56 protein-coding genes, 1 tRNA gene and 2 pseudogenes (1 of these 59 cut by a window edge) are annotated in these 56612 nt (G+C 58.8%); 24 read left to right on the forward strand and 35 right to left on the reverse strand.

Going from position 1 to position 56612, the window contains the following annotated elements; all coding sequences use genetic code 11:
- The 7 genes and pseudogenes from mnhG to QE432_RS15440 form a co-directional block, all read right to left on the reverse strand.
- Nucleotides 1-260 carry the 5' portion of a monovalent cation/H(+) antiporter subunit G gene (gene mnhG / locus QE432_RS15410; protein ID WP_003514988.1) on the reverse strand. 85 nt of this gene lie to the left of the window's left edge, so only the first 260 of its 345 coding nucleotides appear in the window; its start codon is at nucleotides 258-260; the stop codon falls past the left edge of the window.
- Nucleotides 257-538 carry a K+/H+ antiporter subunit F gene (locus QE432_RS15415; protein ID WP_003514989.1) on the reverse strand — a complete coding sequence of 94 codons (282 nt, stop codon included), beginning with the start codon at nucleotides 536-538 and terminating at the stop codon, nucleotides 257-259. The genes mnhG and QE432_RS15415 overlap by 4 nt, the downstream gene beginning before the upstream one ends.
- On the reverse strand, nucleotides 535-1023 hold the full coding sequence (locus tag QE432_RS15420; protein ID WP_003514990.1) for a Na+/H+ antiporter subunit E: 489 nt from the start codon (nucleotides 1021-1023) through the stop codon (nucleotides 535-537). The genes QE432_RS15415 and QE432_RS15420 overlap by 4 nt, the downstream gene beginning before the upstream one ends.
- A complete protein-coding gene (locus QE432_RS15425; protein WP_162690612.1) occupies nucleotides 1020-2666 on the reverse strand; it encodes a monovalent cation/H+ antiporter subunit D in 1647 nt (548 codons plus the stop codon). Before QE432_RS15425 ends, QE432_RS15420 begins: the two co-directional genes overlap by 4 nt.
- Nucleotides 2663-2998 (reverse strand): Na+/H+ antiporter subunit C, encoded by a 336-nt coding sequence (locus tag QE432_RS15430; protein WP_003514993.1) that lies wholly within the window; start codon nucleotides 2996-2998, stop codon nucleotides 2663-2665. The genes QE432_RS15425 and QE432_RS15430 overlap by 4 nt, the downstream gene beginning before the upstream one ends.
- A pseudogene (locus QE432_RS15435) lies at nucleotides 2998-5917 on the reverse strand (monovalent cation/H+ antiporter subunit A). Before QE432_RS15435 ends, QE432_RS15430 begins: the two are co-directional and overlap by 1 nt.
- Nucleotides 5918-6023: 106 nt before the next feature.
- Nucleotides 6024-6401 carry a hypothetical protein gene (locus QE432_RS15440; protein WP_038489792.1) on the reverse strand — a complete coding sequence of 126 codons (378 nt, stop codon included), beginning with the start codon at nucleotides 6399-6401 and terminating at the stop codon, nucleotides 6024-6026.
- 504 nt (nucleotides 6402-6905) lie between these two features.
- On the opposite strand from QE432_RS15440, the gene QE432_RS15445 reads away from it, so the two are divergent.
- From QE432_RS15445 to QE432_RS15505, 13 genes are all read left to right on the forward strand, one after another.
- Entirely contained in the window at nucleotides 6906-8513 is a 1608-nt protein-coding gene (locus tag QE432_RS15445; RefSeq protein WP_081308736.1) for a globin-coupled sensor protein, read from the forward strand.
- A complete protein-coding gene (locus QE432_RS15450; RefSeq protein ID WP_013635450.1) occupies nucleotides 8513-8812 on the forward strand; it encodes an STAS domain-containing protein in 300 nt (99 codons plus the stop codon). The genes QE432_RS15445 and QE432_RS15450 overlap by 1 nt, the downstream gene beginning before the upstream one ends.
- Nucleotides 8809-9174 carry a chemotaxis response regulator CheY1 gene (gene cheY1, locus QE432_RS15455; protein WP_003493773.1) on the forward strand — a complete coding sequence of 122 codons (366 nt, stop codon included), beginning with the start codon at nucleotides 8809-8811 and terminating at the stop codon, nucleotides 9172-9174. Before QE432_RS15450 ends, cheY1 begins: the two co-directional genes overlap by 4 nt.
- A 16-nt stretch (nucleotides 9175-9190) precedes the next feature.
- Complete coding sequence (locus QE432_RS15460) at nucleotides 9191-11458, forward strand: chemotaxis protein CheA (RefSeq protein WP_112752207.1); 2268 nt, start codon at nucleotides 9191-9193, stop codon at nucleotides 11456-11458.
- Nucleotides 11459-11471: 13 nt separating this feature from the next.
- Nucleotides 11472-12380, forward strand: coding sequence for a protein-glutamate O-methyltransferase CheR (cheR, locus tag QE432_RS15465; RefSeq protein ID WP_019564320.1), 909 nt, complete (start codon nucleotides 11472-11474; stop codon nucleotides 12378-12380).
- Nucleotides 12377-13432: a protein-glutamate O-methylesterase CheB gene (gene cheB, locus QE432_RS15470; RefSeq protein ID WP_013635453.1), complete on the forward strand. Its 1056-nt coding sequence runs from the start codon at nucleotides 12377-12379 to the stop codon at nucleotides 13430-13432. The genes cheR and cheB overlap by 4 nt, the downstream gene beginning before the upstream one ends.
- Entirely contained in the window at nucleotides 13432-13821 is a 390-nt protein-coding gene (gene cheY2, locus QE432_RS15475; protein WP_003515008.1) for a chemotaxis response regulator CheY2, read from the forward strand. The genes cheB and cheY2 overlap by 1 nt, the downstream gene beginning before the upstream one ends.
- A complete protein-coding gene (cheD, locus tag QE432_RS15480; protein WP_003515010.1) occupies nucleotides 13818-14363 on the forward strand; it encodes a chemoreceptor glutamine deamidase CheD in 546 nt (181 codons plus the stop codon). The genes cheY2 and cheD overlap by 4 nt, the downstream gene beginning before the upstream one ends.
- Before the next feature lie 14 nt (nucleotides 14364-14377).
- Nucleotides 14378-14761 (forward strand): chemotaxis protein CheT, encoded by a 384-nt coding sequence (gene cheT / locus QE432_RS15485; RefSeq protein WP_003515012.1) that lies wholly within the window; start codon nucleotides 14378-14380, stop codon nucleotides 14759-14761.
- Between the two features lie 131 nt (nucleotides 14762-14892).
- On the forward strand, nucleotides 14893-16575 hold the full coding sequence (gene fliF / locus QE432_RS15490; RefSeq protein WP_003515013.1) for a flagellar basal-body MS-ring/collar protein FliF: 1683 nt from the start codon (nucleotides 14893-14895) through the stop codon (nucleotides 16573-16575).
- A 372-nt stretch (nucleotides 16576-16947) separates the two neighbouring features.
- Nucleotides 16948-17679, forward strand: coding sequence for a transcriptional regulator VisN (gene visN, locus QE432_RS15495; RefSeq protein WP_003515014.1), 732 nt, complete (start codon nucleotides 16948-16950; stop codon nucleotides 17677-17679).
- 58 nt (nucleotides 17680-17737) lie between these two features.
- The gene (gene visR / locus QE432_RS15500) at nucleotides 17738-18439 is read left to right on the forward strand and encodes a transcriptional regulator VisR (protein WP_003515015.1); all 702 of its coding nucleotides are present in this window, start codon (nucleotides 17738-17740) and stop codon (nucleotides 18437-18439) included.
- Nucleotides 18440-18587: 148 nt separating this feature from the next.
- A complete protein-coding gene (locus QE432_RS15505; protein WP_306624865.1) occupies nucleotides 18588-20435 on the forward strand; it encodes a methyl-accepting chemotaxis protein in 1848 nt (615 codons plus the stop codon).
- A gap of 55 nt (nucleotides 20436-20490) precedes the next feature.
- On the opposite strand, the gene QE432_RS15510 is transcribed toward QE432_RS15505, so the two are convergent.
- Complete coding sequence (locus tag QE432_RS15510; RefSeq protein WP_306624867.1) at nucleotides 20491-24000, reverse strand: PAS domain-containing hybrid sensor histidine kinase/response regulator; 3510 nt, start codon at nucleotides 23998-24000, stop codon at nucleotides 20491-20493.
- 216 nt (nucleotides 24001-24216) lie between these two features.
- On the opposite strand from QE432_RS15510, the gene mscL reads away from it, so the two are divergent.
- The 3 genes from mscL (at nucleotide 24217) to galE (ending at nucleotide 27321) form a co-directional block, all read left to right on the forward strand.
- The gene (mscL, locus tag QE432_RS15515; protein ID WP_003515034.1) at nucleotides 24217-24645 is read left to right on the forward strand and encodes a large conductance mechanosensitive channel protein MscL; all 429 of its coding nucleotides are present in this window, start codon (nucleotides 24217-24219) and stop codon (nucleotides 24643-24645) included.
- Nucleotides 24646-24797: 152 nt separating this feature from the next.
- Nucleotides 24798-25964 (forward strand): pyridoxal phosphate-dependent aminotransferase, encoded by a 1167-nt coding sequence (locus QE432_RS15520; protein WP_065703807.1) that lies wholly within the window; start codon nucleotides 24798-24800, stop codon nucleotides 25962-25964.
- 325 nt (nucleotides 25965-26289) lie between these two features.
- Nucleotides 26290-27321, forward strand: coding sequence for a UDP-glucose 4-epimerase GalE (gene galE, locus QE432_RS15525; RefSeq protein WP_306624869.1), 1032 nt, complete (start codon nucleotides 26290-26292; stop codon nucleotides 27319-27321).
- A gap of 27 nt (nucleotides 27322-27348) precedes the next feature.
- On the opposite strand, the gene QE432_RS15530 is transcribed toward galE, so the two are convergent.
- The 10 genes from QE432_RS15530 to QE432_RS15575 form a co-directional block, all read right to left on the reverse strand.
- Entirely contained in the window at nucleotides 27349-28170 is an 822-nt protein-coding gene (locus QE432_RS15530) for a DUF6030 family protein (RefSeq protein WP_306624871.1), read from the reverse strand.
- Between the two features lie 148 nt (nucleotides 28171-28318).
- Complete coding sequence (yacG, locus tag QE432_RS15535) at nucleotides 28319-28546, reverse strand: DNA gyrase inhibitor YacG (RefSeq protein WP_003515047.1); 228 nt, start codon at nucleotides 28544-28546, stop codon at nucleotides 28319-28321.
- Nucleotides 28547-28549: 3 nt separating this feature from the next.
- Nucleotides 28550-29173, reverse strand: coding sequence for a Maf-like protein (locus QE432_RS15540; RefSeq protein ID WP_003515050.1), 624 nt, complete (start codon nucleotides 29171-29173; stop codon nucleotides 28550-28552).
- Between the two features lie 34 nt (nucleotides 29174-29207).
- A complete protein-coding gene (gene infA / locus QE432_RS15545) occupies nucleotides 29208-29426 on the reverse strand; it encodes a translation initiation factor IF-1 (RefSeq protein WP_003493814.1) in 219 nt (72 codons plus the stop codon).
- Between the two features lie 210 nt (nucleotides 29427-29636).
- Entirely contained in the window at nucleotides 29637-30125 is a 489-nt protein-coding gene (locus QE432_RS15550; protein WP_065688347.1) for an arsenate-mycothiol transferase ArsC, read from the reverse strand.
- Between the two features lie 2 nt (nucleotides 30126-30127).
- The gene (locus QE432_RS15555) at nucleotides 30128-30601 is read right to left on the reverse strand and encodes a UPF0262 family protein (RefSeq protein WP_003515052.1); all 474 of its coding nucleotides are present in this window, start codon (nucleotides 30599-30601) and stop codon (nucleotides 30128-30130) included.
- A 3-nt stretch (nucleotides 30602-30604) separates the two neighbouring features.
- Nucleotides 30605-31903, reverse strand: coding sequence for a histidinol dehydrogenase (hisD, locus tag QE432_RS15560; protein ID WP_306624874.1), 1299 nt, complete (start codon nucleotides 31901-31903; stop codon nucleotides 30605-30607).
- 131 nt (nucleotides 31904-32034) lie between these two features.
- Nucleotides 32035-32475 (reverse strand): DUF2948 family protein, encoded by a 441-nt coding sequence (locus QE432_RS15565; protein ID WP_080799414.1) that lies wholly within the window; start codon nucleotides 32473-32475, stop codon nucleotides 32035-32037.
- Between the two features lie 115 nt (nucleotides 32476-32590).
- On the reverse strand, nucleotides 32591-33883 hold the full coding sequence (murA, locus tag QE432_RS15570; protein ID WP_013635466.1) for a UDP-N-acetylglucosamine 1-carboxyvinyltransferase: 1293 nt from the start codon (nucleotides 33881-33883) through the stop codon (nucleotides 32591-32593).
- A 102-nt stretch (nucleotides 33884-33985) separates the two neighbouring features.
- Entirely contained in the window at nucleotides 33986-34252 is a 267-nt protein-coding gene (locus tag QE432_RS15575) for a hypothetical protein (protein WP_013635467.1), read from the reverse strand.
- Nucleotides 34253-34407: 155 nt separating this feature from the next.
- On the opposite strand from QE432_RS15575, the gene QE432_RS15580 reads away from it, so the two are divergent.
- Nucleotides 34408-34482 (forward strand) — tRNA-Thr (locus QE432_RS15580).
- 196 nt (nucleotides 34483-34678) lie between these two features.
- Here QE432_RS15580 and QE432_RS15585 read toward each other — a convergent pair.
- From QE432_RS15585 to QE432_RS15665, 17 genes are all read right to left on the reverse strand, one after another.
- The gene (locus QE432_RS15585) at nucleotides 34679-36016 is read right to left on the reverse strand and encodes a flagellin N-terminal helical domain-containing protein (RefSeq protein ID WP_111795001.1); all 1338 of its coding nucleotides are present in this window, start codon (nucleotides 36014-36016) and stop codon (nucleotides 34679-34681) included.
- Nucleotides 36017-36278: 262 nt separating this feature from the next.
- Complete coding sequence (locus QE432_RS15590) at nucleotides 36279-37622, reverse strand: flagellin N-terminal helical domain-containing protein (protein ID WP_026330633.1); 1344 nt, start codon at nucleotides 37620-37622, stop codon at nucleotides 36279-36281.
- A gap of 592 nt (nucleotides 37623-38214) precedes the next feature.
- Nucleotides 38215-39225 (reverse strand): flagellin N-terminal helical domain-containing protein, encoded by a 1011-nt coding sequence (locus QE432_RS15595; RefSeq protein ID WP_306624876.1) that lies wholly within the window; start codon nucleotides 39223-39225, stop codon nucleotides 38215-38217.
- A 372-nt stretch (nucleotides 39226-39597) separates the two neighbouring features.
- A complete protein-coding gene (gene fliP / locus QE432_RS15600; RefSeq protein ID WP_003515060.1) occupies nucleotides 39598-40335 on the reverse strand; it encodes a flagellar type III secretion system pore protein FliP in 738 nt (245 codons plus the stop codon).
- Nucleotides 40332-40832 (reverse strand): flagellar basal body-associated FliL family protein, encoded by a 501-nt coding sequence (locus tag QE432_RS15605; protein WP_013635471.1) that lies wholly within the window; start codon nucleotides 40830-40832, stop codon nucleotides 40332-40334. The genes fliP and QE432_RS15605 overlap by 4 nt, the downstream gene beginning before the upstream one ends.
- Before the next feature lie 28 nt (nucleotides 40833-40860).
- On the reverse strand, nucleotides 40861-41577 hold the full coding sequence (gene flgH, locus QE432_RS15610) for a flagellar basal body L-ring protein FlgH (protein WP_003515062.1): 717 nt from the start codon (nucleotides 41575-41577) through the stop codon (nucleotides 40861-40863).
- The gene (locus tag QE432_RS15615; protein ID WP_306624879.1) at nucleotides 41574-42110 is read right to left on the reverse strand and encodes a MotE family protein; all 537 of its coding nucleotides are present in this window, start codon (nucleotides 42108-42110) and stop codon (nucleotides 41574-41576) included. The genes flgH and QE432_RS15615 overlap by 4 nt, the downstream gene beginning before the upstream one ends.
- Entirely contained in the window at nucleotides 42107-43228 is a 1122-nt protein-coding gene (locus QE432_RS15620; protein ID WP_013635473.1) for a flagellar basal body P-ring protein FlgI, read from the reverse strand. Before QE432_RS15620 ends, QE432_RS15615 begins: the two co-directional genes overlap by 4 nt.
- Nucleotides 43225-43713: a flagellar basal body P-ring formation chaperone FlgA gene (gene flgA, locus QE432_RS15625; protein ID WP_306624881.1), complete on the reverse strand. Its 489-nt coding sequence runs from the start codon at nucleotides 43711-43713 to the stop codon at nucleotides 43225-43227. The genes QE432_RS15620 and flgA overlap by 4 nt, the downstream gene beginning before the upstream one ends.
- Before the next feature lie 20 nt (nucleotides 43714-43733).
- On the reverse strand, nucleotides 43734-44522 hold the full coding sequence (flgG, locus tag QE432_RS15630; protein WP_003515079.1) for a flagellar basal-body rod protein FlgG: 789 nt from the start codon (nucleotides 44520-44522) through the stop codon (nucleotides 43734-43736).
- A gap of 122 nt (nucleotides 44523-44644) precedes the next feature.
- Nucleotides 44645-44980, reverse strand: a complete 336-nt coding sequence (locus tag QE432_RS15635; RefSeq protein ID WP_306624883.1) for a flagellar hook-basal body complex protein FliE — start codon at nucleotides 44978-44980, stop codon at nucleotides 44645-44647.
- Nucleotides 44977-45396: a flagellar basal body rod protein FlgC gene (gene flgC / locus QE432_RS15640; RefSeq protein ID WP_003515081.1), complete on the reverse strand. Its 420-nt coding sequence runs from the start codon at nucleotides 45394-45396 to the stop codon at nucleotides 44977-44979. The genes QE432_RS15635 and flgC overlap by 4 nt, the downstream gene beginning before the upstream one ends.
- Before the next feature lie 3 nt (nucleotides 45397-45399).
- Complete coding sequence (flgB, locus tag QE432_RS15645; RefSeq protein ID WP_003515082.1) at nucleotides 45400-45792, reverse strand: flagellar basal body rod protein FlgB; 393 nt, start codon at nucleotides 45790-45792, stop codon at nucleotides 45400-45402.
- 238 nt (nucleotides 45793-46030) lie between these two features.
- Nucleotides 46031-46603, reverse strand: coding sequence for a hypothetical protein (locus QE432_RS15650; RefSeq protein WP_013635475.1), 573 nt, complete (start codon nucleotides 46601-46603; stop codon nucleotides 46031-46033).
- Nucleotides 46604-46606: 3 nt separating this feature from the next.
- Nucleotides 46607-48013 (reverse strand): flagellar protein export ATPase FliI, encoded by a 1407-nt coding sequence (gene fliI / locus QE432_RS15655; RefSeq protein ID WP_003515084.1) that lies wholly within the window; start codon nucleotides 48011-48013, stop codon nucleotides 46607-46609.
- 11 nt (nucleotides 48014-48024) lie between these two features.
- Nucleotides 48025-48759: a flagellar basal-body rod protein FlgF gene (gene flgF / locus QE432_RS15660; RefSeq protein WP_003515085.1), complete on the reverse strand. Its 735-nt coding sequence runs from the start codon at nucleotides 48757-48759 to the stop codon at nucleotides 48025-48027.
- 1 nt (nucleotide 48760) lies between these two features.
- Nucleotides 48761-49540: a DUF1217 domain-containing protein gene (locus QE432_RS15665; RefSeq protein WP_306624886.1), complete on the reverse strand. Its 780-nt coding sequence runs from the start codon at nucleotides 49538-49540 to the stop codon at nucleotides 48761-48763.
- A 184-nt stretch (nucleotides 49541-49724) separates the two neighbouring features.
- Between QE432_RS15665 and motA the strand changes: the two genes are divergently transcribed.
- From motA to QE432_RS15700, 7 genes and pseudogenes are all read left to right on the forward strand, one after another.
- Nucleotides 49725-50597 carry a flagellar motor stator protein MotA gene (gene motA, locus QE432_RS15670; RefSeq protein ID WP_003515090.1) on the forward strand — a complete coding sequence of 291 codons (873 nt, stop codon included), beginning with the start codon at nucleotides 49725-49727 and terminating at the stop codon, nucleotides 50595-50597.
- Nucleotides 50594-51554 (forward strand): annotated as a pseudogene (locus QE432_RS15675) (FliM/FliN family flagellar motor switch protein). The gene motA and the pseudogene QE432_RS15675 overlap by 4 nt, the downstream one beginning before the upstream one ends.
- Before the next feature lie 64 nt (nucleotides 51555-51618).
- Nucleotides 51619-52158, forward strand: coding sequence for a flagellar motor switch protein FliN (gene fliN, locus QE432_RS15680; RefSeq protein ID WP_003515093.1), 540 nt, complete (start codon nucleotides 51619-51621; stop codon nucleotides 52156-52158).
- Between the two features lie 27 nt (nucleotides 52159-52185).
- On the forward strand, nucleotides 52186-53229 hold the full coding sequence (gene fliG / locus QE432_RS15685; protein WP_003515095.1) for a flagellar motor switch protein FliG: 1044 nt from the start codon (nucleotides 52186-52188) through the stop codon (nucleotides 53227-53229).
- Between the two features lie 126 nt (nucleotides 53230-53355).
- Nucleotides 53356-54438: a flagellar biosynthesis protein FlhB gene (gene flhB / locus QE432_RS15690; RefSeq protein WP_003515096.1), complete on the forward strand. Its 1083-nt coding sequence runs from the start codon at nucleotides 53356-53358 to the stop codon at nucleotides 54436-54438.
- A gap of 5 nt (nucleotides 54439-54443) precedes the next feature.
- Nucleotides 54444-54881 carry a hypothetical protein gene (locus QE432_RS15695; RefSeq protein ID WP_003515097.1) on the forward strand — a complete coding sequence of 146 codons (438 nt, stop codon included), beginning with the start codon at nucleotides 54444-54446 and terminating at the stop codon, nucleotides 54879-54881.
- A 306-nt stretch (nucleotides 54882-55187) separates the two neighbouring features.
- Nucleotides 55188-56480: a flagellin N-terminal helical domain-containing protein gene (locus QE432_RS15700; RefSeq protein ID WP_019564305.1), complete on the forward strand. Its 1293-nt coding sequence runs from the start codon at nucleotides 55188-55190 to the stop codon at nucleotides 56478-56480.
- The last annotated feature ends 132 nt before the right edge of the window (nucleotides 56481-56612 follow it).

Below are 56612 nucleotides of genomic sequence, written 5' to 3' on the forward strand. Positions count from 1 at the left end.
GTCGTCACCGTCACGAAGATGCCGATGAAGATCTCGTGGAAGGCGAAGCGGTCGCCGGAGACGGAGAAATAGATGATCGAGGCCATGACGATGCCGCCGGTGCCCCAGCTGGTGCCGAGCGTCGGCGCGTGCAGGCGCTCGTAGAAGCTGTTGAGCTTGGCAAAGCCGATGGTGCCGATCAGCGTCAGCGAGGCGCCCAGAAGGACGAAGAACGCCACCAGAATGGCGGCCCAGAGCGGAAATTCTGCGGCATTGTTCATTCAATCACCTCGCCACGCATCATGAATTTGGACAGGGCAACGGTGGAGACGAAGCCAAGGATCGCGATGAGCAGCGAGGCCTCGAAATAGATGTCGTTGCCGGTGCGCAGGCCGAAGGTCAAGAGAAGCAGCATGGCGTTGACATAGAGCGTGTCGACGCCGAGCACCCGGTCCTGGGCGCGCGGGCCGATGGCGATGCGGTAAACGGAAATCGTCATGGCAATGGCGAGCATCAGCTGCGCGAGCGAAAAGGACCAGAAAAGGATAATCGAACTCATTCGAATATCTCCATCAACAGTTTTTCATATCGGTTCTTGATGAGGCTTATCCAGGCCGCCTCATCCTCATCGTCGAGAACATGAAGCAGAAGCGTGCCCTGGCTGGAATTGTATTCGAGCCAGGCGCTTCCCGGTGTCGAGGTGAGGATTGTCGCCAGAACGGCCAATCCCATCGGATCGCGAATATCGAGCGGCACCGCGAGGAAACCGGATTTGCGATCTCTCTCGCGCTGGAACAGAATGATCTTCACGACGGAAATATTGGACAGGACGATGTCGTAAAGCACGATCGCGATCAGCTTGACGAGCTTGTGCCAGTTGCGGATGCGCGGTTTTGCCGGCCGGAGCGACGCCATAGCCCAGGAGGCGATGAGGGCCACACCGGTGCCTAGCAGCAGATGTCCAGCTGAAAAGCTGTTGATCGTCATCCAGAAGATGATCAGCGACACCGTCAGCAGCGGGTAGGGCAGGACACGGCTTATCATGGCTGCGCCTCCGGATTGGTTCCCGCTCTTGGGGCGGAAATGACGCCCTGAATGTAGCTGGCCGGCAGATCGAGAATACGCGCCGTCTCCTGCATGTAGCGCATCACCGGCCCCGCCTGCACGGTCATGGCGAGTGTCAGTCCCAGCAGCAGCATGATGGGCGCTATTTCGATGACGAGAACACGCGGTACTGTGCCTTCGAGGGAGGCCCAGAAGGTGCGGATGCCCGCGCGGGTCATCGAGATCAGCGAGGCGAAACCTGCAAAGACAATCAGGAAGACCAGCCACCAGGAAAGGGTGGAGACGCTGTCATTGGCCCCCAGCCCTGAAGGGTTGAGAATGGCGGTCAGCATGGAGAATTTGGCGATGAAGCCCGAGAGCGGCGGCAGACCGGCGAGGAGAATGCCGCAGGCTGCAAAACACGCCCCGAGCACCGCCATGGTGCCGGGCATGGTTACGCCGACTTCTTCTTCCTCTTCCTCCTCTTCGCCCTCGCCATAGGCTTCCATGGTTACGGCAAGAACGTTCGCGCCGGCATCCTGCCCGCGTTCCACCAGTTCGATCAGCATGAAGAAAGCGCTGATGGTGAGTGTGGAACTGACGAGATAATAGAGCGCGCCGGCTGCAACCGTGGGATTGCCGGTGCCCATGGCGGCGAGAAGCGTTCCCGAGGACACCAGAACCGAAAACCCGGCCAGCCGCCCAAGCGCCTGTGAGGCAAGAACGCCGATGGCGCCGAAGATGATGGTGGCGATGCCGCCGACAAGCAGGGCATCATGGCCAAAACCGGCCGATTCCCCGGCCGTCTGCCCGAAAAGCAGGAAGGACAGGCGGGCAATGACGTAGATGCCGACCTTGCTCATGATAGCAAACAGCCCGCCGACAGGTGCTGAAGCCGAGCCATAGGCGGAAGGCAGCCAGAAATTCAGCGGCCACATGCCAGCCTTGACCAGAAACGCGATGCCGAGAACCGCAGCGCCGGTTTCAAGCAGCATGCGCTGGTCCGGGTTGAGGCCGTCGATGCGGTGGGCAAGGTCACCCATGTTCAGCGTGCCGGTGACGCCATAGATGAGGCTGACGCCAATCAGGAAGAACAATGCGGCGACGAGGTTGATGGCGATGTAATGCAGCCCGGCCTTGACGCGCTGCTGACCGGAGCCATGCAACAGCAAACCATAGGATGCCGCGAGCATAACCTCGAAGAAAACGAAGAGGTTGAAGAGGTCACCGGTCAGGAAAGCACCGTTGACGCCCATCAGCATCATCTGGAACAGCGAATGGAAATGCGCGCCTGCCTTATGCCATTTCGCCAGCGAATAGATCAGCGAGGGAATGGCAAGCAAGGCCGTCAAAAGCACCATCAGCCCGGAGAGGCGATCGGCAACGAGCACGATGCCGAAGGGCGCCGGCCAGTTGCCGAGCAGATAGACCCCGCTCGAAACCACCGCCGCAATCTCGGTATTGACCGTCGAGTTCACCTCGCGGAACAGCAGGATGGCGACAACAAGCAATATCGCGGTCGAGGCAAGGCTGATGGCGGCCTTCGCCACGCGCTGGCGCTCGTCGAAGAACAACAGGAGGGCTGCGGTGATCAGCGGCACCAGAATGGGCGCGATGACGATGTGGAAGGGGAACGACATCATTTCGATTCCCTCCCGTCCACATGGTCGGTGCCGGTAAGCCCTCGGGCGGCCAAAAGCACGACGAGGAACAGCGCAGTCGTCGCAAAGCCGATGACGATTGCCGTCAACACCAGCGCCTGCGGCACGGGGTCGGCAAGCGTGGAACTGTCGACGCCGTTCACCAGCACCGGCGGCGCATTGGTCTTGATGCCGCCGACGCCGAAGATGAACAGGTTGACGGCATAGGACAGCAGCGAAAGCCCGACGATAACCTGATAAGTGCGTGGGCGCAGGATCAGCCAGACGCCGGAGCCGGTCATGATGCCGATGCCGATTGAAAGAATGAGTTCCATTACACGTCCTCGGCTTTTGCGGCTTCAGGCGTGCGAACGCGGTAGTTACGCAACGATTGGTGTGCCAGTGCTATAAGAATAAGAACGGTGGAGCCGACGACCAGCGAGAAGACGCCGAGGTCGAACAGCAAGGCGGATGCTGTCGGCATTTTGCCGATATAGGGTATCTCCGTGTACTGGAAATAAGAGGTCAGGAACGGATAGCCGAAGTACCACGACCCCATGCCGGTTGCCGCCGCCATCAGAAGGCCGAAGCCCATCCAGCGCAGCGGCAGGATGCGGATGCGATCCTCCGCCCAGCGCGCGCCGCCGGCGAGATATTGCAGCAGGAACGCGATTGCCATGGTGATGCCGGCCGCAAAGCCGCCGCCGGGCAGATCGTGGCCGCGTATGAACAGGAAGATCGAAAAGGTGACGATAACCGGGAACATCCATTGCATGACGATGGACGGTACATAGAGATAGTCGCGCACCGTATCGCCCTTGCTGCGGTCGGGCCCGCTCCGCATCGAAGGCGTTTTGCATCTGCTGCTGTTCCGGCACCCCGATGCTTTCATGCGCAGGGCGGAAACGGCGAAGCAGCGCAAAGACCGTCAGCGCCACGATCGCCAGCACCGCGATTTCGCCGAACGTGTCGAAGCCGCGGAAATCGACGAGGATGACGTTGACGACATTGGTGCCGCCGCCTTCCGAATAAGCGCGCTCAAGGAAATAGGTCGCTATGGCGTTCGGCACGGGCAGGGTCATGACCGCATAGGCGATGACGGACATGCCAATGCCGCTTGCTGCGGCCAGCAGGAAGTCACGGGCGCGGCGAAGCTGCGCCGGCAATTCATCGCTGCTGTCCACCTTCTCGAAGCGTTTCGGCAGCCATCTGAGACCGAGCAGGATCAGAACGGTGGTCACGATTTCGACCAGCAACTGGGTGATCGCGAGATCGGGTGCAGAAAGCCAGACGAATGTGAGGCAGGTGACAAGGCCCGAGACGCCGAGCATGATGAGTGCGGCGAGACGATGATATTTCGCCTGCCAGGCGGCACCCAGCGCAGCGATCATGCCGATCAGCCACAGAATGGCAAAGATCGGATCGAAGGACGTCACGCGCGGCAGCGACAATGAAAATTCCGAGAGGAAAAGCGGCGAGAAACCGGCAAGAATCGCCACGAGGATCAGAAGCCTCAGCTGCGGCTGCAGGCGCCGGGTGCCGAGCGTGCTTTCCAGCCACCGCGCCCACTTCCAGGACACGGTGACGAGAATGCGCTCGAAGATGCGCTGTCCCCGAAGATGCCGGAAGATTGGCGGGCCGTCGTCGCAGCGGGAGAAATAGCCGCCGAGCAGGGCATAGATGGCAACGCCGCCGCCGAGTGCCGCAATACTCATGATGAGCGGCAGGTTGAAACCGTGCCAAATCGACAGGCTGTAGACGGGTGTTTGCGGACCGAGAACGGAAAGCACAGCCGAATGCAGGAACGGGCCGATCGACAGGCTCGGAACGATGCCGACGATCAGGCAGGCGAAAACCAGGAACTCGATAGGGAAACGCATCCAGCGCGGCGGCTCATGCGGATTGGGGTTCGGCAGGTCAACCGGCTTGGGGCCGAAGAAGACCGTGTGGATGAAGCGTAGCGAGTAGGCAACGGCGAAGGCGCCTGACAACGTTGCGACGTATGGCAAAGCCCGGTCGAGCAGCGAGTCTGCGTGGGTTTCGACGGCCTCGGCAAAGAACATTTCCTTGGAGAGGAAGCCGTTGAACAGGGGTACGCCGGCCATTGCAGCGCTCGCCGCCATGGCGAGCGTCGCGGTTGCCGGCATATAGGTGTAAAGCCCGCTCAGCCGCCGCATGTCGCGCGTGCCGGTTTCATGGTCGATGATGCCGGCCGCCATGAACAGCGATGCCTTGAAGGTGGCGTGGTTGACCATGTGGAAGATCGCTGCAACCGCCGCAAGCGGGCTACCCAGGCTCAAAAGCGTGGTGATGAGCCCCAGATGGCTGATGGTCGAATAGGCGAGCAAGCCTTTCAGGTCCTGCTGGAACATGGCGAAATAGGCGCCGAGCAGCAGGGTGATGACGCCTGCAGCACCCACCAGCCAGAACCATTCCGGCGTGCCTGCCAGCACCGGCCAGAACCGCGCCAGCAGGAAAACCCCGGCCTTCACCATGGTGGCCGAGTGCAGATAGGCGGAAACGGGCGTGGGCGCCGCCATTGCATTGGGCAGCCAGAAATGAAACGGAAACTGTGCGCTTTTCGTCAGCGCGCCGCCAAGGATGAGAATAAGTGCGGGCAGATAAAGGGAATGGGCGCGGATATCGGGACCGGCCGCGATGATCTTGTCCAGATCGTAGCTTCCCGCCATGTGGCCGAGGATCAGAAGCCCGGCGAGCAGGCTGAACCCGCCGATGCCGGTCACGGTCAGCGCCATGCGGGCGCCATCGCGCGCGCCGGCATTCTGGTGCCAGTAGCCGATCAGCAGGAACGAGAAGATGCTGGTCATTTCCCAGAAGATCGACAGCAAAATGACGTTGCCGGACAGCACTATGCCGAGCATCGAGCCCATGAAGGCGAGCAGAAAGGCGAAAAACCGTGGAATAGGGTCCTGGGCCGACATGTAATATCGGGCGTAGAGAACCACGAGCAGGCCGATGCCGGTAATGAGGATCGCGAAAATCCAGGCAAAGCCATCCAGCCGCAGGGTAAAATTAAGCCCCAGCTGCGGCAGCCATTCCACATCGTATTTCAGCACGCCACCGCCACTGACATTTGGATAAAGAAGGATGCTGCCGACCAGGCCGAAGAGGGCTACGGCGCTTGCTACGTAGGCCGCGCTTGCGGCCGCGCCTTCGCGCGGCATGAAGGCCGTTATGAGAGCGCCGACGAACGGCAATGCGATAATAAATGGTAGAACGGTTGCAAGTGTCATATGCGGCGGCGGTTTTCTCTCTGGAATTGGAGCCTACGGCGGGTTTCCGACGACTCCGATCCCTCAAGGTTCGCAAGGAACCGAATGATGAGGACCGCCGGAATGACTAAGAGATAATATGCGGAGGTGCTCTTGGAACCACGTTCGCAAAGTCTCGGAAAGTTTGTGGCGCGATGGCAACAGGCGTGACGGCCGGTTTGGCGTCAGCCACGATCCGCAGGATGGTCGAGGGAAAACCGACGGGGCGAAGCCCCGGAGCACCGTTGTGAGCCTTGCAGCCGTGATCGTCGCCGGTGGTGCAGTCCTTATCGCGAAGCGAGGGGGAGTGGCTTAGGTCAGCCGTCTGCAATCGTTCCAGACGGCTGGTCTTTGAGATTGCCTTGATGCCGGATGGCGCCTGAAAGCCGATTATGACGAGCAGGCTCGCAACCACAAGACCGATCAACACTTGCGGATGGCGCCTTGAACAGCGGCATTTCTCCATCCGTAACAAGTTGGCGTCTCCTTGATCGTAAAGGTCTCTCTAAAGCATCACCGCTGAGCGAATATCCCGTTGATTTGTTTTAGGGGAAGGCGGACACGCTTGTCCAGCGCACAGGCTGGAAAAACCGCCCGTCGCGTCCGATTCCTTTTCGTTTTTGCCCGTTTGCGGCAAAGTAGGGGCGACAATGGCTAAAAGCTTTTACAAATTTTACCGTTTGACGCCGGTGCTGATGTTTCTTAACTTTCAAGCAAGGAATTAACCATAAAGATTGATGGTATTTCCACGGCGGAATGGGGTTATCTCCCCTTCCAGGCATGACGCCGCACTGCCGTACCGGGCCCGATCCGGTATTTCGTTTCTTGGTTCAAGAAGGTCAGGCAAGCGTCGATGCCGCATCGTCCGCGATGGGTATGTTCGTTCAAAAATCCCCCTTAAGGGTGCTGGCGTTCTGAACCTTGCCATTTGGCCGGGTTTTACCGGCCGTCATATTATTGGGGTCGTCGGTTGGGGCAGGACTTGCCATCAGAACAAGCGCGGAGATCGGCAGGCGCAAGCCTGGCGGGGCGGTTGCGCTTTGCCGGCCTCGACGAGACGCAATCCGATTTCCTGCGCAATTATCGCAGCATGCTGGAGCCTTACGTTAAGGCCGGCCTGCGCGATGTGATGAACCGTTTCCAGTCCATGCCGGACTGTTCGCCGTCTTTCGAAAGCGAAAACCAGCTCGACCGCCTGCACGATTTGCAATCCTCGCACTGGAGCGTGCTGACCGATGCGCGTTTCGATGGGCTTTATGCCGAGCGGGTGAAAGTGCTTTCCGACAATGCCGGTCGCATGGGTCTCGATCCGCGCTGGCAGATCGCCAGCCATGCCGTCGTTCTGGAACATCTGCTGGGCGGTCTGGTGACTGAGCACGCGCCGCGCTCCATCCTGCCCGGCAACCGGAAAAAGAGCCGCGAACTGGCGGAAGCCGTCAAGAACGTCGTCCGTCTGGTGATGGTCGATACCGAGATTGCCGTATCGTTGCGCTTCAATGAATTGCGCCTGCGCCATGGTCGGGAACTGGCAGAACAGCGCGACAATGACCGCTCTGAAGCCGCAAGGTTGCTGGGCGAAGCGTTGACGGCATTTGCCGCAGGCGATTTGCAGGCCCGCATCGGCGGCGACGTGCCCGACGCCTACCGCGACGTTGCTGCCACTTTCAATGCGGCACTCGAGACGATTGGCGCGTCACTGACATCGGCTCAAAACAGCATCGGTGAAGCCGAGGCGCTGAGCGCGCGGTTTGCCGACATTGGCCGTTCCATGGCGGAGCGCTCCCGCCAGCAGGCCGCGGCCCTTGCCGAGACCTCCCGTGCGATCCAGACGATGATCGGGGATGTGGCCGAAAACGGCGCCCGCATTTCGGCGGCGGAGACGGCGGTTTCCCATGCCCGTGAGGCGGCGGTCGAAAGCGGCAAGGCAATCGGCGAGGCGATAAACGCCATGTCGGATATCGAGCAATCCGCCGAGCAGATCGGACGGATCATCGGCACGATTGACGAGATCGCTTTCCAGACGAACCTTCTCGCCCTCAACGCCGGTATCGAGGCAGCACGCGCCGGTGACAGCGGACGCGGTTTTGCCGTTGTCGCGCAGGAGGTCCGGGCATTGGCCCAGCGTTCCGCAGACGCTGCAAGAGAGATCAAAAGCCTCGTTGGCTCCACGAAAAAGCAGGTCGAAGGCGGCGTGCACATGGTCAACCGCACGCAGGACGCAATCGGCGGTGTTGTCCGGCAGGTATCCGGCATCAACGACATGATCACCGAGGTCTCCCGGCACGCGGCAGAGCACGCCGGCGAATTGCAATCAGTCGCTGCCGACATCGGTGAACAGCAAAGACAGGCTGACCGGAACCTTGCCGATATGGGCAATGGCTCCTCGGAGGCCGATACGCTTCACACTGTCATTCTGGAACTCGGCCGCACCATTCGCGAATTCCGCATTGCCCGTCAGGGACAGGCGGCAGCTGTCGCCGCTACGGCTCGGCAGGACACATCATTTGTGGCCCGTGCGGATAACCGCACGGATTACGGCCAGGATTACCAACAATTCAGACGCCAAGGAGTCATGTAATGGCAGCCAGAAAAGCAGCTGAGGCGACGCTGAAACTGTCACCGGTGCTGGATCTCAACGAGGCATCGGCGCTGCACGGCAAGCTGATGACGCTGAGAGGAGCACCTTTGTCGGTGGATGCGTCCGAGGTGGAACGTATCGGTGCGCTTTGCGCCCAGGTCCTGATGGCCGGTGCGAAGTCCTGGGAAGAGGACGGCAAGCCGTTCGGTTTTGCCAGAGTGTCCGATGCATTCGACAAGACCATGAAACTGATAGGCGTCGAAATCGATCATTTGCTCCTGAAGGAGATCAAGAAGTGAAGAAAAAAGTTCTTACCGTGGATGATTCCAGAACGATCAGGAACATGCTCCTGGTCACGCTCAACAATGCCGGTTTCGAGACAATTCAGGCCGAAGACGGCATTGAGGGTCTTGAAGTGCTGGAGCAGAGCAACCCCGACGTCATCGTGACCGATATCAACATGCCCCGTCTTGACGGTTTCGGCTTCATCGAGGGTGTGCGTCGCAACGAGAAGTACCGGGCCATACCGATCCTCGTTCTGACGACCGAAAGCGACGCAGAGAAGAAGAACCGCGCCCGTCAGGCCGGTGCGACCGGCTGGATCGTCAAGCCGTTCGATCCTGCGAAGCTCATCGATGCCATTGAACGCGTAACTGCCTGATACGGGACATTTCACGATGGATATGAACGAAATCAAGGAAATCTTTTTCCAGGAATGCGAGGAACAACTCGCGGAACTGGAATCGGGGCTTCTTAAATTGAATGACGGTGACCGTGATCCGGAAACCGTCAACGCCGTTTTCCGTGCCGTTCATTCCATCAAGGGCGGGGCGGGTGCCTTCGGTCTGGATGATCTCGTGGCCTTCGCCCACGTTTTTGAAACGACCCTCGACTGCGTTCGCTCCAACAAGCTGGAACCGACACAGGACGTCCTGAAAGTCATGCTGCGTTCCGCCGACGTGCTGGCGGACCTGACCAATGCGGCAAGAGACGGCGGCAGCGTCGACGAAAGCCGCACCCGTGGCCTCGTCAAGGAACTGGAAGCCCTGGCCAACGGCGAAACCGTCCACTCATCCGCGCCGGTTGCAGCGCCGGTTGTCGCAAAGATGCCGGAACCCGTTGCGCCCAAGCCGACAGACGATAGCGGTTTCGAGCCGATCCCGTTCTCCTTCTCGGACTTTGCCGATGAAACGACGCCGTTGATGGAGACGCCGTCTTTCCAGATAACCTTCAAGCCGCACGCATCGCTTTATTCGAAAGGCAATGAAGCAGCCCTTCTCCTGCGCGATCTCTCGCGCATCGGTGAGATGAGCGTCAATTGCGACCTGTCGGAACTGCCCTCGCTCGACAAGCTCGATCCAGAAGCGTCCTATTTCTCCTGGACGGTTTCGATCTCGACCGACAAGGGTGAAGAGGGAATCCGCAGCGTCTTCGAATTCGCCGAATGGGATTGCGATCTCGAAATCACCCCGATTCTTTCGGAAACCGCTGCGGATGCGGAAGAGCTGCCGATGATCCCGGTTCCGTTCGACCTGTCGGCTCTCGACGGCGATGCGGAAGGGGAACCGGCCGTTGTGACCGCCGGGGCGGAAGAGCCCTACGTTGCCGCAGTCGTCGAGGCTGCCGTCGCAACGACGCAGATCGCCCAGAGCGTCAACGCCGCAATCGAAAAGCGTGAGGCTGCGGCAGCGCCGGCCGCAGCGCAGGCGAATGCCAATGCCGCGGCCAATGCAAGCGCCGGCCAGACCATCCGTGTCGATCTCGACCGTGTTGACCGCCTGATCAACCTCGTCGGCGAGCTTGTCATCAATCAGGCGATGCTGTCGCAGAGCGTCATCGAAAACGATGCGAGCGGCACGTCTGCCGTCAACATGGGTCTCGACGAACTCCAGCAATTGACGCGCGAAATCCAGGACAGCGTCATGGCGATCCGTGCGCAGCCGGTGAAGCCTGTCTTCCAGCGCATGTCGCGTATCGTTCGCGAAGTTGCCGACATGATCGGCAAGCAGATCCGCCTCGTTACCGAAGGCGAGAACACGGAAGTCGACAAGACGGTCATCGACAAGCTGGCCGAACCCCTGACGCACATGATCCGCAATGCGGTGGACCACGGCATCGAAACGCCGGAAAAACGCGAAGCCGCTGGCAAGAACCCGGAAGGCACCATCAAGCTTTCGGCCAAGCACCGGTCGGGCCGCATCCTGATCGAGCTTCAGGACGACGGCGCGGGCATCAACCGCGAGCGCGTTCGCCAGAAGGCGATCGACAACGATCTCATTGCCGCCGATGCGAACCTCACGGATGAGGAGATCGACAATCTGATCTTCGCGCCGGGCTTCTCTACCGCGGACAAGATTTCCGACATTTCCGGCCGTGGTGTCGGCATGGATGTGGTCAAGCGTTCCATTCAGGCGCTTGGCGGCCGCATCAACATCTCCTCGCGCCCCGGTCTTGGCTCGACCTTCACCATGAGCCTGCCGCTGACGCTTGCCGTTCTCGACGGCATGGTGGTAACCGTGGCCGGGCAGACGCTTGTCGTTCCGTTGACGGCAATCGTGGAAACCCTGCAGCCGGAAGCGAAGAACATTCACTCCTTCGGCGCCAACCAGCGGCTGATTTCCATCCGCAACTCTTTCTGCCCGCTGGTCGATGTCGGACGCGTTCTGAACTTCCGTCCGACCCAGGCCGATCCTGTGGAAGGCGTGGCGCTTCTGGTGGAATCGGAAGGCGGCGGCCAGCGCGCCCTGATGGTCGATGCGATCCAGGGACAGCGCCAGGTCGTCATCAAGTCTTTGGAAGCCAACTATACCCATGTTCCAGGCATTGCCGCCGCCACCATTCTGGGTGACGGACGCGTTGCGCTCATTCTGGATGTCGACGCCATCGTCAGCGCTTCGCGCGGGCAGCCACTGAAACAGGAAATGTCACTCGCGGCGACGGGTTGAAGGCGGATATCCAATGGCAGCACTTAATCTCAGCGATCAGCGACAGTCTCCCGATGACGTTCTTGCCAGCGGCGAATATCCGCTGACGAGACGCGATTTGTCGGAGATCGCTGCGATGATCTACGCGGATGCGGGCATCTATCTCAACGACACCAAGGCGTCGCTGGTCTATTCGCGCTTGTCCAAGCATATCCGCAATCTCGGACTGGCCGGGTTTCGGGAATATTGCGCACTGGTGTCATCGCCCGATGGAGCGGCTGCGCGCCGCGAAATGCTGTCGCACCTGACGACGAATTTCACGCGCTTCTTCCGCGAGAACCACCATTTCGAACACCTGCGCGACGAGGTCCTGCCGGGCCTCATTGCAAGGGCAAAGACTGGCGGGCGCGTCCGCATCTGGTCGGCCGCCTGCTCAGACGGGCAGGAGCCCTATTCGATTGCGCTCACCGTGCTCGCCATGTTTCCCAATGCGGCGGACTACGATTTCAAGATCCTGGCGACGGACATCGATCCGAAGATCCTGGCGCAGGCCCGTGCCGGTGTTTACGACGATAACGCTCTCGAAACCGTGTCTCCCGCGATGCGCAAGCAATGGTTCACGGAAGTTGATGCCGGCGGTCGCCGCAAGTTCCGCATCGATGACAAGGTCAAGCGCCTCATCACGTTCAATGAACTGAACCTGATGACGCAATGGCCCTTCAAGGGCAATTTCGACGTCATCTTCTGCCGCAACGTCGTCATCTATTTCGACGAGCCGACCCAGATGCGTATCTGGACGCGTTTTGCAGGCCTGCTGCCGGAAGGCGGTCATCTTTACATCGGCCATTCCGAAAGAGTGTCCGGCGACGCCAAGAACCTGTTCGACAATACCGGCATCACCACCTACCGCTACATTGGTCACACGTCCGGGAGGAAGGCATGAGCGCACTCGCACGGGTCCTCGTCGTCGATGATTCCCCCACCATGCGTGGCCTGATTTCCGCCGTCCTCAAGGCCGATCCGGAGGTTGAGGTGGTTGGGCAGGCCGGCAATGCCATGGAAGCGCGCGCCGCCATCAAGCAGCTCAATCCCGATGTCGTGACGCTCGACATCGAGATGCCGGAAATGAACGGCCTCGAGTTTCTCGAAAAGATCATGCGACTGCGGCCGATGCCGGTCATCATGGTCTCGTCGCTGACGCACCGCGGCGCGGATGCCTCGCTCGCCGCGCTTGAAATCGGTGCTTTCGACTGTGTCGGCAAGCCGGCTCCGGGCGATGCGCGCCCCTTCGGCGACTTGGCCGACAAGGTTAAGGCCGCCGCACGGTCGCAACACGCAGCCTACCGCGCGGCGCGCCCGGAACCCGTTGTCGCAGCCCAGCCGACCCCGGTCAGCGATTATCGTGCCGGCCGCAAAGTCGTCGCCATCGGCTCCTCCACCGGCGGTGTCGAGGCACTGATTGCCGTGCTCCAGAAGTTCCCGGCCAATTGTCCGCCGACGGTCATCACCCAGCACATGCCGCCGACTTTCACCAAGAGTTTCGCGGAACGGCTGAACCGCATCTGCGCACCCGTCGTGGAAGAGGCGACGGATGGGGCGCGCCTGCAGACCGGCAAGATCTACCTTGCGCCGGGCGGTGAACGCCATTTGCAGATTTCCAATCGTAACGCGCCCTGCTGCCGGCTTATCGAGCGCGATCCCGTCAACGGCCATCGCCCTTCAGTTGATGTGCTGTTCGATTCGGTCGCCGAGCTTGCCGGACGCAACGCCGTCGGCGTCATTCTCACCGGCATGGGCCGCGATGGCGCGGCCGGGCTGCTGAAAATGCGGCATGCCGGTGCGCGAACCGTCGGCCAGAACGAAAAAACATGTGTCGTCTACGGCATGCCCAGAGTGGCCTTTGAACTTGGCGCCGTTGAACTGCAATTGCCGCTGGCCTCAATCGGCGAAGAAATCCTGAAACTAACCACTGCCCGCAAAGAAGGTGCTGACTAATGTCTCTCGCAGAAAAGATCAAAGTTCTGATCGTCGACGATCAGGTGACCAGCCGGCTGCTGCTCAGCGATGCGCTGACACAGCTCGGCTTCAAGCAGATCACTGCCGCTGGCGATGGCGAGCAGGGATTGAAGATCATGGAGCAGCAGCCCCATCATCTCGTTATCTCCGACTTCAACATGCCCAAGATGGACGGTCTCGGTTTCCTGCACGCCGTGCGGGCCAACCCGACCCTCAAAAAGGCGGCCTTCATCATCCTCACCGCACAGGGCGACCGTGCGCTGGTGCAGAAGGCAGCGCAGCTCGGCGCAAACAACGTGCTGGCTAAGCCCTTCACCATCGACAAGATGCGCGCAGCCATCGAAGCGGTTTTCGGATCGCTGAAATGATTGAAGCTGCGGCCAAGCGCGTACATATCATTCAGGGCGAGTACAAGGTTGTCAGCGATCCCGACGTGGTCATGACGACGATACTCGGTTCGTGCGTGGCCGCCTGTCTGAGAGACCCCGTTGCCGGCATTGGAGGAATGAACCACTTCCTGCTGCCGGGAACGGGCAACGTGACCGGTGGGGATGCGACGCGTTATGGCGTGCATCTCATGGAACTGCTGATCAACGGTCTTCTGAAGAAGGGCGCACGCCGCGACCGGCTGGAGGCGAAGGTTTTCGGCGGCGCAAAAACGATTGCCAGCTTCTCCAATGTCGGTGAGCAGAACGCCATCTTTGCCATGCAGTTTCTGAAGGATGAAGGCATACCGGTCATCAGCTCCTCCACGGGCGGGGATCATGGCCGTAAGATCGAGTTCTGGCCGGTTTCGGGCCGTGCACGACAGCATCCGCTGAGCGGCGCGGAAACCCAGAAGACGGTCGCCATGGAAACGCGTCCGGTGCCGGCCCCCAAGCCCGTCGCCAACGACATCGAATTTTTCTAGTCACGGAGTTTCCAATGCAGATTGCAAACAACACCGGCACCACTCCGTTCGAAGAAGCCTTGCCCGACGTTCTGATGCGCGTGGTATCGGAACTGCACGATGTCGCCTATCTGATCGAGCGCATCGAGCCGCAACTGCTGGAAGCGACAAGCGGCGAATTGTCCAGCGATGGCGTCAAGCTCTTGCAGGGCATCGACCTTGCCGTCCAGAAAACCCGCGGCCTTGCCGAGTTCATCGATACCGTCACCGGCTCCATTCCCGGTGATTGGATCGTGGATGTCTCGACCGCGCTCAGCCTCGTCAAGCTGGCAGAAATGCAAAAGGCGCTGGGCGCAGCCATCCGCCATGGCCATTCGCAGCCGCTGGACAAGGTCGCCGGAGACTTCGATCTGTTCTAGACAGCATTCATCTGGCGGTTCCCTTCCTTTCGCGGATTGCGGATAAAGGCAACGCTCGCGCAAGCTTCGCACCCTATTGTCATTACGGGGCCAAAAGGTCTCGGACTCTATGAATGACGGTGCGGAACAGAATGAATCTGTTAAATCAAATCCCTCAGGTCTTGAAGAATTTCGCGGCGCTGGGTCAGACACGGTTGTTGATGCTGGGCGGCGTGGGCATTTTGTCCATGGCCATTATCCTTGCAGCAGCACTTTACGTGAACCGTCCCGCTTACGAGACCCTTTATGTGGGACTTGAAAAAAGCGACCTCAACAAGATCAGCATTGCACTCGCCGAAGCGGGGCTGGACTTTCAGGTTGGAACGGATGGCGCCAGCCTCCAGGTTCCGGTCGGCCTCACCAGCAAGGCAAGGCTGCTTCTGGCCGAGCGCGGCCTGCCTGACAGTGCCAATGCCGGTTATGAGCTTTTCGACAATGTCGGTTCTCTCGGCCTGACTTCCTTCATGCAGGAAGTGACCCGGGTTCGCGCGCTTGAGGGTGAGATCAGCCGCTCCATTCAGCAGATCGACGGAATTGCGGCCGCACGCGTCCATATCGTCATGCCGGATGTCGGTAATTTCCGCCGCGGTGAGCAGAAGCCCACCGCATCGGTCATGATTCGAGCCAATGCCACCGCCGGGCGCAAGGCGTCCGCTTCCATCCGTCATCTCGTCGCCTCGGCCGTTCCCGGCCTTGAAGTCGATGACGTGACGCTGCTCGATTCCACCGGCCAGCTCCTCGCTTCCGGTGACGACGTCACCAACGCCGCCATGAACCGCTCGCTGACGCTGGCGCAGAACGTTCAGCAGGAAATCACCACCAATATCGACAAGGCGCTGGCGCCGTTCCTCGGCATGGACAATTTCCGCTCCAGCGTGACGGCGCAGCTCAATACCGACAGCCGGCAGATTCAGGAAACCGTCTACGATCCGGAATCGCGCGTCGAGCGCTCCGTCCGCACCGTTAAGGAAGACCAGAAATCCCAGGAAACGCAGCCCGATACGGCCGCGACCGTGGAACAGAACGTACCGCAGGCAGCGCCCCAGGGCGGCGCAGGTGGCCCGCAGTCTTCCGACCAGTCGGCCAAGAAGGAAGAGCAGACCAACTACGAAATCAATTCCAAAACGGTCGCCACCGTCAAGAATGGCTATACCGTCGAGAAGATTTCGGTCGCCGTAGTCGTCAACAAGGGTCGCATCGCCAAGATGGTCGGCGAACCCGTCGACCAGGCCAAGATCGACGCCTATCTTGCCGAAATGCAGAAGATCGTCACCTCGGCTGCGGGGGTTTCCTCCGATCGCGGCGATATCGTCACGCTGACGGCGATGGACTTCCTCGAAACGCAGCTGCTCGACGAAGCCGCAAGCGGGCCGGGCATCATGGAAGTGCTCAGCCGCAATTCGGCAGGCATCATCAACTCGCTCGCCTTCGTCGCTGTTGCTTTCCTCGTGGTCTGGCTCGGTGTACGCCCTCTGGTTCGTACGGTCACCGGCAACGGCGCGGCAGCAGGCCAGATCAGCCAGGAGACCGCAGGCCTCGAACTGCCGGATTTCTCTCCCGGCATGGATGCGGGTGCTGGTGGTCTCATGGAAGGGTTTGGGGCGGATTTCGGCTTCGACAGCACCGACGATCTTCTGGCAGGCGGCGACAGCGAAGGCACCTTCAACCGCCGGGTTCGCGAAGGACCGGAGCGCAGGCTCTCCCGCATGGTGGAAATCAGCGAAGAACGCGCAGCCAAGATACTTCGCAAATGGGCAGTGGAAAAAGCTGCATGATTTTGAAAAAGGCCGGGGTTATCCCGGCCTTTTGCGCATTTCCGGGTTCTTTGGTATCTTGGCGCCGCGCGCCGTCGCATTCCCGCTTTGGGACACTGTTTACAAAAAATTCAGCAACGATACAGTTTGCTGGGAATAGGCTGAGAATGCCGTTTATGGATTGGTCAGCTTTTCAGTATGTTTTTTAGGAATAGACGAACAAGGAAATACGTGGAAAGGCTGGTGTCAGGTAATGGCAAATCCCAGTCCGTTCCATAAAATGAAGTGATTCGGTCTCCGGGGGCTCACCATCCCATTTTGGTAAGCTTCTCGAATGGAATGATTCCATCCCGAGGTATAATCTCCCCATTGGGAGCAAGAGGGCGTAGGCGATTGAAAGTCGATGTTGATATCCGCAGGCTGTCTGCCAAGCCTATGGAGGGCATGGGTAAGCCCTTGCCACGCGACCAGCTTGCCAAGAACGTCGCAGCCTCGGCCGCTGCCGGCAACGTTTCAGGCGCGCTGGATCTGCTCGTAACCTACGCCGGCGCCTCGCATTATCTGCTGGCGCGGGAGGATCTTCTCGAAGAAACCGGACTGAAATTCATCATCACATCCGACTGGCCTTTCGATCTGGTGCGCAGGCTTGGTGCCGAACTCGCCAACAGCCAGAACAGATCGAGCGAAATGGAAAAGTGCCTTTCGCTTCTGCAGCCGCGATTGCTTGTTCTTCCGGACGACGTTTCTGTCCCCTTCGGCATCGACCGGCAATATTCGGCGCTTTCCTTCTGTGTGGGACGCATTCGTCTTTCGCTTCTGCTGCTGTTTCCTGAACACTCGGTTCCTTCGCCGGACCGTCTGCGCGAAATTGCGCTTCTGACCGGCTATTGCGTCAGCTTCGGCATTGCCAGCGAAGCAAAGGCCGTGCGTGACATCGACCTCACAGAACGTGAGCTTGAGTGCCTGTTCTGGATCGCGGAAGGCAAGACAAGCGACGAAATTGCGATGATACTTGGCATTTCGCGCAATACGATCAATAATTACATTACAAGTGTGATGCGGAAAACCGCGACGAAAACCCGCTCGGAGGCAATCGCCTACGCCGTGCGCAACAACCTCGTATAGATGGTCGGGACCCATGGTACAGACGAAAGATAATGAGGGTACGAGTCAAAGCAGCGGTATGTTTTACCGCAGCCCTGTTGTGACAAGCCGGTCGGATCTGTTTCCGAAGCTGGTCGCCATGCAGAAACTGGTTGGCGCACGTAATTTCGTGGTGACGAAGGCTGCCGCCTCCGGCTTCCCCAACAAGAAGAAGCTGACCTGCGAGCTGGAGAACTGGGGCATGAATGCCGCCGAACAGAGCGCGCAGTTCATCCGCGCGGTCGGCGATATTCTTTTGGATCATATCGAGACATCGCTGCTGCCGGTCATCTGGCGTAACAAGAATGCCGGCGGTTTTGCCGATCTTCCTGACGTGCCGGCTTTGATGCGCCGGATCGAGAACGATACATTGCCCTATGCGGGACTGGCTTTGCCGGTGCGGCTCGGCACGATTGGCAACGGCTACATCGTTTTCTGTGGCAGCAACCTCGTTCTCGACAACGAGGTCGTCATCGAACAGCACATTAAATGCTGCGAGATCATGGTCGATATGCTGGCGCTGGATGAGCGCAAGGTGGCACCGTCTGAAGCGTTGAGCGAAAGGGAAATCGCCTGTCTGCAACTGGCGGGTGATGGCCGTATCAGCGAAGAAATCGCGGTGAAGCTCGGGCTTTCGGTACACACCGTCAACGCCTATCTGGGTTCAGCGACGATCAAGCTCGATTCCGTCAACCGTATCCAGGCGATCGCAAAGGCCATCCGGCTCGGCTATATCCATTGATTGAGGGGGCGGGCTTTCCCGTCCCTATAAGCCGGCAGGCGCCGGCGCGGCTTGTGTAATCCACTCTAAAAGCTGCTATCGGTACTTCGCGTTTTTTTAACAGTTGCCAACTAGAACTTTTATAAGTTTGGTTTTGGGGAACTGTTTCATGCACAACCGGCTCTTTAAGTCCGTTGCGGGTAAGGTCGTCGTGCTGACGATCGGCCTGATTGCGCTCAGCGTCGCGGCAGTTGGTCTTTCGACATACATTCGCCTGAAGGACAATATCATCACCACTGCGCTGCGTGACACGCACAGCGCGATGCGCGGCATGGCGATCCTTTACGAGATGAAGGTCGGCGGCGTGGCCCTCGAAATGGTGGATGGAGAGCTCAAGAGTATCGGCCGCGCCAGCATCGGGACACTGCGCGACAATGATCTCGTCGACCGCACGGCTGCCGGTAATGGCGGCATCGCCACGGTTTTTGAAGCCAAGGCCGGCGATTATATTCGCATGACCACCAATCTGAAGAACGAAAAGGGCGAGAGAGCAGCGGGCACGAAGCTCGCCACCGACCATCCCGCTTTCGAAAAGGTTTCCAAGGGTGAGGGTTATTTCGGCGCCGCCACGCTTTTCGGCACCAATTACATGACCGGATACATGCCGGTTCTCAACAAGTCCGGAGCGACCGTCGGTATTCTTTTCGTGGGCGTTCCCATGGCCGTCTACGAAGCCCAGATTTTCGGCCTGCGCGACCTGATGCTGATCTGTGGCGCAGTTGCCATGGTCGGCGTGGGATTGCTCGCCTATTTCGTCATCCGGCGCACCCTGCAGCCTCTAGGCAAGCTTACCGATGCGGTGAAGTCCCTTTCGGACGGCAATCTCGATACGCCGATCCCCTATGCCACCAATACCAATGAATTCGGCAACATCGCCCGCGCTCTCGTGATATTCCGCGAGAATGCGCTTGAGAAACTCGCGATCGAGGGCAAAAGCGCCGAGGAACGGTCCGTGGCGGAATCGGAGCGTCACCGCAACGATGCCGAGAAGCAGGAGCTGGACGGCCAGATCGAATTCGCGGTCAGCGAGATCGCGTCCGGCCTCGGCAGGCTTTCGCGCGGTGATCTGAGCCGCACGATCGAGACACCCTTTAACGGCCGTCTGGATCGTCTGCGCACGGACTTCAACGAATCCCTTCTCAACCTGCGCGATGCGCTGGGGCAAATCCGCGAGCGCACCCTGGTCATCCAGCATAGCGGTTTTGAAATCGAGCAATCGTCGGTCGATCTGTCGAAGCGCACGGAGAATCAGGCGGCCTCGCTGGAAGAGACGGCAGCCGCTGTCGAGGAAATCACCGCAACGGTCAGATCGTCGGCCGAGCGGGCGCGCGAAGCCAACGAGGCCGTCCGCATCACCAAACAGAGCGCCGACAGTTCCGGTTCGGTCGTCAGCAATGCCGTGGACGCCATGGGCCGTATCGAAGACGCCTCGCGCAAGATCGAGCAGATCATCGAGGTCATCGATGACATCGCGTTCCAGACCAACCTTCTCGCCCTCAATGCTGGCATCGAGGCTGCGCGTGCGGGCGAGGCGGGCAAAGGTTTTGCGGTCGTGGCGCAGGAAGTGCGTGAACTTGCACAACGCTCCGCAGACGCGGCCCGTGAAATCAAGCAGCTCATCAACCAGTCAACGCATGAGGTGAGCTCCGGATCGAAGCTGGTGCAGGAAGCGGGCACGGTTCTTTCAGCCATCAGCCATCAGATTGTCGCCGTCAGCCAGCATGTCGAAACCATCGCGACGGCGACGCAGGATCAGTCCTCCGCGCTCCACAACGTCAACGGGTCCGTCAACCAGATGGATCAGATGACCCAGCAGAACGCGGCGCTTGCCCAACAGTCGAGCGCAGCCAGCAGGGTGCTGTCGGGCGAAGTGGAAGCGTTGCTCGATCTGGTTCAGCGTTTTCAGATGGAGCAGGGCTCGGCGACTGGCCAGGATCGACTGAGCCGCGCAGCCTGACATTGGAATTTTTGAAAGTCGAAGAGCTCCCGGATCGCAAGGTCCGGGAGTTTTTTTATTCCGCCGCCGCGCGGGCCGTGCTGGATATCTGGTTGATATAGGCCCGCAGCGCGGCCGGTTTGACCGGTTTATGCTGGACGGAAATCCCGTATTTTTCCGCATCGCTGCGCACTTCAGGGCTGCGGTCCGCCGTCACAAGCAGGGCAGGGATCGTTTTGCCGTAGAATGTCCTGATCAGGCGGATGGCGCTGATACCGTCGCCATCGTCGAGATGATAATCGGCAATGATGACATCCGGCGCCGCTGACATTGTCAGGAACGGTTCTTCGAGTGTGGCCACCGAACCTGCGGGCAACACCTCACAGCCCCATCCCGTCAGCAATAACGTCATGCCCTCAAGGATTTTCGGCTCGTTGTCGATGCAGAGTACCCTGACGCCGGCAAGCCGGTCGCTCGCCACCGGATTGGTGATCCCTCCAGCGGCCTTGGCTGGCGTCAGGCGGTCTGCCTCGCGCGGCAGGTGGATACGGAATGTCGTACCTTTTCCGGGTGTGGAAATCAGCTGTACCGGATGGTGCAGCATGCGCGACAGCCGGTCGACAATTGAAAGACCAAGTCCGAGGCCGGAGGCCGTTTTTGCACCCTCATCCAGCCGGGCGAATTCCTTGAAAACCGTGCGGAATTTGGATGCGGGAATGCCGATGCCGGAATCCGTCACCTGAATGACGACATCGCCTCCCCGGCGGCGCGCGCCAACGATGACCTTGCCACTCAGCGTGTATTTGATGGCATTGGAGACGAGGTTTTGTATCAGCCGCCGCAACAGGTTGGGGTCGGAGCGGACGGTGAGCGAGGTGGGCATGACCACGAGATCGAGGTTCTTTTCCTGCGCCATCGGCGCGAAATCGGTTTCGATGCGTTTCAGCAGCTCGTTCAGCGGCACCGATGTCATGCGCGCTTTCATCGAACCGGTGTCGAGGCGGGAAATATCGAGCACCGCGCCGAGAATGGTCTCTACCGACTCGAGCGCCGAATCGATGTTCTGGACGAGATCGCTTTCCCCCGAGGCGCCAAGCCGCTCGACCAGCGAGGAGGAATAAAGCCGCGCGGCATTCAGCGGCTGGAGGATATCGTGGCCGGCGGCAGCAAAAAACCGTGTCTTGCCGATGTTCGCCTCGTCGGCCGATGCCCTTGCCTCCGCAAGTTCGCGGTTGACGCGGGTAAGCTCGACGGTTCGTTCCGCCACACGCTGTTCCAGCGTTTCATTGGCCTGTTTCAGTGCCTGATCGCTCGCCACTCTCTGCGTGATATCGGTGAAGGTGGCGACGATACCCTTGTCCGGCATGGTGTTGGAGCGCACTTCGATGATGCGTTCGCCGCCGCCAAGCACTAGCGAGAAAGGCAGGTCCATGGTCAGGAAACTGGTGATCAGCTGTTCCGTGTCGCCCGGCGGCATGTCGCCGCGCTCCTGCAGCATGGAAACGATGTCCGTCAGCGGCAGCCCCACCTGCCCGAATTGCTCAGGTAGATCGAGAAGGGTGCGGAAGCGCCGGTTCCAGATCGTCAGCTGCTGCGAGCTGTCGAAAACGGCGATGCCCTGGTCCATCTGCGCCAGCGCCGTTTGCAGCATGTCCTGATTATATTGCAGCGCCTCGCTTGCCTGATCCAGCAGCCAGGCCGTGTCAGCGCTGGTGTCCTCCGCCTTCTGGAGAATGATCGAAAGCACGAGACGGGCTGAGGAGGAGCCGATGGCACTGCCCAGCAATTGTTCGGAGAAATGGATCAGCGCCATGTCGGCGGGCTGGTCGTCATTGAGCTTCCTGCCGGCCGTCTTTTCATAGGTCGCCAGTGAGCGCAGCATGCGCTCTTCACCGAGATAACGGGCAATCGCGCTTTTGAGATCGCCGACGCTGACGCGGGTTTTCCAGCCGCGCGTGGCGAATTGTGATTTCGAATGGCGCTTCACGAAGATGCCGGACTGGATGCGCTCCACGGGTCGCGGGTTGCGTGAAAGCGAGCCAAGCACGAAAGCCATGCTGTTGACGAGCAGGCTGAGGATGACCGCGTTCACAAATGGGTCGGCCTCGGGACCGTTGAAGACCGTACTGCCAGAAAACAGGAAGCCGAGAACGGTGGCCGCGACCTCTGAGTTATCAGGCCCGCCGAAGCTTGGCAGAAACAGCAGGTAGGCCCAGACAAAAAAGCCTGAACTCAAACCGGCAATCGCACCGCGCGCATTGGCGCGCCGCCAGAACAACCCACCGAAAAGGGCAGGGGCCATCTGGGCGATGGCGGCAAATGCCAGGAGGCCGATGGAAGCAAGCCCGGTGGCACTATCGGCCGCACGGTAATAGCCGTAGCCGAGAAGCATCACCGCAAAGATCGCTGTTCTGCGGATGTTGAGAAGCGTTTTGGCAAAGTTGTCCCGGTGCGGCGAGCGGTTCAAGAGCTTCTGCCGCAAAAAGATCGGCATGACGATGTCGTTGGAAATCATGATCGACAGCGCGACCGAGGCAACGATCACCATAGCGGTCGCCGCTGAAAATCCGCCAATGAAGGTAATCAGCGAAACGACCGGCATTTGATGCGCAAGCGGCAACTGCAGGACGTAAAGATCGGCGTTGCCATTGGCGCCGAGCGTCAAAATTCCGGCAAGCGCTATCGGCAGCACGAAGATGTTGATCGCAATCAGATAAAGCGGCAGCAGGAACCCCGCCATGCGCAGCTCTTCCGGCGTGCGATTTTCAACCACGGTGACATGGAACTGGCGCGGCAACAGGATGATCGCGAAACCGGAAAGCAGGGTCATCACGATCCAGCGGCTGATGGGCGTGTGATAGGATATGGCCCGCATGGCCCGTTCATTGCCCGACGCAAGTTCCCACAAATGCGAGGGGCCGTCGAATAGGACGAACAGAACGTAAAAGCCAACGGTGCACATGGCGACGAGCTTGACGAGCGATTCCATCGAAATCGCCAGAATAAGCCCGTCCTGGTGTTCGGTGGCGTCGGTATGCCGGGTGCCGAACATGACGGCGAAGCCCGCCATGACGATGGTGACGAGCAGCGGCAGATCGAGGAAATAGAGGTTGCCGCTGCCAATGCCGTAATCGCCGGGATCGACCATCGTCGCCACCGAACTGGAAACGGCCTTCAATTGCAGCGCGATATAGGGAATGGCGCCGACAAGCGCGATGATGGCGACAATCATCGCCACGGTGGAGTTCTTGCCGTAGCGGGCGGCAATGAAATCGGCAACCGACGTCAGCTTTTCGGTTTTGGCAAGCTCCACGATGCGGCGAATGATCGGCATGCCAATGGTGAAGGCAAGGATCGGCCCGGTATAGATGCCGAGGAATTCCAGCCCCTTGTCCGCCGCAAGCCCGACGCCGCCGAAATAGGTCCAGGAGGTGCAATAGATCGCCAGGCTAAGCGCATAGACGAACGGCCGCCCCTTTTTGGGAGCGTTTCTTTTCCGGCTGTTCCTGTCCCCATAACTTGCAACCGCAAACAGCAGCAGGACATAAGCGAAGGCCGAACCGAATATGATCCACCCAGGAAGCACGCATCCTCCCCATGCAACAATCCCTGAAAACGAGCATAGGCGAATTCCGGGCCGTTGAGAATGAGCGCGGTCTGATCATAAAGTTCAAGACTACCGTGCAAAAAGCCTAATAAATGCAATCTTGACGAATTCCAAATGGGACAGGGAATCTATATGGTTGAACCCGTAGGGACAGTCACATAGCTTCAGCTCGCGAAGCAGGAGAGGGACCATCTGATGCTTAACGAATTTAAAACCTTCATTGCCCGTGGCAATGTCATGGATCTGGCCGTGGGTGTTATTATCGGGGCGGCGTTCAGCAAGATCGTCGATTCCGTCGTCAACGACCTTATCATGCCGATCGTCGGTGCGATTTTCGGCGGGTTCGATTTTTCGAACTACTTCCTGCCACTCAGTTCCAGCGTCACCGCCAGCTCGCTTGCCGCCGCGCGCGATCAGGGCGCTGTCTTCGCTTATGGTAACTTTCTCACGGTCCTCATCAACTTCCTCATTCTCGCCTGGATCATTTTCCTGATGGTCAAAGGGGTCAACAAGCTTCGCGCTTCTGTCGACCGGAAAAAGATCGAGGAAAAGTCGGAACCGGCTCCGCCGCCGGAAGACGTCAAGCTTCTCACCGAAATCCGCGATCTGCTGAAGACGCGCTGAAGCTTAGATTGTCCCGGCGCGATATTGCTGACCATGGGTCAGCTCCCTCTCGCCGGGCATCCATCCATAAAGAAAATCCATGACTGTTGCACGGAATATCATGCATATCGCCCGTTCGATGCGATAAGAAGACACCAAACGGAGTGTCTTTAATGTCCATTTTGAACAGTCTGAGTGCGCGCTCTCTGGCGGCTCCCGAGAGCGGCATTGTCGAGGTCGTGAATTATGCCCGGGGACGGGACAATCTTCTGCCGCTTTGGGTCGGCGAAGGCGATCTGCCGAGCCCGGACTTCATCAACAGGGCGGCCATCGACGGGCTCAACAATGGCGAGACCTTCTATACCTGGCAACGCGGCATTCCCGAATTGCGCCAGGCGCTCAGCAGCTACTACGAGCGTCACTTTTCAGCCTCTCTATCCGCAGATCATTTTTACGTAACAGGTTCCGGCATGCAGGCGATTGCGCTTGCGGTGCAAGCGCTGACCTCGCCGGGCGACGAGATGATCTATCTCACGCCCACCTGGCCCAATATTGTTGCCGCCATCGGCGTGGCGGGCGCAAAGGCGGTCGCAGCCGGCATCGATTTCCACGATGGTCGCTGGGATCTCGATATCGGCAAGCTGGAAAGTGCGATCACCGGTAAGACGAAGGCGCTCTTTATCAACACGCCGTCCAACCCGACCGGCTGGACCGCAACGCGAGACAATCTTCGCGATGTTCTGGCACTCGCCCGCAAGCACGACCTCTGGATCGTGGCGGATGAGATTTACGCACTTTATCACTATACTGGCACCCGTGCGCCGTCGTTCCTCGACGTGATGGAACCGGATGACAAAATCGTCTTCGCCAATTCTTTTTCGAAGAACTGGTCCATGACGGGCTGGCGTGTTGGCTGGCTTGTGGCGCCACCCGTCATCGGCCAGGTGATCGAGAACCTTATTCAATATTCCACCTCCGGCGTGGCGCAGTTCATGCAGCGCGGCGCAGTCGCGGCTCTCGACCATGGCGACGGTTTCGTCCGCGAGAACTACGAACGCGCTCTGACATCCCGCGACATTCTCTGCGATGCGCTGATCGCGACGAACCGCGTGGAAACATTGAAGCCGGATGGCGCTCTTTATGCCTTCCTCAAGGTGGACGGCGTGACCGACAGCCGCGCCACGGCTCTGGATATCGTTGACAAGACCGGCGTCGGCCTCGCGCCGGGCACCGCCTTCGGCCAAGGCGGGGAGCTGTTTCTCCGCGCCTGCTTCCTGCGCAACCCAAAGCAGATCGAAGACGCAGCCGATCGGCTTGCGTCCTATATTCTCGGCAGATAACCGCGATCCTGCGATAGCCCGCCCTGCCGCGCCGAATTTGGCGCGGCAGGCAGATTTTCTGCCAAAAGAATCTTGGCGAGCCGCTAAAACTACAACCTCACGGCGTACCAATCGACGTGCGGGCTTTTCTGTGCTATGCGCCTTGTGTTCCATTTATGAGAACATTTTCATCTAATAAATAAAACACACTTCATTGCGCTAACCAATCGTAAGCCACCTTTTCATAGGGGCGAGGGATAGGTGGGGTATTTGCTGTGCAAGTAATCAATGATGAAGAATTATTGGCTTTGATGGACGCAACAAAAGCAAACAGGGAAGTAATGTCATGGCTGTTCTGGTCACCGGTGGGGCCGGTTATATAGGAAGCCACATGGTGTGGGCTTTGCTCGACGCCGGTGAAGACGTCGTTGTTGTCGACCGTCTTTCGACGGGATCACGTTGGGCGGTCGCGCCAGCGGCGCGTTTCTATCTCGGCGACGTCGCCGATCGCGACTTGCTCGGCCAGATTTTCGAACACAACCAGATCGAGACCATTTTCCACTTCGCTGGATCCGTCAGCGTCCCTGAATCGATCAGCCAGCCGCTGGAATATTACGAAAACAATACCGGCACGACCCGCGCCCTTGTTGCGGCGGCAGTCGGTCATGGTATCCGCAATTTCATCTTCTCTTCAACTGCCGCGGTCTATGGGAACCAACCCTTTGATGGCCCGGTGCCGGAAACGGCAGTTCTCAGCCCGGAAAATCCCTACGGCCTGTCGAAACTCGCCTCAGAAATCATGTTGCGCGATGTCGTGCAGGCGCATGATTTCAACTATGTGGCGCTGCGTTATTTCAATGTTGCCGGCGCCGACCCGAAGGGCCGTGCCGGGCCGTCCCCCACGGGTGTGGCGAACCTCATCAAGGTAGCGTGCGAAGCGGCAACCGGCCGGCGCGACAAGGTGGAGGTGTACGGAACCGATTATCCGACCGCTGACGGCACCGGCGTTCGCGACTATATCCATGTCAGCGATCTGATCGACGCGCATATGCTCGCCATGGCGCATCTGCGTGCTGGTGGCGGCACACGAACGCTCAATTGCGGTTATGGCGTCGGCTATTCGGTACTGGACGTGCTGCATGCCGTGCAGCGGGAATCCGGAAACGATTTCCCGGTTATCCATTGTCCCCGCCGCGCCGGCGACATTGCCACGATGGTTGCGGATTCGAGCCGCATCCAGTCGGAACTCGGATGGTCGCCGCGTTTCAATGATCTCACAACCATCGTTCGCACGGCCCTTCAGTGGGAGGCTAAACGTCAAGCCCAGCGAAGCGACAGGATTCTAACTGGGCAGCATAAACTGGCAGCGATAGGCTGAGCAGCCGTTGGTTTTCGGGATGCGGTTCTACCTGACGGAAAAATAGAGGACCGGTCGATCCGAAAGAGTGGCAGCGGGAAGCCATTTCTCGCTGTCGAAAAAGCTGCGCGTGAGCTTCAGTCCCGGCAATTGTTCCGTTGCCAGCAAAATCAGGTTCAGCCGATGCGGCGCAGACGGCTCCGGCTTTAGGGAGACCGAAATACCGAAATGCACTGCCTGATAGGGTTGCAGCCTGCGTGCCGGCTCAAGCATGCTGGCAAGGTCGGCCCAGCGGGTCTGCTCGATGATCATCGCCAACGCGTCCTCAAGCTTCGTCAGAATAACGGCACCATCAGGTGTCTGCGGCGCAACAACTTTCATCCTGATAGAGCGAACCTCGTCGGACGCCTCGCCTCTGATGTCGAGAAAAAGCGATGCCCGTTCCGACGCATTCGCCGTGTCCCCGACCACAAGATCGGCCATGCATTCGAAATTGCGGATCTTCACCGGGCTTGCGTGCCAGCCTTGCGGGTTGGAAAAGCCCGCCGCGGTAAAGCGGTCGCAGAGGTCCTTGCCGGACAGAACGAAGTCGCGGGCAAAGGATGCCCTGTCGCCGCCTTGCTCGAATTTCAGCAGATGCGGCGGTAGATTGAGTTTTTGGGCGGTAACCTTTTGCCGCTTCACGGGCTTCATCCGGGCTGGCTGCTCGGCGGAGCGTGTGGCAGGCACAAGGTTGAGATAGCTCAGCAGGCTTTTGAGATGTTTCTTGTCATTGGCAAGCAGCACCGTTGCCAATATGGCAAGACAAACTGCCAGCACCGCAAACAGCAGCGCGCCAGGCCTTACTCTTTTTTGCAGGCTTGCGTCCATCGGGGAACCCTAATGGCTGCCGGGGGAGGGGCGTCAACCGGTTTGTGATATGGCTTTCGGGCTGTCGGTAACCCGGTGAATATACTGCGAGCTGAAGGTCATTAAAAATATTCTGTATTCCACCGCCGGATTTTCCGGCGGCGCAACGTTATTCGGAGGAATTTTTGAACGAGTCCTGCTCGTCCGCGCTGCTTTCGTCGTCGGCGACAGGAATGGCGTAGGAACCGTTCAGCCAGCGGGCGAGATCGAGCGAGCGGCAGCGATCCGAACAGAACGGATAGTCTTCCCGTGTCGAGGGCCGCCCGCACTCCGGACATGGCTTCGTTTTCCGAAGCGGCGTGACATTTCCCGAACCTTCAGGAGATGATTTTGTCATGGTCTATCCTTCGAGCCAGCCCGACGTCACCTCGAATCCTTCACCGGAAAGAAGCGACATGGTCTCATACAGCGGCAGGCCGACGACATTGGTGTAGGAGCCGGTCAGTTTCTGCACGAATGAGCCGGCAATGCCCTGGATACCATAGGCCCCGGCTTTGCCGCGCCATTGCCCGGAGGCGATATAGGCGTCGATCTCGCGCGTGGTAAGGCGTTTGAAACGCACCTTGGTTTCCACAACCTTCTGACGGATTTTGCCGCCGGGCGTCACAAGGCAGATGCCGGTATAAACCCAATGGCTGCGCCCCGAGAGAAGATGCAGCGCTGCGGAAGCCTCCTCGGTATATTCCGCCTTGCCGACAATGCGGCGACCCACGGCCACCACGGTGTCGGAGCCGAGAACATAGGCGTCTTTCCACGTCTGCTCGCTCTTCAGCGCCGCATGCGCAGCCTCGGCCTTCTGTAACGACAGGCGACGGCACAGCGTGCGCGGATGCTCAAGCTTTACGGGCGTTTCGTCGATATCCATCGGCATCAGACGTGCCGGCTCGATGCCGATCTGGTGCAACAGTTCCAGACGCCGCGGCGAACCGGATGCCAGAACGAGCTTTTGTTTTGAGTTGGTCATTGCGCTGCCCAGGCTTCCGAATGCCGAAAACGGATTACTTGAAGCGATAGGTGATGCGGCCCTTGCTCAGGTCGTAAGGCGTCATTTCGACCAGCACCTTGTCGCCCGCCAGAACGCGGATACGGTTCTTGCGCATGCGGCCCGCCGTGTGGGCGATGATTTCGTGTTCGTTCTCAAGCTTCACGCGGAATGTTGCGTTCGGCAGCAATTCGGTTACGATGCCCGGGAATTCGAGGACTTCTTCTTTTGTCATGTAAGGGTTTTCTTCCTGTTGATAGTGCCGGACCTGTCGTGTCCGGGAAAATTGCGCGGAAACTACACAATCCCGGCACATTTGTGAACCTCTAAAGCATCACGGCGAAAATCGGAACCGATTTTCGCCAGGTGAGAGGTGCGGATCGAATAAATGCCTGTCCTGTGCGGCGTTTGAAGTGTCTGGTCCGATCGAAACGGACACTCAACCTCAGTCTTTTGAAAGCGTATCCGCCGCCGGCTGCGGCCTACCTGGCAGGCGTTCGGTAATCAGTCTGGCAAGATGGTCCCGCACCTCGCGATAGGCATCCAGAATCTGGTCCCGCGTGCCGGTGATGACGGTTGGGTCCATGGTTGGCCAATAGACAACGTCGAGCGAGTTCGAGCGTGTCAGTTCAAGTGCTGCGTGATGAGCTTCGGGTGTCAATGTAATGATCAGATCGAAAAAATCATCCTCGATCTCGTCCAATGTGCGCGGTTTGTGTTTGCCGAGCGAAAATCCCTGTTCTTCCAGCACCGCATCCACAAAGGGGTCACGCTCGCCCGCACGCACGCCGGCCGACTGGATGTAGATGCCGGGCGCCACCAGTCGTTTGGCGATGACCTCGGCCATGGGAGAACGGATGGAGTTCATACCGCACATGAAGAGGACCGATTTGGGAGCCTGTCCCCCATTTGGAGCCGTGGCGGGATCTCTCATCTCTAACCCCGCCAATAAAGCACACAGACAAGGGTGAAGAGACGGCGCGCAGTATCGAAATCGATTTTGATCTTGCCGGAAAGCCGGTCCATCAAAGTCTGCGAGCCGTCATTGTGAATGCCCCGCCTGCCCATGTCGATCGCCTCGATCTGGCTTGGAGTGGAGGAGCGTATCGCCTCGTAATAGCTTTCGCAGATCAGGAAATAATCCTTGATGATGCGGCGAAACGGCGTCAGCGACAGGATATGGGTCGAGACATCCTTCTCGTCTTCGGTCTTGATCGAGAAAACCAGCTTGGCATCGACCAGCGATATGTGCAGCCGGTATGGACCGCCCTCATGGCCGAATGGTTCGAACGTGTTTTCCTCTATCAGATCGAAAATGGCGACGGCGCGTTCATGCTCCACGTCCGGCGTGGACCGGCCGATGCTATCGTCCAGAACCACATCGCAGAGCCGGAAATCGCCTGAAGCCATCTCTTAACTTTCCGGGTTGAGGCGAATGGAGACGGAGCGCGCATGCGCGTCCAGCCCCTCCGAACGGGCAAGGGTGATCGCCGCCGGCGCAAGCTGCCGCAGCTGCTCAGGCCCGAGACGCAGGATCGAGGTACGTTTGACGAAATCCAGCACTGAAAGACCGGAAGAGAAGCGCGCTGAGCGCGCCGTCGGCAAAACGTGGTTGGAGCCGCCGACATAATCGCCGATCACCTCAGGCGTATGGCGCCCGACGAAGATCGCGCCGGCATTGCGGATATGCGCCATCAGCGCATCCGGATCGTCAACGGCAAGCTCCAGATGCTCGGCCGCAATGCGGTTGGCCAAGGGAATGGCATCGTTGAGCTTTTCGACGAGAATGATCGCACCGAAATCCGCCCAGCTCGCCGCTGCCGTCTCGGCGCGCGACAGCCGCTTCAGCTGCCGTTCCACCGCCGCCTCCACCGCCTTGCCGAGTTCCGCATTGTCGGTGATGAGAATGGACTGCGCGCCACGGTCATGCTCCGCCTGCGCGAGAAGATCGGCGGCCAGCCAGTCCGGATCGTTGTCCTTGTCGGCAATGACAAGCACTTCGGAAGGCCCGGCGATCATGTCGATGCCGACAGTTCCGAAGACATGCCGTTTCGCGGCCGCCACATAGGCATTGCCGGGGCCGACAATCTTGGCGACAGGCGTGATTGTTTCCGTGCCGTAGGCGAGTGCAGCCACGGCCTGTGCGCCGCCAATGCGGTAGATTTCCTCAACACCTGCGATGCGCGCGGCGGCAAGAACGGCGGGGTTTATCACGCCGCCATTCGCCGGCACGACCATGACGATACGCTCTACACCGGCAACCTTGGCGGGGACAGCATTCATAAGGACGGAGCTTGGATAGCTCGCGGTGCCGCCGGGCACATAAAGGCCGACAGCTTCGATCGCCGTCCAGCGTGAACCGAGGCCCACACCGATCTCGTCTTCGTAGATATCGTCCTTCGGCATCTGCCGCGCATGGTGTTTTTCAATGCGCCGGGCTGCGAGTTCGAGAGCTTCGATGACACTTCTGTCAACGGCTGCGACGGCCGCATCGATCTCTTCCGCTGTCACCCGCATCGAGACCTTCGAGAAATCGATGCCGTCGAATTTAATGGAGTAGTGGGCAAGGGCCGCATCGCCGCGATTGCGGACGTCATCGATGATGTCGCGAACGGTCGCGTTGACGTCTTCCGAAACTTCCCTCTTGGTTGTCAGGAAGGCAGCGAATTTCTGTTCGAAATCAGCCGATGCCCGCTCCAGCCAGATTGCCACGCCATTACCCTCTCATTTTCCTCGCGGCGATCCCGCGAGGTGCACGAACTCACCGCAGAAAAATGCGGCTCTGGTATGTGGCATAAATCGAAACAGTGACGAAAGGCAACCGTTGCAATGGCGTGGAGAGCTTATTCGCTATCGGGATGATGCGGTTTGGCGGCAGTTTCCCAGGCGCCGCTCACATCCGTCAGCTGCGCCTCGATGCATTCGACATCGAGTGCGATAGCGCCACCGCCCGAAAGCGTCAGTTCGACGGCGCCATCAGGACCTTCGCCGTTCTGCACGAAGCGGATTGCAAGGAGCGAAAGCACCTGTTCCTTATCAGCGCGATTGATGCCGTGCGAGCGGACGGCGGAGACCCGCTTCAGGAAAACCACGCTGCGGCATCGCTCCGGCGGCAGGTTCTTTTTATTCGCGCTTTCCCAGACGAAACGATTGGCGGAAAGTGTAAATTGGCCCTGCTTTGCCTCGAATGCAACGTCCTTCAGTTTGAAGACGCTGTCCTGCATGTGCGTCGAAATGACGGAGAGATCTTCAGTATCCAGCGCGAGCAATTTCAGGCCGCTCATCGTTTTCTTCCTTTTCCGCGGGGCCGCGCCCGCAATGTCTATTCCTTGTACAGGAAATAGGCAGTCGCGGCCCGCTCTGCAACGGGGAGAAAACGAATGAGCGGCGATGAAAGGATCAATCGCTGACGCGTTCGACCAGCGCACCGCAGCGGGTGAGCTTTTCTTCAAGCCGTTCGAAACCGCGATCGAGGTGGTAGACGCGCGAAACCATGGTCTCGCCTTCCGCCACCAGGCCCGCAATGACCAACGAGACCGAGGCGCGCAGATCGGTTGCCATGACAGGCGCACCCTTCAGGCGGGTAACGCCTTCGATACGGGCCATCTGCCCGGAGAGCGAAATCTTCGCGCCGAGACGGGCCAGTTCCTGCACATGCATGAAGCGGTTTTCGAAGATGGTTTCGGTAATGTGGGATACACCCTGCGACCGGGTCATCAGCGCCATGAACTGCGCCTGAAGGTCGGTAGGGAAGCCGGGGAAGGGTTCGGTGACGATATCGACCGGCTGAATGCCGTTGCCGTTGCGCACGACGCGCAGACCGGTCTCCGTGTCGCTGATCGACACTCCGGCAAGCCGCAGCGTGTCCAGCGCATTGTCGAGCAGCGATGCACGCGTGCCTTCCAGCACCACATCACCGCCAGCCATGGCAACGGCCATGGCATAGGTGCCTGTCTCGATACGGTCAGGCAGCACCCGGTGGCGTGCGCCGGAAAGCGATGTGACGCCCTCGATGGTGATGGTGGAGGTGCCAGCGCCTTCGATCTTCGCGCCCATCGCAATCAGGCAGTGCGCTAGATCGACGACTTCCGGTTCGCGGGCGGCGTTGTGAATGACGGTGGTGCCTCTTGCAAGGCTCGCGGCCATCAGCATCACATGCGTCGCGCCGACGGAGACTTTCGGGAAGGTATAAACAGCGCCGATAAGGCCGCCCTTCGGAGCGCTGGCGTTGATATAGCCGCCATCGATCTCCATCGTTGCGCCAAGCGCCTGCAGGCCCTCGATGAACAGGTCCACCGGACGTGTGCCGATGGCACAGCCGCCGGGCAGTGAAACGCGCGCACGGCCTTCACGGGCCAGAAGCGGGCCGATGACCCAGAAGCTGGCGCGCATCTTGGAAACCAGCTCGTAAGGTGCGGTGGTGTCGACAATGGTGCGGCAGGTGAAGTGGACCGTGCGGGAATAGGCTTCGCCCTGGCTTTCGCGACGACCATTGACCGAAATATCGACGCCATGATTGCCGAGAATACGGATGAGCTGCTCGACGTCCGCCAGATGCGGCACGTTTTCGAGCGTTAGCGTGTCGCTGGTCAGAAGCGAAGCGATCATCAACGGCAAGGCGGCGTTTTTCGCGCCGGAGATGGGAATGATGCCGTTGAGCTTGTTACCACCCGTAATTCTGATGCGATCCATGCGTCCCTACGGGCCTGTGCCCGCCTTTCTTAATCATGCCTTGCGGAAATGCGCGTCCTTAGACGAGTTTCCGCGGCGTTTCAAATGATGCTGGTGAATTCTCTATGAGGATGATTCGTCCGTTTTTGCGGCAGGCAGGCCAATCGTCTCATCCGCATCGCCGGCCCGGCGCGCGCGAACCTGCTGTTTGCGCTTCTGCAGGTTTTCACGCAGCTTCTTCGCTGCCCGCGCCTTGCGCTCCGCCTCGCGTTGCCGCGCCTTCTCGCCGGGACCTGCCTGCGCGTTGCCGCTTGCCGCAAGGGCAACGGGGTCTTCTGAAGCGTTCACGGAAACCGCCGCCTTTGCCTGTTTGTCATGATGTTCGTTCATAAATTCAGCAATATCCGAAAAATACGTTTTTCAACAGGGGGAACGCTTTTTTGCCCCGCTTGTTGAAGAATATCGTTTTGCGACTTGCGCTCGTCAAAAACCTATGGCAATAGGCCGCCACGCTTGATGCTGAAGCAAACGCTTCGGCACCGGATGCTGCTATAGCTCAGGGGTAGAGCACTCCCTTGGTAAGGGAGAGGCCGAGAGTTCAAATCTCTCTAGCAGCACCATTTTCCCCAATAAAATCAGAAATTTACGCAACGTGCCGGTGGGTCTTGTCCACGATGTCGGCTTGCTTTTTCGCAGCATTCTGCACTGGTCTCGGTAAATGTGAAAACCGCGCCTCTTGCGAAGCGCGGTTTCCATTTCCGAATATTCTGTTGCTGCCAGAGCGGGACGAAACCGCCCGTAGCCAACGGGCGCCGCTTACTGGCGGAATAGCGACAGGATATTCTCGGAGCTGGTATTGGCGATGGAGAGCGACTGGATTGCCAGCTGCTGCTGTGTCTGCAGAGCCTTCAGCTTGGTGGACTCTTCGTTCATGTCTGCGTCGACGAGGCGGCCGACGCCCTTGTCGATGGAGTCTGTGAGCTTGTTGACGAAATCTTCCTGAAGATCGAGGCGCATCTTGATGGAGCCGAGATCGGCGCTCGCGCTGATCAGCGATTCCAGCTTGGTGTTAACGAACTGGATCATGTTGTCGAGGCCGTCATTGTCCGTCAGCGGCTGGCCCTTGGCGTCCAGCAAACCGCTGAGATCCTTGGTGATGTCGAGATCGATCAGCGAGTAGCCGAGCTTCTGTGCCATCTGGGAATCTGCGGCGGCGGTTTCGAGGTAAATATTGTTATTGGACGAACCGCCGGTTCCGATTGCCGTTACAGTGGTGCCTGCAGGCGTCGGCGCGGTATTGTTGGCTTTTACGTAGAGGGCTTCACCCGCTGCGTTTTCGCCGATCTTGAAGTAGGTGCCGTTGTTTCGTGCGGTTGTCGCCGCAGCAACGGTTACGAGGCCGGTTACTGCGTCTGGAGCAGAAACTGTGGTCGTCGTCCCTGAGGGGAAACCCAGAAGCTGGGATTGCGTGAACACCTTTGCGGTAGAGGGCGTGTTTGTGGCAACACCTGCGGGTGTGGTCGTGGTAATCTCGAAATTGCGCAGGGAGCCTGTATCGGAATAATACGCGGCGCTATCGAGGATACCGTTTTTCGCCGCACCGGTCGAGGTATCGAAAAGGGCAGTCTTGTTGTCGACCTGAACGTTGATCGTCTTGACTGCAACATTGCCCGCGCCGTCACGGATGAAGGAGCCGACGATCTGCTTCGTTATCGGGGTGAGGTTGCCGGATGCATCGCTGATCTTGCCCTTAAGCCAGTTTTCGCCGGAGAAGGAGGCGGATTCGCCGATGCTTTTCAGCTGGTCCTGTAGCTGACGGATTTCTTCCTGGATCTTTGCCTTGTCGACGCCGGCCTCGCGGGCGGCAACCAGCTTCTTGCTGATTTCCTTGACGACATCGACAGTGGTTTCCATGGCGGAATAGGCTGTATCGACCTTTGCGGCGCCGAGGCCGAGGGCGTCCTGAACAGCGGAAAGAGCACCGTTATCCGAACGCATGGTGGTCGCGATAGACCAGTAGGCGGCGTTGTCGGAGGCGGTTTTGACGCGCAGGCCGGAGGAGACACGCGACTGCGTTTCTTCCATGTCGCTGCCGATTGCGCGGAGGGTCTGAAGGGCGGCCATTGCCGCGACGTTCGTCAAAATGCTGGTCATAATTATTTGCCCCTTGATTGGCTTAAATGAAAAGGGACATTCCGGATTGCCGCCGGTAACGATCGCGCGGCTTGATGCCTGTTAACCTCTTTTTCGTCTTGGTTAACCAATCGTTTCGATGGCTAGGTTTTAGGGCCCGAATGGTTAACAAAGCCTAAACTGTCGTTAATAAAAATTAGGAAATAATAATTTCTCTTAACCATGACGGAAAAAGCCGCACCCTTTCGGATGCGGCTCGATTTTTTGGCGATGTCTTTTCCGATTAACGGAAGAGCGACAGGATGCTCTGCGAGTCGTTGTTGGCGATTGACAGGGCCTGAACAGCAAGCTGCTGCTGGGTCTGAAGAGCCTTCAGCTTGGTGGATTCTTCGTTCATTTCAGCGTCGACGAGACGGCCGATGCCCTTGTCGAGCGAGTCGGTCAGCTTGTTGACGAAGTTTTCCTGCAGTTCGATGCGCATCTTGACCGAGCCGAGGTCGGCAGCGGCGGACGTCATGCTCTGGAGCTGCTTGTCAACGAAGGAAACCATGGCGTCGAGGTACTGGTTTTCCGAGACTGCCGAGCCGTCGCTGTTCTTGAACGTGCCGGTCAGGTCCTTGGTGATGTCCAGAGACGTCAGGGAGTAGGTGAGCTGCGTTGCGAGCTGGGCGGTTGCGCCTTCTTCGAGGTAGATCTTGGTGGTGCCGTCGAGGCCAACGGCAATGTTGGTCTTGGTTGCCGGCGAGGTCGGCGCAGTCGTGTTGATTTTCACATACTGGTCGTTGCCAAGATTGAAGTAGGTGCCGTTGACGTCGGGGGCTGTCGCATCGGCGTTAGCGATCGTGACGATACCCGTTGCAGCAGCGGTGGTGAAGGTGACGGGGGTGCCGGCAGTTGCTTCCTTCAGACCCTTCAGCTGGGCTTCAGTGTAAACCTTGGCTGCTGCAACCTTGGTCACCGGCTGGGCAGCGCCTACGCCGTCCGAGTCATTGGTGATTTCGAACAGCTTGTAGCTGCCCGTGGAAGAAAAATAGGCGTAGGAGTCGAGGACGCCCTGCTTGTCCTTTGCAGCGCCCGAAGACGTGTCGAAAAGCACCGTGTTGCGGCTCAGGTCAACGTTGACGGTCTTTACGGACACGTTGCCGGCAGCGTCGCGGATGAAGGAGCCAACGATCTGCTTGGTGACGTTCTTCAGTTCGCCAGCACCGTTGCTGACGGTTGCCTGCAGCCAGTTTTCACCGGAGAAAGACGAGGAGCTGGAGATCGACTTCAGCTGATCCTGCAGCTGGGTGATTTCTTCCTGGATCTTGGACTTGTCGACACCGGGTTCGCGGGCGGCAACCAGCTTGTTCTTGATTTCCTTGACGACGTCGATGGACGATTCCATACCCGAATAGGCAGTGTCGACCTTTGCGGCGCCGAGGCCGAGCGCGTCCTGAACAGCAGAAAGAGCGCCGTTGTCGGAACGCATGGTGGTCGCGATCGACCAGTAAGCGGCGTTATCGGAAGCTTCGCCGACGCGCTGGCCGGAAGACACGCGGTCCTGCGTCGTTTCCATGTTCTGGCCGATGGAGCGCAGGGTCTGGAGTGCAGACATAGCTGCTACGTTAGTGAGAATGCTCGTCATAGTAAATTTGCCCCTTGAATGGCTGATTAAAGAAGGGACATTCCGGTCTCACCGGGAACAGCGCACAGCATCATGCCTGCTAACCTGCTGATTTTTAATGGTTAGCTCGCTGTTTCGATGGCTCTAGCTAACCTCCATATGGTTAATGAAGAGCTAAGGGTCGCAAAAAAATGCACACGCTGAGATTTTATTATGCAATCTTCGCGCGCATGCGCGCGTAGCCTGAAATGTTTAAAAAAATAATAAAGCCGCACCCGTTTCCGGATGCGGCTTTGATAAAAGGGCAATACGCTTGGGTCAGCCTCCGTCACGTTTGCCTGTTTCACGCAATTGCAAGACGGTCAGCCTCCGCTTGCGATCCTGCGTGTAGTGTCATTCAGGCCAGCGGCTATCCGCTTGTCCATGCCCAAAATCTGACAGCCGGTGCTTTCCAATTCCCTAATTTCAGGGCGCTCCCGGCGCTTCGCTCAAATCGTGGTAAATGCTTTCAAAGCAAGGATGGTAAACGAAATCTTCCCGTTTGCGGAGCACTCCACAAATGCAAAACCGCGCCCTTTCGGGCGCGGCTCGACTTTTGTAATTTTCGGTCCGATTAACGGAAGAGCGACAGGATGTTCTGCGAGTCGCTGTTGGCGATCGACAGAGCCTGGATTGCCAGCTGCTGCTGCGTCTGCAGAGCCTTGAGGCGGGTCGACTCTTCGTTCATGTCGGCGTCAACCAGACGGCCGATACCCTTTTCCATCGTTGCCGTCAGCTTGGAGACGAAGTCACCCTGCATCGAGATGCGGTTGGAGACCGCGCCCAGATCGGCAGCAGCGCTGTTGAGGGTTTCAAGCTGCTTGTCAACGTGGGTGATGAGCTTGTCGAGGATGTCGTTGTCCGTTGCAGCGGCAGTGCCGAGCATGGTGGCACCAGCGCCCTTGTAGATGCTCAGGTCGGAAATATCGAGGTTCGAAACCGACTGCTTAACGCCGTCTGCGACAGCTGCCTTGTCGAGGATGCCCGTACCCTTGCCGTCTGTTACAGCGCCGGTATCGAACAGAACGTTCGAGCCGCTGAGCTGCAGATCGACGCGCTGAACCTTGACGGCGCCAGCGGAGTCACGGGTGAAGGAAGCAACAACCTGCTTCTTCAGGTTGGCAATAGCCGCATCGTCAGTACCGACAGCAAATGCTGCGCCGTCGTTGGATGCTTTCGTCTTCAGCCAGTTTTCACCGTTGAAGGTCGCGGAGTCGGCGATCGACGTCAGCTGCTTCTGGAGCTGGCCGATTTCCTTCTGGATCTTCTTCTTGTCGGCAGTCGGGTCCTGGGCAAGGATCAGCTTGTCCTTGATTTCCTGAACGACCTTGATCGTCGCTTCCATGCCGGAGTACGCGGTGTCGACCTTGGCTGCGCCGATGCCGAGTGCGTCAGAAACGGTGGAGAGCGCCGAAGCGTCCGAACGCATCGTGGTCGCGATGGACCAGTAAGCGGCGTTGTCGGAGGCGGAGCCTACCTTCAGGCCGGTCGAGATACGACCCTGCGTGGTCTCCATGTTGTTGCCGATCGAACGCAGCGTCTGGAGAGCAGCCATAGAGGAGGCGTTGGTGAGAATGCTTGCCATAGTATTTTGTCCCTTGTTTTTACGAGATACTGGAGTTGGGGACATTCCGGACTTTGTATTACCGGTCACAACGTTTCGGCTTCATGCCACTCGGTTCCGAATTACTTGCCTTTGGAAACCAAACCCGCTGTGTGTAGGGAGAATTTGGCAGCAAAGAATTGCCCAATTGTTAATTTGAGCATTAAGAAGTACTAGAAAATACTTATGGTTACTGCGAAGTATATTTAATTGGTAAGTTTTTAATTTAAAATTATAGTTATCCGACCCCTAGCAAAAACGGTAACCAAAGGGTTAAAACGCAAAAACCCCGCAGCCGTGGGGCTGCGGGGTTAACAAACAGGATTAACGAAGATTATTTCGGCACAATTGCCGTCAGTTGAACGATCTCACAAGGCTGCCGACCAGCAGGTTCCAGCCGTCGATCAGCACGAAAAAAAGGATCTTGAACGGCAGGGAAATCGAGGTGGGTGGCAGCATCATCATGCCCATGGCCATGGTGATGGTGGCGACGATGAGATCGATGACCAGAAACGGCAGGATGATCAGGAAACCGATCTCGAAACCGCGCCGGATTTCCGAAAGCATGAAGGCCGGAACGAGCACGCGGTAGTCGACAACATTGTCGGTCATCACGACCTGTCCGCGCTCGCGGGCGATATCGACGAACAGCTTCAGATCCTTGTCGCGCGTATTGGCGTTCATGAAGGTGCGGAAGGGTTCGGCGATGCGCCCAATGGCCTGCTGTTCGTTGATCTGGTTTTGCAACAACGGCTGCACGCCGTCTGTCCAGGCTTTATCGAAGGTCGGCGACATGACGTAGAAGGTCATGAACATCGCCATCGACAAGAGGATCATGTTCGACGGGGTCGAGGCAAGCCCCATGCCGGAGCGCAGGATGGAGAAGGCGATCACGAAGCGCGGAAAGCTTGTGACCATGATCAGGATGCCCGGCGCGACTGACAAGACCGTCAAAAGGCCGAAGGTGCGAATGATCCATGCGGCGACGGATCCGTCTATCTGTGTATTGAACAGATCGGTCGGAAATTGCTGGGCGTTGGCAAGGCCCGGCAAAGCCAGAAGAACAGCGATGGTAACAAGAAATCGAATCATTCGATGACAAAGGTCCGGAACATGACCTTGGATACGCGCCCTTGAGAGCGCAGGTCAACTCGTTCCTGAATGTCATCCTTAAGATATTGAAAGCCGCGCGGCCCTTCCAGCTGCTGAAGGGAAACGGTGCGGACGTAGGCCATGATATCCTGATGGATATCCTCCGCGAGATTGACCTCGACCGGACCCTTGAACATCAGCGCCACTTCAAGCCGCACCCAGTTCGTGGAGGGGTATGCAAGGTTGGTGGTGATGGGATCGAGCTGGACGATACCGTTCGCCTCTGCCGGGATTTTATCGATGCCCTCGCCCTTCTTCTCGCCATGTTCGCCGGCGGCAGCCGGGGCATGCGCCTCGGCGCCGGCGATCTTCGGGGCGACCATGCCGCCCACGAACCAGCCGCCGCCCGCACCCAGCAGGGTGAGGATTGCAACGCCAGCGATGGTCATGACCATCGGCGAGGATTTTTTCTTGCCCTCAGTCTGTTCGTTTTCCATGGGTCAGTCCCGCTTTCGCATGTCGGCGTCAGAGCGGCGAGAACAGGTCGACGACCTGCTGACCGACCGGGGGTTGCTGCACTTCCGTCAGGCGGCCGCGGCCACCGTAGGAGATGCGCGCCTCGGCGATGCGCTCGTAGGAGATCATGTTCTGCGCATCGACATCCTGCGGCCTGACGATACCGCCGACGTTGAGGATGCGGATTTCGTGATTCACGCGCACTTCCTGCGAACCGCTGATGATGAGGTTGCCGTTTTCGAGAATGCCGGTCACCACGGCCGCCACCATCAGCGTCAGCTTTTCGGAACGCTTGGTCTTGCCCTTGGCCTGGGTGTCTGTATCGGAGCCGTATTTGATGTTGGAATCTGCCTCCGGCGTCCAACCTAAGATTTCCGCCTTTGCCTTCCAGTTCAGGCCGCTGGAATTGGTGCGGTTGCGCTCGGTTTCGTTGTCGAAATCGGCCTTGTCGTTGATCTGGATGTTGACGGTCAGGATGTCGCCGATGTTAAGCGCACGTAGATCCTTGAACAGCGCACCCTGGCTGTCGCTCCACAACGAATAGCCGCTCGCCATGTGCTTTGGCTGCTTCGGATACATGCCCATCTGCGGCGTCTGGCTGAATTGCAGGCCGCTGCCGATCGGGCTCATCGCGGGAGCGTTGCCGATTTCCTTCAGGGTCTGGTTGTTCTGGCAGCCGGCAAGCAGGGCAAGCGGCAGGAGGAGGGCCGGAAGACGCGGGGTCATGAAGGATCCTTCGAAGTGTTTTTGTCGATTGCCTGCGACATGATGCCGGCGACGATTGCGGCTTTCTGAGCATCCATTTCACTGAGGATGAGGCCCGATTGACGTGGCGGAAGCTGCATGATGATGGCAGCCGCGATTTCCACATGCATCTTCTCGAGCTGCGGTGCTGCGGCATCCGCCTTCATCGTCTTGTAGATATCGACCAGATTGCTTTTCGCCTGCTCGAGGAAATGATTGCGGCGTGCCAGCCAGTCCTCATATTCCGCCTTGCGGTCCTGCAACGCGGAAATGCGCTCGTTGACGTCAGCCTGAAGCTTTTCCAGCTCCTGCTTCTGCATGAGATAGCGCTGGTCGCGGGCCGCATCGGCAATATTGGTGCAGAATTTCTGGATTTCATCCTGCGTGCTGAGTTCGGACACCACGTTCTGCTGGCTTTCGGCGCCGGCGGCGGGCAACAGGAAAAGCAGCGAGGCAACGGCCGTGCACCGGGCAAAGCCACTCCTGAAAGCAGTTTTCTTCTGAAGTTCCATCATTGCAGCACGAGCTCCGCCTGAAGGGCGCCGGCGGATTTGATGCCTTGCAGAATGGCGATGATGCCGTCCGCCTTGAGCCCGATGCTGTTGAGACCGGCAACCAGCGTGCGAAGGTCAGGGCCTTCGACGATGGCGACCTTGCTGCCTTCCTGCAGTGCCATGATATCCGTCTGCGGTTGCACCGCCGTCTCGCCGCGCGAGAAGGGCGCCGGCTGGATGACCTGCGGCGATTCCGTCACCTGCACGGTCAGCGTTCCATAGCTCACCGCCACGCGGGAAATACGCACATCCGCGCCGATGACGATCGTGCCCGTGCGCTCGTTGATCACGACTTTCGCCGGCGTATCCGTCTGGACCGTCAGGTTTTCGATTTCCGCCATCAACCGCGTCAGGTCGGCGGTGCGGGGCTTCTGCACCGAGATTTCCTGCGAATCGCGCGGTTCGGCGATGCCATCGCCGTAACGGGCGCGGGCAAAGGCGTTAACGACATCGGCGACGCGCACCGCGGTCGAAAAATCGGGATTGCGCAGCTGAAGGACCAGATTGACCGAATCCTTGAATTTCGACGGCAGTTCCCGCTCGATGATCGCGCCGTTCGGCACGCGCGCCGAGGTCGTCACGCCCTGCGTCAATGTCGCTGCATCGCCCTGTGCCGAAAAGCCGTTGACGATCAGTGCTCCCTGCGCGACCGCATAGATCTGCCCGTCTGCACCGGAAAGCGATGTCATGATGAGGTTGCCGCCGCGAAGCGAGGAGGCGTCGCCGAGTGAGCTGACCGTCACGTCTACACGGCTGCCGGGGCTGGCGAATGGCGGCAGGTTGGCCGTCACCATCACGGCGGCGATGTTCTTGGCGTTGGACTGGCCGCCCTGCGTGGTGATGCCGAGGTTCTGTAGCATGGCGCGCATGGACTGTTCGGTGAAGGGTGAAGAGCGCAGGCTGTCGCCGGTGCCCTGTAGGCCCACGACGAGACCATATCCGATCAGCTGGTTGTCGCGTCCGGCCTGCAGGGATGCGATATCCTTGATACGGGACGTGTCTGCCTGGGCGGGCGGCGTCGAGAGGAAGGGCAGGGCCGAAATGACCAGAGCCGCACAGAGGATACGAAGCACTTTCATTTCGCCATAACCTGAATGGTTCCGTCCTTCATGACGGTACCGCTGACCATCACGCCGGAATCGATGTTGCGTACCCTTACGACCTCGCCGAGCGAGCCGTCGCTCATGGGCGTTCCGGACGCCATCAGCGTCATGTTGCCGATGTGGAAAACGAGTTTGACGCTCGTGCCGCGCACCACAAGTGACGGTTCACGAAGCGCTGCAATGGGGATTGTGCGGCCGGGAAGCAATGTCTGCTTGGAGATCATGCCTTCCACTTCGCTGATATCGCTCGCGTAACCAGCGGAAATGTTGGGGTTGGTCACTTCCACCGGCTTCACCTGTTCGGGCGTGATCGTCTCGCCCGGATAGATCGTGCGAGTAGGAACCAGCGCCGTCGGTGCCTGTGCAAAAGCGGGAGCCATGGCACCCAGTGAAAAGGCAGACGCAAGGCACATACGGACGAGTGCCGTTCTGCGGCTGCTATGTTTCCGGCCAAACCTCATGTCCGCCTGCCTTTCCGTTCTTACTTCAGGTTCTTGCTGACAATCGAAGCCATTTCGTCAGCGGTGGTGATGACCTTGGAATTCATCTCGTAGGCGCGCTGCGCCGTGATGAGGTCGGTGATTTCCTTGACGGCATCGACGTTCGAGCCTTCGAGGTAGGATTGCTTGATGTAGCCGTAGCTCGGATCGTCAGGCACGCCGATAACGGCGGCGCCGGAGGCCGGCGTCTGGGAAAAGAGGTTGTCGCCGAGCGGCTTCAGGCCCGCCTCGTTGGCAAAGTTGGCGATGGTCAACTGGCCGAGTTCAGTGAAATCCGCAGCGTTGCCGATGCGGGCGGTCACCTGACCCGTGCGGGTGATGGTGATGTCCTGCGCGTCGGTTGGGATATTGATGTTCGGGATGACATTGTAGCCATCAACCGTCACGAGGTTGCCGTCAGCATTCTTGTTGAAGGCGCCGGCGCGGCTGTAGAGCGTCGAACCGTCGGCCGCCTCGATCTGAAACCAGCCCTGGCCGATGATTGCCACGTCGAGCTTGTTGCCGGTTTCGATCAGGTTGCCCTGGGTGTGGATGTTGCGCACCGCGGAAGTCTGCACGCCGAGGCCGATATTGGCTCCCTCAGGCACAATAGCCTGGTTGGCACGGTTCGGCACACCCTGCATGCGTTCGGTCTGGTACAGAAGATCGGTAAACTCTGCACGCGCGCGCTTGTAGCCGGTGGTGTTGATGTTGGCGATGTTGTTGGCAATGACTTCCAGATTGGTCTGCTGGGCGTCCATACCGGTGGCAGCGATGGCAAGAGCTCTCATGTCATTTTTCCTGCGGGGCTAGAGCATTTCCAGTAAAGGCGCGGAGCGGTTCTGCGTCCGGAAAGTGCTTAAAAACAAAGGCCTAGAGCGCGGCCAACGATTGGCGTCAAACCGGACGCGCTCTAGATCTGCATCTTGGTAATGTCGAGATAGGCCGACACGATCTTGTCGCGGAACGCGATGGCCGTTTGCAGGGACTGCTCGGCCGAAAGCACGGCATCGACCACTTCGCGTGTGTTTGCCTTGCCCTGAATACCTTCGAAGGAGGCCACTTCCGCCTTCTTCAGGTTGTTCATCGCATCCGTCGACATATTGCCGAGAACGCTTGCGAAGCTTGCGCTCGTCTGCTGGGCGGGCGTCGTCTGCTGGCTGCCGAAAATGCTGTCGGTCAGCGAAGAGACGTTGCTCGTGCCACGCGTGAGCGAGAGGGAACCGAGTTGTTTGATGCCGTCGATCATTGCGATGCTTTCAGAAGGTCGATGGTGGAGGCGACGAGGTCGCGTGTCTGGCGGATGACCTGGAGGTTGGCGTCGTAGCTGCGGTTGGCTTCGCGCATATCCGCCATTTCGATCAGAACGTTGACGTTCGGCATCTTGACCATGCCGCTGGTGTCGGCGGCCGGATTGCCGGGGTCGTATTCATGGACGAAATCGCCGCGGTCGACGCCAAGCTTCTTTACCGTCACGCGCTGCACGCCGCTTACGCGGTCAAGCTCGGAGCCGAATGTCACGGTCTTGCGGCGATAGGGGTCGGCGCCAGGCGTGTCGCCGGTCGATCTTGCGTTGGCAATGTTTTCCGAAACGATACGCAGTCGGGTGGACTGCACTTCCAGGCCGCTGCCCGCGATCTTGCTCGCCGCACTCAAGGGATCCATGGTTTACCTCTTTACCGTCATCAGCATCATGCGATGGAAGGATTTGACGAGACTGGCGTTCAGGTCGTATTGCCGCTTGATCTCGCCGGTCTTGGTCATTTCCTCGGCAAGCGCGACCGAATTGCCGGACTCCTGCATGCCGATCTCGTTATTGATCGGGTTGTCGCGCACCGCGATATTTTCGCTAAGCTCGCTAGCACCGAAATGGGCGGGATGGGTCTTCGCCATGCCAACCTGCTGGCTGGTGGCCTGCATGACCGCTTCGAAAGGACTGACATCCTTGGCGTGAAACTTGGGTGTGTTGGCGTTGGCGATGTTGGTCGCCACGACTTCCTGCCGCACGCTCAGCCATTCCGCTTGGCGGGAGGCCAGATCGAACAGTTGAATCGGTTGCATAGACTTCTCCATCTCGTATGGCCCGAACCTACGGTGCTAATCTTGCGTCAGACTTGCGGTGAGGGGCGCAGGTGCGGAAGCACTGGAGAATCTGATCCCGAAGGCGATTGCGGAAACAAAAATGGCGCGCCGGCAAATGCGGCACGCCTTGGGATCGAATAGTGGATTGCGAAGACGTCTCCGTCCTGCCGGACTGGATCCGGCGACGGCAGCAGACTTCAGCAGAGTGCCGGTCTGACTACTTCTCGGGATGATAGGTTTTCCCGGAAGAGGTCTCTATCATCCACTCGCCGTCGCGCTGCTCGATTTTGGTCAGGCGCGCATTGTCGGGCAATGTGGAGCCCACCCGTACCATATACATGCCCGATCCGTCCTCGATGAGGGCGCGGCCGTTGGAGACATGCAGCAGGCGGAAGGAGGTCTGGCCGGGGAAGGGCTGGTCTTCAAGCCCTGCGGCGAGATTGTTCTGCTTTTCCTTACCCTTTTCGCTGACCGTCGCCGTCGTCAGCATGTCCGGCAATTCGCCGGGCGCTGGCGCGTCTTCCTTGTTGCGATTGGTCATGGCAAGGGGCGAAACGCTGAAGACTTCACGCGGACCGGTATGGGGCAAGTCGCGCGTGCGGTCGCCGTCTGCCACTCTCATTCCAAACTTGTCCTCGTTGAAGAACACGTACCAGGGGAAAAATGCGGCTGCGGCGGCAAGTCCTATTCCCGTCCACGCCAGAATACGGTCGGGCGTGAAGAAGGGAGGCTGCGGCTGTACGTTCTCGAGGTCGCTATCGTCGATCTTGTCGATCTGTTTCTTTTTCACGGGTCAGCCTCTCATTCTCGGGTTTACCTGTGGCTGATTATTTTGCACTCCACCGCGCAACGCGGTCGCCAGATCGGCGTAGGCGTCCTGCGCCGCCGGTTCATTCGGAAGCTGTTTCAGCGTTTCATAGATGATCGGAACCTGTTTCACCGCCATGTCGAGATCGGGATCGGTGCCGGGTCGATAACCGCCGATGAGGCGCAGGTCCCGCGTTTCCTCAAAGCGGTGCACCAGCGCTTTCAGACGCGACACCAGCTTTTCCTGATCCGGTGTCCATGCCTTCTTGGCGAGACGCGAGATCGAGGCCAGAGGATTGATCGGAGGATAGCGGCCTTCTTCTGCAAGGCTGCGATCCAGCACGATGTGGCCGTCGAGAATACCGCGGGTCGAATCGGCAATCGGATCGTTGTGGTTGTCGCCGTCCACCAGAATGGAGACGATGGCGGTGATGGTACCGCTGCCTTCGGCGCCGGGTCCCGCCCGCTCCAGAAGGCGCGGCAATTCGGTGAAGACCGAGGCCGGATAGCCGCGTGCCACCGGCGGTTCACCCGAAGCGACCGCCACTTCGCGGATCGCATGGGCAAAACGGGTCACGCTGTCGATGATAAGAAGGACGTTGTCGCCCCTGTCACGGAAATATTCGGCAATGGTGACGGCCGAAAGCGGCGCCATCTTGCGCAGCATCGGGCTTTCGTCGCTGGTCGCGACAACGGCGACGGACTTGCCCATATTCTCGCCCATCGTATCTTCGATGAACTCGCGCACTTCGCGACCGCGCTCGCCGACAAGCCCGATGACGACCTTGTCGAAGGCATCGGCCTTGGCAAGCATCGATAGCAGCGTGGATTTGCCCACGCCTGAGCCCGCAAAAATGCCGAGACGCTGGCCAAGGCAGAGAGGCGAGAAAATATCGATTGCCCGGACACCCGTCTTGAAAGGCGTCTCCACCCGCTTGCGCGTCATCGACGGCGGTGCATTGCTGGAAATCGGACGGCGCTCCGTGCCTGATGCAAGCGGACCCTTGCCATCGATGGGTTCGCCAAGCGCATTGATGGTCCGGCCGCACCAGCTGTCGTCAGGCGCAACGCGGAAGGCACCCTTGCGGATGACGGTGTCGTGAATGCCAATCGGCTCGCCCGGTTCGATGGGGCAGACGTAGCAGATATCGGGTTCCACGCGCACGACTTCGCCGAGATGGATACCGGTCGCGCTGCGATGGGCGACGAACTCGCCCAGCCTCACATGCCGCGACAGGCCGGAAACCGTGTAGTGTCCGGCGGCGATGGTGCGGACATGGCCGCCCGGCGCCACCGAAAACTCCGGATCGGCATAGTGCCCGGCAAGGCTGGCGAGCTGGGCGAGCTTCGGTGAAATCGCCTCGACCGTGAGTGTGGATTCCGGCATTGTCATCGCTCAGTTCCTTAACGTGCGCCGCCAAGCGTCTTGATGGCATCGCCGAAAGTGGATTCGGTATCGCGCATCAGCGACGAAATGCTCTCGAAGGCCCGGTTGACCTGGATGAGCTGCGTCATCTGGGAAATGCCGTTGACGTTCGACTGCTCGAGATAACCCTGAACGACGCCGACCTCGTGATTGTTGACGACCGGCGTCGGCGGGGCCACGGGCTTCACGCCGCTATTGGGATGGCGCAGGAAGCCTTTCGAGAAATCCGCCTGGAAGATACCGAGCGTGGCGACGATGTTGTCGTTCTGCCTGATCGCACCATCGAGACTGACGGTGATCGGGCCACCATTCGCATTGAGCTGGATCGGACCGCCGCCGGCGTCGAGAACCGGATAACCGCTTGAGGAGATGAGCGCGCCGTCCGGACGCATGGTGAAACGCCCGTCGCGGCTCAGGATCTGGCCGTCTGGCGTGTCCATCGCGAACCAGGCATCGCCCTTGATGGCGAAATCGAAACTATTGCCAGTCTGTTCGAAGGCGCCCTGACGGGTGGAGAGATAGTCGTTACCCTGCGATACGAACGCCACCTTGGCATTCATGTCATTGTGGTTCTTGGCGACCATTTCGTCGAATTTCACTTCGGAACCGCGGAAACCCACCGTGTTCGCATTCGCCATATTGTCGGAAATGGTGGTGAGACGACGCTCCAGCGCAATCTGCGAGGAAAGGGCGACGTATAGTCCGGATTGCATATCATTTGCCTCCGAGTTTCAGGGAGTTGATGGAGATCAGCAGGTCCGGGGAAATGCCGTAGCCGCTGGAGGAGCCGAAAACGGCCAGAGGATCATAGCTCGTGGAGGGATTTTGCATCTCCCACATGATGGTGAAACGCTCGAGCAGCTTGCCGACCTTTTCAGGATTTTGCAGATCCTTGATATTGATGGATTTTTCGATGAGCGCGGCCTGTTTTTCGACGCTTCCTGCCGCAATTTCGTCAGGCAGGTTGTAGGCGGTGCGGAACACCTGCGCGAGCGCGTCGTCGGCTAGAAAATCGAGACCCGATTTGATCGTTGGTGCCTTGCGCTCGAAGTAAAGAGCAAGCCGGACACCGTTATTGTCGCCGCCCGCCTCCTGCTCCAGCGTCTGGCGGGTGTATTTGCTGATGATGCCGGACTGTGCCGCTTCGGTCGCAGTTGCAGCTGCACCGAGACTTGCAAAGTCGAGCGATTTCGCAAGGTCCGAATAGCGGCTGTCGGAAAGCTTGTTGGCGAAGGCGTTCTTGTCGGCCGTGCCTTCGGTCAGCACCTTGCGGATGAAGGCTTTCGCATACGCCATGTCCTCGAGGCCGTTGGCTTTCAGCGCATAATTGTAAAGACGGGTATCGGCCATGAAGTCGTCGACGGATTTCACGCTGCCGATCTTCGACCGGTAATATTCGGTTTCGCGCGCCACGTCGGGTTGCTTCGACAAACGCTCAAGCGATTTGCCGATGTCCTGACTGATCAGTCTGTAGCTGGTGTAGGTGGAAGTCACTGAACCGCCGCTCTCGTTTGATCCCGATACCAAGGCGCACGTCCGCCTTTGTCGGGATAATGCCGGATGTTGCTTGTGCGAAACTGGCTGCAGTGACGAGGGACAGAGGCTCCGCGGACAGGTTCACGCAAGCCACATTTTCTAGAGATGGCGGCATGGAACACTGTTCGGGCGTGGTCGATCAATGAATATTGTAATTGGACTTATAATCACCTTCGGCTGCATCATCGGCGGCTACATGGCGATGGGCGGCCATCTGGACGTGCTGGTTCAGCCGTTCGAATTGTTGATTATCGGCGGTGCCGGCCTCGGCGGCTTCATCATGGCGAACCCGATGAAGGTCGTGAAGGATTCGGGCAAGGCGCTCGGCGAGGCCTTCAAGCACTCGGTCCCGAAGGAGCGCAACTATCTCGACGTACTCGGCGTACTTTATTCGCTGATGCGCGACCTGCGCACGAAATCGCGCAACGAGATCGAGGCGCATATCGACAATCCGGAAGAATCCTCGATCTTCCAGAGCGCACCCTCGGTGCTGAAGAACAAGGAGCTGACGTCGTTTATCTGTGACTACGTCCGCCTCATCATCATCGGCAACGCGCGCAGCCACGAAATCGAAGCACTGATGGACGAGGAAATCGAGACCATCCTGCACGACAAGCTGAAACCTTACCACGCGATCACCACCATGGGCGATTCCTTTCCCGCCATCGGTATCGTCGCGGCGGTTCTCGGCGTCATCAAGGCCATGGGCAAGATCAACGAATCACCGGAAGTGCTGGGCGGCCTCATCGGCGCCGCACTGGTGGGCACCATGCTCGGCATCATCCTGTCCTATTCGATCTGCAACCCGCTCGCTTCGCAGGTCAAGATCGTCCGCACCAAGCAGCACCGCCTCTACATCATCGTCAAGCAGACGCTGATCGCCTACATGAACGGCTCGGTGCCGCAGGTCGCGCTTGAATACGGGCGCAAGACCATCTCCAACTACGAGCGGCCGTCCATCGACGCCGTCGAACAGGAGATGATGAACCCCGGCGGCGAAAACAAGGCGGCATGACCATGGCTAAAGCTGCACAGCAAAGAGCACCCGTCATCGACACGTCGCTGCTCGCGAAACTTACGGGCGGGCTTTCCGACCGCAAGACAATCGCGAAGGTCGGCTCCGATATCGGCCATCTCTACAGCGAATTCCTGCCTGATATCTTTCACAGCGAGACCGGCATTGCGATAGACGTCGAATATATCGGCTCAGAATCGGGGCTGATGACCGATCTCATCGCCAATATTGGCGGCAATTTCTCGGTTGCGGATTGTTCTTTGCGCAACTGGTGCCCCAATTTCATGATGGCGGTCGGCAACGGCTTCGTCATCGCGCTCATGGAGCGCATGCTGGGCGCCGCCGCCGACACCATCGGCGAGCCGGACGAGCGCAGCCTGTCCCCACATCGAACTCGACCTGGCGGCCATGGTTCTCGGGCGCATCGGGGGTGTCCTGCGGTCGGGCGTCAACGCGCCGGGCGGTTTCGAGGCGACGATCGACCCGCCCTTTACGGCCAATGGAAAAAGCGCCTTCGAGGAGATGATCGCCGGCCTCTACGGTGTGACAGTCCGCATGAAGATCGCCATCGGCAAGGTTTCTTCGGAATTCGCGCTGATCGTGCCGCAGCGGCCCCTGCTCAAGACCTCCATCGCCGCTCCCAAGGCTTCAGCCCAGGCGCTGAAGAAGCAGGCGGAATGGGTGGATTTGATCTCTGAGCAGGTGAAAAGATCGCAGGTAACGCTCGAGGCGCGCATCAAGCTCGAAACCTTGACCCTGCGGACGATCTCCAGGCTGGTGGCTGGCGACGTCATTCCGTTTCAGGATCTGAAGCAGGACGACATCGGCGTCGAGGTCAGCGCCAACGGCTCCAAGCTCTATAATTGTGAATTCGGCAAGTCCGGCGACCGCTACATGGTTCGGGTAAAGAACAATGTCAGCACGGACGACGAGATCTTGCGACATCTGATGGGTTAAAACCTGTCCACCTTTTTTGGGTTCTGGGCAGGCTGACGCAAGTTTCAAAGGGAATAATCAGCGCATGGCTACGAAGAAAACACCTGTGACCGATGATATGGCGCTGCCGTCGCTTGAAGATGGCGGTGAGCTCGACCAGGCTATCGGCGATCTGCGTGGCGTCCTCAAGACGGATGCGGAAGGTTCGCTGTCCGACTTTGGCGACTTCGGGGATTTCGGGAGCGTTGACGACGCTTCCGCCGACAGCGACCTTTCCGCCTTCGGTGGCGGAGCGGGCGATTTTGCTATGAACGATTTCGCGGCCACCCCACAGGTCGCGGGCATCAAGGCGCCGCTCGGCAGTGGCCTGTCCGACAATATGGACCTGATCATGGATATCCCGATCGATGTCCAGATCGTTCTCGGCACCAGCCGCATGCTCGTCTCGGGTCTGATGAGCCTTGAAGAGGGTGCAACGATCGCGCTTGACCGCAAGATCGGTGAACCGGTCGAGATCATGGTGAATGGCCGCCGTATTGCGCGCGGTGAAATAACGGTACTTGAAGACGACGATACGCGCTTCGGCGTAAAATTGATTGAAGTAATGAGTACGAGAAAAGCCTGATCCCTGTGGGGACGGAGAGGAAAGACCATGATGGACTTCGAGGATTTCGGTAACCCGCTGGCAGGGAAGCCGTTGTCTCAGGCCGACAAGGCGGCCGCGGTGCTTCTTGCCATGGGCAAGGGCGTCGCCGGCAAGCTGCTGAAATTTTTCACGCAGCACGAATTGCAGATGATCATTTCCTCGGCCCAGACGCTGCGTGTCATTCCCCCTGACGAACTCGCCCAGATCGTGGCGGAGTTCGAAGACCTGTTCACGGAAGGAACGGGTCTGATGGACAATGCCAAGGCGATCGAAAGCATTCTCGAAGAGGGCCTGACACCGGAGGAGGTGGACAGCCTTCTCGGCCGTCGTGCAGCCTTCCAGGCCTATGAAGCGTCGATCTGGGATCGCCTGCAGGAAGCGGAGCCGGAATTCGTCGGCAAGTTCCTGCTGCGCGAGCATCCCCAGACCATCGCCTATATCCTCTCCATGCTGCCCTCGTCCTTCGGTGCCAAGGTCCTTCTGACCATTCCCGAAGAGCAGCGCGCCGATATCATGAACCGCACGGTGAACATGAAGGAAGTCAGCCCCACGGCTGCCCAGATCATCGAGAAGCGTGTGGTCAACCTCATCAACGAGATCGAAGCAGAGCGCAATGCGGGCGGCTCCACGAAGGTTGCCGACCTGATGAACGAAATGGAAAAGCCGCAGGTCGATACGCTGCTCAGCTCGCTCGAAACGCTCAGCAAGGAAGCTGCCAACAAGGTCAAGCCGAAGATCTTCCTCTTCGACGATCTCATGTTCATGCCGCAGCGCAGCCGCGTCCTGCTGCTCAACGATGTCTCGGCGGACGTTCTCACCATGGCGCTGCGTGGCGCAACCATGGAAATCAAGGAGTGTGTGCTGTCCAGCATCAGCCCGCGCCAGCGCCGCATGATCGAATCGGACCTCGCCGTGCCGCAGGCTTCTATCAACACCCGCGAAGTGGCGATTGCACGCCGCGCCGTGGCGCAGGAAGCGATCCGGCTGGCCAATTCCGGTCAGATTCAGCTGAAGGAAGCCTCCACAGAGGAACAATCCGCAGCAGCCTGAGCGGAAGCCGGTTGATAACCCGCCTCACAGGCAATGCCGGCCATTGCGATGGCCGGTCTCGGGCGCTAGTTTCGGAATGACGGCCTGCCGCGATCGGCGGGCCTTTTTTTATCCCGGGAACGTGCCTTGGCAGACGATCAGGACAAGGACAGTAAAACAGAAGACCCAACGGAGAAAAAACTCCGTGATGCGGCGGAAAAGGGCAATCTTCCCTTTTCCCGCGAGGTGCCGATCTTTGCTTCGTCACTCGCCTTTTACTGCTATCTGGTTTTCTTTTTGCCCGACGGCGCCGGTCGCCTCGGCGTAACGCTGAAGGACCTGTTCGGCCAGCCCGAACAATGGAATCTCAGCACTAGGCCGGATGCCCTGTCGCTGCTTTATTTCCTCGGCACGTCCATGGCCTATCTGCTCATGCCGGCCATGATCATGTTCATCGTCTTCGGCCTTGCCTCCTCGTTTTTCCAGAACCTGCCGTCGCCCGTGCTTGAGAGGGTGCGTCCGCAATGGTCGCGCATCTCGCCGGCAAAGGGGTTCGGCCGCATCTACAGCAAGCAGGGATTTGTGGAATTCGGCAAATCGCTGTTCAAGATCTTGATCGTTTCGATCATCATGTTCCTGTCTCTGCGCGGCGATTTCTACAGTCTCATCGACCTGATGTTCTCCGACCCGCAGGTCATTTTCGTCAGGGTTGTCGAGCTCACCAAAAAGATGATGGTCGTGATTCTCTTTTCGACCGCGCTGCTTGCCGCCGTCGACCTTTTGTGGACGCGCCACCACTGGTTCAGCCAGCTGAAAATGACGAAGCATGAGGTGAAGGAAGAATACAAGCAATCGCAGGGCGACCCGGTGGTCAAAGCCCGTCAGCGTTCGGTCGCCCGTGACCGCGCCCGCCGCCGCATGATCGACAATGTGCCGCGCGCGACACTGGTGATTGCCAACCCGACACACTTTGCAGTGGCGTTGCGTTACGTTCGCGAAGAAGGCGACGCGCCTGTCGTCGTTGCCAAGGGTCAGGACCTTATCGCATTGAAAATCCGCGAGATTGCGGAAAAAAATAATATCCCCGTTTTTGAAGATCCGCCGCTCGCACGCTCCATGTTTGCGCAAGTCTCGATCGATAGTGTGATTCCACCAGCTTTTTACAAGGCTGTAGCTGAGCTCGTTCATCGGGTTTACGCCATGAAGTCATCGAAAATACGGGTTCAATAAAACCAATGAAAAAATCCGCCTATTCTGAAAAGCGGGAAATGATCGTCGCAGAGGCGATCAACCCGATCGCCACCGAACTGCGCCTGCTCGATCCGGCCGACCTGATTTCATTGCTCAGATTCGAGTGCTACGGCAGCATTGCCGACCTCGTCTCGTCGGCCGCGGAGCTTTATTATCATCCGGGCACGATCAATTTCGGTGCCGGTGGCGAATACAGGCTCGAATGGGAAGGGGCGCCGGAGATCGTCCTCGATCTCGAACTGAAACCGCACGGCGCGACGGTTTATGCGCAATTGATTCTGGCCAACGAGCACGCTGCGGTCGAGATCAATCATGTTTCGTTTCAGAACCCTTCGGAAAATCCGGACGAGAACACCGAATTTCTCCGTCAGAGCCTGACGGCTGCCCGATTCGTGTCGGCCCGCCAAGGCGAAGCTGCCTGAACCAGTCCAGCGGACATTTTCATATATTATCCATTGCGCCTTCCGAATTCGCGGGCGCGATGGCTTCATTCGGGCACTTTTTCACCCGACCTTGCCTGAAGCGTGTCGGTTTATGCAAAACCGGCCTGTGAAGGCAAGGAACGCCTTGCAAATCAGCGTTGTTGTTTGGTACCTATCGAATTAACGATTTGTTAACGAACGGCAGGTCGCGGTGGCTCTTTTTACCATCGCTGATGCGCATGATGCCTCTGCTCGTTTTCGGCGCAGCGCCGGATTTTTCCTGACAGTACCAATTGGGTGGACCCAATGACCAGCATTTTGACCAATGCGGCGGCGATGGCCGCGCTGCAAACCTTGCGCATGATCGACAAGAATCTCGAGACGACGCAGGCGCGTGTGTCGTCCGGCTATCGTGTCGAAACAGCGGCGGATAATGCCGCCTACTGGTCTATCTCCACAACCATGCGCTCCGACAATGCAGCGCTCTCGGCCGTGCAGGATGCATTGGGACTGGGCGCCGCCAAGGTTGATACGGCCTATGACGCCCTTGCGAACTCGATCGAGGTCGTCAAGAAAATCAAGGAAAAGCTTGTCGCCGCCTATGGCGTCGGGGCTGACCGCGGCAAGATCCAGGACGAAATCAAGCAGCTTCAGGAACAGCTGAAGAGCACGTCGGAATCTGCCTCCTTCTCCGGCGAGAACTGGCTGCAGGCCAGCATCAGCAATGGTGGCACGCCGCCGGTTGTAGAACCCATCACCAAAAAGGTCGTCGCGTCCTTCACGCGCACCGGTTCGGGCAATGTCGGCGTCACCACGGTTGACTATGTGCTGGACGGCAGTGCCGTGCTTTTCGACCTCAGCGGCGGAAAACTCGGTATTCTCGACAAGAGCGCCGTTTTTGTCGCGAAGACGGAACAACAGATCACCCAAACATCGACGACAGCCGGCGTGACCACCAATGCGGGTTACGTCGTCAAGAAATTGACGGACGCCGAAATCGGCACGCTGAATGCGGCGACGCCGGATACGAATGCCGACCCGAGCGTCTACAGCAACGGAACGGTGAATTATCTTCGTTTGTCCGAGAATACCTGGGTCAAGGTGACGGCGACCAACCCTTCGAGCGGCACCACCACCGTCGCGGCGGCCTATCGGGACACAGGCAGCAACGATTGGTTCTATGACACGACCGGTGCGCCGACCTCCGTTGCCAGATCCCTCGGTCTTTCCGTCTCCACGCTCGATCTCGACAATCTCGATGTCGTGGCGGCAGCCATGAGCGGTTTTTCCGGTGGCACCACGAACTACACCGCTTCCGACGCCATCGATGTGATGATGAGTTTTGTCGACAAGCAGCTCGAAGCCATGACCAGTACGGCCTCCAGCCTCGGCTCACTACAGAGCCGCATCAACATGCAGGAAAACTTCGTCTCGAGCCTGATGGACGTGATCGACAAGGGTATCGGCCGTCTCGTGGATGCGGATATGAACGAGGAATCGACCAGGCTGAAGGCTCTGCAGACACAGCAGCAGCTCGGCATCCAGGCGCTCTCGATCGCCAATGCCAACGCGCAAAACATCCTTCAGCTCTTCAAGTAAACCGGCGTCGGTCCGGCTGGTTCGGGGGAGTTGGTTGCAAGGTTTCTGAAAACGGGGCCCGCCTTCATCCTCGCACAAGTTTGAACACCTAACGTCGGGGCAATATCGGGTGGATCGCATGGCGTGATCCGG

Source organism: Agrobacterium sp. SORGH_AS_0745 (assembly GCF_030818995.1).
In the GTDB taxonomy this organism is placed as follows: domain Bacteria; phylum Pseudomonadota; class Alphaproteobacteria; order Rhizobiales; family Rhizobiaceae; genus Agrobacterium; species Agrobacterium tumefaciens.

What these genes read in the sequence shown, in the direction of transcription:
- QE432_RS15415 (WP_003514989.1), bottom strand. Translation starts at nt 538, where the DNA reads ATGAGTTCGATTATCCTTTTCTGGTCCTTTTCGCTCGCGCAGCTGATG.
- QE432_RS15420 (WP_003514990.1), bottom strand. Translation starts at nt 1,023, where the DNA reads ATGATAAGCCGTGTCCTGCCCTACCCGCTGCTGACGGTGTCGCTGATC.
- QE432_RS15425 (WP_162690612.1), bottom strand. Translation starts at nt 2,666, where the DNA reads ATGATGTCGTTCCCCTTCCACATCGTCATCGCGCCCATTCTGGTGCCG.
- QE432_RS15430 (WP_003514993.1), bottom strand. Translation starts at nt 2,998, where the DNA reads ATGGAACTCATTCTTTCAATCGGCATCGGCATCATGACCGGCTCCGGC.
- QE432_RS15440 (WP_038489792.1), bottom strand. Translation starts at nt 6,401, where the DNA reads ATGGAGAAATGCCGCTGTTCAAGGCGCCATCCGCAAGTGTTGATCGGT.
- QE432_RS15450 (WP_013635450.1), top strand. Translation starts at nt 8,513, where the DNA reads ATGGCAGCCAGAAAAGCAGCTGAGGCGACGCTGAAACTGTCACCGGTG.
- QE432_RS15460 (WP_112752207.1), top strand. Translation starts at nt 9,191, where the DNA reads ATGGATATGAACGAAATCAAGGAAATCTTTTTCCAGGAATGCGAGGAA.
- cheR (WP_019564320.1), top strand. Translation starts at nt 11,472, where the DNA reads ATGGCAGCACTTAATCTCAGCGATCAGCGACAGTCTCCCGATGACGTT.
- cheB (WP_013635453.1), top strand. Translation starts at nt 12,377, where the DNA reads ATGAGCGCACTCGCACGGGTCCTCGTCGTCGATGATTCCCCCACCATG.
- cheY2 (WP_003515008.1), top strand. Translation starts at nt 13,432, where the DNA reads ATGTCTCTCGCAGAAAAGATCAAAGTTCTGATCGTCGACGATCAGGTG.
- cheD (WP_003515010.1), top strand. Translation starts at nt 13,818, where the DNA reads ATGATTGAAGCTGCGGCCAAGCGCGTACATATCATTCAGGGCGAGTAC.
- cheT (WP_003515012.1), top strand. Translation starts at nt 14,378, where the DNA reads ATGCAGATTGCAAACAACACCGGCACCACTCCGTTCGAAGAAGCCTTG.
- fliF (WP_003515013.1), top strand. Translation starts at nt 14,893, where the DNA reads ATGAATCTGTTAAATCAAATCCCTCAGGTCTTGAAGAATTTCGCGGCG.
- visR (WP_003515015.1), top strand. Translation starts at nt 17,738, where the DNA reads ATGTTTTACCGCAGCCCTGTTGTGACAAGCCGGTCGGATCTGTTTCCG.
- QE432_RS15505 (WP_306624865.1), top strand. Translation starts at nt 18,588, where the DNA reads ATGCACAACCGGCTCTTTAAGTCCGTTGCGGGTAAGGTCGTCGTGCTG.
- mscL (WP_003515034.1), top strand. Translation starts at nt 24,217, where the DNA reads ATGCTTAACGAATTTAAAACCTTCATTGCCCGTGGCAATGTCATGGAT.
- QE432_RS15520 (WP_065703807.1), top strand. Translation starts at nt 24,798, where the DNA reads ATGTCCATTTTGAACAGTCTGAGTGCGCGCTCTCTGGCGGCTCCCGAG.
- galE (WP_306624869.1), top strand. Translation starts at nt 26,290, where the DNA reads ATGGCTGTTCTGGTCACCGGTGGGGCCGGTTATATAGGAAGCCACATG.
- QE432_RS15530 (WP_306624871.1), bottom strand. Translation starts at nt 28,170, where the DNA reads ATGGACGCAAGCCTGCAAAAAAGAGTAAGGCCTGGCGCGCTGCTGTTT.
- yacG (WP_003515047.1), bottom strand. Translation starts at nt 28,546, where the DNA reads ATGACAAAATCATCTCCTGAAGGTTCGGGAAATGTCACGCCGCTTCGG.
- QE432_RS15540 (WP_003515050.1), bottom strand. Translation starts at nt 29,173, where the DNA reads ATGACCAACTCAAAACAAAAGCTCGTTCTGGCATCCGGTTCGCCGCGG.
- infA (WP_003493814.1), bottom strand. Translation starts at nt 29,426, where the DNA reads ATGACAAAAGAAGAAGTCCTCGAATTCCCGGGCATCGTAACCGAATTG.
- QE432_RS15550 (WP_065688347.1), bottom strand. Translation starts at nt 30,125, where the DNA reads ATGAGAGATCCCGCCACGGCTCCAAATGGGGGACAGGCTCCCAAATCG.
- QE432_RS15555 (WP_003515052.1), bottom strand. Translation starts at nt 30,601, where the DNA reads ATGGCTTCAGGCGATTTCCGGCTCTGCGATGTGGTTCTGGACGATAGC.
- QE432_RS15565 (WP_080799414.1), bottom strand. Translation starts at nt 32,475, where the DNA reads ATGAGCGGCCTGAAATTGCTCGCGCTGGATACTGAAGATCTCTCCGTC.
- murA (WP_013635466.1), bottom strand. Translation starts at nt 33,883, where the DNA reads ATGGATCGCATCAGAATTACGGGTGGTAACAAGCTCAACGGCATCATT.
- QE432_RS15575 (WP_013635467.1), bottom strand. Translation starts at nt 34,252, where the DNA reads ATGAACGAACATCATGACAAACAGGCAAAGGCGGCGGTTTCCGTGAAC.
- QE432_RS15585 (WP_111795001.1), bottom strand. Translation starts at nt 36,016, where the DNA reads ATGACCAGCATTTTGACGAACGTCGCGGCAATGGCCGCCCTTCAGACC.
- QE432_RS15590 (WP_026330633.1), bottom strand. Translation starts at nt 37,622, where the DNA reads ATGACGAGCATTCTCACTAACGTAGCAGCTATGTCTGCACTCCAGACC.
- QE432_RS15595 (WP_306624876.1), bottom strand. Translation starts at nt 39,225, where the DNA reads ATGGCAAGCATTCTCACCAACGCCTCCTCTATGGCTGCTCTCCAGACG.
- fliP (WP_003515060.1), bottom strand. Translation starts at nt 40,335, where the DNA reads ATGATTCGATTTCTTGTTACCATCGCTGTTCTTCTGGCTTTGCCGGGC.
- QE432_RS15605 (WP_013635471.1), bottom strand. Translation starts at nt 40,832, where the DNA reads ATGGAAAACGAACAGACTGAGGGCAAGAAAAAATCCTCGCCGATGGTC.
- flgH (WP_003515062.1), bottom strand. Translation starts at nt 41,577, where the DNA reads ATGACCCCGCGTCTTCCGGCCCTCCTCCTGCCGCTTGCCCTGCTTGCC.
- QE432_RS15615 (WP_306624879.1), bottom strand. Translation starts at nt 42,110, where the DNA reads ATGATGGAACTTCAGAAGAAAACTGCTTTCAGGAGTGGCTTTGCCCGG.
- QE432_RS15620 (WP_013635473.1), bottom strand. Translation starts at nt 43,228, where the DNA reads ATGAAAGTGCTTCGTATCCTCTGTGCGGCTCTGGTCATTTCGGCCCTG.
- flgA (WP_306624881.1), bottom strand. Translation starts at nt 43,713, where the DNA reads ATGAGGTTTGGCCGGAAACATAGCAGCCGCAGAACGGCACTCGTCCGT.
- flgG (WP_003515079.1), bottom strand. Translation starts at nt 44,522, where the DNA reads ATGAGAGCTCTTGCCATCGCTGCCACCGGTATGGACGCCCAGCAGACC.
- QE432_RS15635 (WP_306624883.1), bottom strand. Translation starts at nt 44,980, where the DNA reads ATGATCGACGGCATCAAACAACTCGGTTCCCTCTCGCTCACGCGTGGC.
- flgC (WP_003515081.1), bottom strand. Translation starts at nt 45,396, where the DNA reads ATGGATCCCTTGAGTGCGGCGAGCAAGATCGCGGGCAGCGGCCTGGAA.
- flgB (WP_003515082.1), bottom strand. Translation starts at nt 45,792, where the DNA reads ATGCAACCGATTCAACTGTTCGATCTGGCCTCCCGCCAAGCGGAATGG.
- fliI (WP_003515084.1), bottom strand. Translation starts at nt 48,013, where the DNA reads ATGACAATGCCGGAATCCACACTCACGGTCGAGGCGATTTCACCGAAG.
- flgF (WP_003515085.1), bottom strand. Translation starts at nt 48,759, where the DNA reads ATGCAATCCGGACTATACGTCGCCCTTTCCTCGCAGATTGCGCTGGAG.
- motA (WP_003515090.1), top strand. Translation starts at nt 49,725, where the DNA reads ATGAATATTGTAATTGGACTTATAATCACCTTCGGCTGCATCATCGGC.
- fliN (WP_003515093.1), top strand. Translation starts at nt 51,619, where the DNA reads ATGGCTACGAAGAAAACACCTGTGACCGATGATATGGCGCTGCCGTCG.
- fliG (WP_003515095.1), top strand. Translation starts at nt 52,186, where the DNA reads ATGATGGACTTCGAGGATTTCGGTAACCCGCTGGCAGGGAAGCCGTTG.
- QE432_RS15695 (WP_003515097.1), top strand. Translation starts at nt 54,444, where the DNA reads ATGAAAAAATCCGCCTATTCTGAAAAGCGGGAAATGATCGTCGCAGAG.
- QE432_RS15700 (WP_019564305.1), top strand. Translation starts at nt 55,188, where the DNA reads ATGACCAGCATTTTGACCAATGCGGCGGCGATGGCCGCGCTGCAAACC.